Origin of the sequence: Acidovorax sp. JHL-9 (assembly GCF_000426205.1) — a bacterium.
Lineage (GTDB): Bacteria > Pseudomonadota > Gammaproteobacteria > Burkholderiales > Burkholderiaceae_C > Acidovorax > Acidovorax soli.
The window spans coordinates 123293-179402 of record NZ_KE384507.1 but is presented as its reverse complement, the minus strand read 5'-3'; the positions used below and the strand labels follow the sequence as shown (position 1 = coordinate 179402).

Genomic DNA, 56110 nt, shown 5'->3' with positions numbered 1-56110 from the left:
GGTGGGCCTTTGTTCGCGTCACATCTCTTCACTCCAGCAATACCCATCGCGCGCAATCATCGCGCTCGCGGCACGCGGGCCCCAGCTGCCGGCGGGGTAGGTGCGGGGGCCGGTGGGGTCGTTCTTCCAGTATTGCAGGATGGGCTCCACCCAGCGCCAGGCTTCCTCCTGCTCGTCGCTGCGCACGAACAGGTTCAGGCGGCCGGCAATCACGTCCAGCAGCAGGCGTTCGTAGGCGCCCACCCGTTCGGTGCCAAAGCGCTGGTCGAAGTCCAGGTTCAGGTGCACCTGCGACAGCGCAGGCTCGGCCTGGCGCTGGGCCGCGCCCTGGGCCATCAGGTGCAGCTCCAGCCCGTCCTTGGGCTGCAGGTTGATCACCAGGCGATTGGCCGCGCCCGCCGGCGTCTTGAAGATGGGGTGGGGCACGGGGCGGAAGTTGATGACGATGTGCGCGTCGCGCCCCGCCAGCCGCTTGCCGGTGCGGATGTAGAACGGCACGCCCGCCCAGCGCCAGTTGCTGATCTCGGTGCGCAGCGCCACAAAGGTCTCGGTGGTGCTGGCGGCGGCCACGCCCTGTTCTTGCGCGTAGCCAGGCACGGGCTGGCCCTGGAGGTTGCCCGCCGCGTATTGCCCCCGGATCACATGCTGGCCGATGGTCTCCAGCGTCCAGGGCTTGAGCGACTGCAGCACCTTGAGCTTTTCGTCGCGGATGGCGTTGGCGCTGGAGTTGATGGGCGGCTCCATGCCGATCGCGCACAGCAGCTGCAGCGCATGGTTCTGCACCATGTCGCGCAGCGCGCCGGTCTGGTCGTAGAACGCGCCACGCGACTCCACGCCCAGTTCTTCGGCCATCGTGATCTGGATGTTGGCAATGGTCTCGCGGCGCCACAGGGGCTCGAACAGCGCGTTGCCAAAGCGCAGCGCGAACAGGTTCTGCACCGAGGGCTTGCCCAGGTAGTGGTCGATGCGAAAGACCTGCTCTTCCTTGAGCACGCGGCGCAATGTGTCGTTGATGGCGCGGTTGGACTGCAGGTCGTGGCCCAGGGGCTTTTCCAGCACCACGCGGGTGGTGGGGCCGTTCAGGCCCACGGCGGCGATCTGTTCGCACACGTTGGTGAACAGGCTGGGCGCGGTGGCCACGTACATCACCACCGAATCCGCCCCGCGCGCCTTCAGGGTGTCGGCCAGGCGCTCGTAGTCCTGGGTGTTGGCCAGGTCCATGCGCAGGTAGTGCAGCAGCGCGGCAAAGCGTGCGAACTCGTCCGGGCTGGGGCGCTTGGCCAGCTCCACGCCGTCGAACCGCGACTGGATCAGGCTGCGGTATTGTTCGTCGTTCAGGTCGTCGCGCGCCACGGCGATGATGCGCCCCCCCTCGGGCAGCGTGCCATGCCGGAAGGCCTGAAACAATGCGGGCATCAGCTTGCGCCAGGCAAGGTCGCCGGTGCCGCCGAACAGGACGAGGTCAAAACTCATGGTGTCTCCGTGATGGGGTGGTTCGTTTTGTTGCCTGGGATTGTAATAACGTTACATGGTTTTCCAATGGAAGATGCCGTTTTTCTATTGCTTGTAACCCAAAAGAACCTGTTCATAAGTTATTTTTGTGTGTAATCAAGTTACTATTCTGCCGCTTTTCACCCTACCCGTTTGATGACCATGTTCCTTCGTTGCGACCAGTCTGCGCTGTGGCCCCAGTTGGCAGCCCACTATTCCTCCCACGGCCAGCACCTGGACATGCGCCAGGCGTTTGCGCAGGACGCCCAGCGGTTTGCCGCCTTCAGCCAGTCGGCCCCGCATGTGTTTGCCGACCTGTCCAAGAACCTGTGGGATCGCGACGCCGAAGCGCTGTTGCTGGGCCTGGCCCGCGATTGCGGCCTGGTGCAGCACCGCGATGCGATGTTTGCGGGCGAGGCCATCAACACCACCGAAAACCGCGCCGTGCTGCACACGCTGCTGCGCCGCCCTGCGGGCGTGGCCCTGCCCGGCGATGTGCCCGAAACCGCACAGCGCCTGGCCGACGTGCACCACACGCTCGATGCCATGCTGCACTACGCCGAGCAGGTGCGCAGCGATGTGGCCATCACCGACGTGGTGAACATCGGCATCGGCGGATCGGACCTGGGCCCGCACATGGCCGTGCGCGCGCTGGAAGAGTTCCGCATGCCGGGCAAGCGCTTTCACTTTGTCTCGAACGTGGACGGCCACGAGCTGCACCATGTGCTCCAAGGCCTGCGGCCCGAGAGCACGCTGTTCCTCGTGGCGTCCAAGACCTTCACCACGGCCGAGACCATGATGAATGCGCACTCGGCGCTCACTTGGTTTGCCGCCCAGGGCGGGCGCGACGTGGCGCGGCACTTTGCAGCGCTCACCACCAACATCGAGGCTGCGGGTGCGATGGGCATCACCACCACCTTCGGCTTCTGGGACTGGGTGGGCGGCCGCTACTCGCTGTGGTCGGCGATTGGCCTGCCCATTGCCATCGCGATTGGCGCGCAGGGTTTCCGTGACTTTCTTGCGGGCGCACATGCCATGGACGAGCATTTCCGCACCGCGCCGCTCGCGCAGAACCTGCCCGTGCGCCTGGGCCTGCTCGATGTCTGGTACCGCAACTTCCATGGCTTCACCAGCCGCTGCATCGCGCCCTACCATGCGGCGCTGGGGCGTTACTCGGCCTACCTGCAGCAGCTGGAGATGGAGAGCAACGGCAAGCGCGTGGCGCAGGACGGCAGCACGCTGGCCTGCATCACATCGCCCGTGCTGTGGGGCGAGCCCGGCACCAACGGCCAGCACGCGTTCTTCCAGATGCTGCACCAGGGCGCCGACGTGCTGCCGCTGGAGATCGTGGCCGTGCGCAAGGCCTCGCACCCGCTGCCGGGCCACCAGCAAAAGCTGCTGGCCAACGCGCTGGCGCAAACGCAGGCGCTGATGGTGGGCAAGGCCAGCGACGATGGTCACCGGCACTTTCCGGGAAACCGCCCCAGCACGCTCATGCTGCTTGAATCGCTCACCCCCACGTCGCTCGGCGCGCTGATTGCGCTGCAGGAGCACCGCGTGTTCGTGAGCGGCAGCCTGTGGGGCATCAACAGCTTTGACCAGTGGGGCGTGGAGCTGGGCAAGGTGCTGGCCAGGGACCTGGAAGCGCGCTGGGACAGCGGCGATGTTGCCGGGCTCGATGGATCGACGGCGGGCTTGCTGCAGAGGTTGTGCGCGGCCCCTGGGAGATCGTAAACAGGCTCTGAGGCTGGCGCGGGGATTCAGCGCTGGAAGAAGTTCACCGGCAGTCCCGCAACGCCCACCTCCACGCTGAACAGCGAGCCCGCAGGAGTCGCTGTCTTCTGCTCTTGAGCAGGCCTGCCTGCGCGCGCCGATGTGATGTACAGCGTGTGCAGGTCCTCCCCCCCAAAGCACACCATGGTCGGGCACTGCACCGGCACCGCGATGCGCTGCAAGACCGCGCCCGCTGGCGAGAGCTGCAGCACACAAGCCCCTTCATACATCGCTACCCAGTAATTCCCCTCCACATCCACCGCCGCGCCATCGGGCCGGCCGCCATAGGGCTGGCCTTCCACCTTGCGGTCAAACTGCACCCAGGGGCGACGGTGGGTGATTTCGCCTGTGACCACGTCAAAGTCGAACCGGTCAATGCGGTGCTCCGGCGTGTTGGACCAGTACAGCGTGCGGTTGTCGGGGCTGAAGGCCAGGCCGTTGGCGGTGAAGTTGTCGCCCGCCATGTGGCGCACGCTATAGCCCGTGGCGCTGGCCGGGTCGGCCTGCAGGCACCACAGCGCGGCATCGGGCGCGGTGCGGGGGGTGATGACCGAACCCGCCCAGAAGCGGCCTGCGGTGTCGCAGCGGCCGTCGTTCAGGCGCAGCACGGTGGTGTCGTGCTGCTCGGGTGGCAGCAGGGCCAGGCAGGTGAGGGCGGTGGGGTCTGCGCTGTCCTTCGCCGTATCCAGCAGATAGAAACCGTTTCGTAACCCGATTACCAGTCGGCCATCGGCCGCTGGCGCGCAGCAGCCGGGCTCGCTGGGCATGCGCCATTGCCGGTGGCGGCCGCTGGCAGGATGCCATGCGTGCACCGCTTGTCCCTGAATGTCACACCAGTAAAGGGATTTTTCCGTGGGGTGCCAGAAGGGGGATTCGCCCAGTTCGGAGGGCGGAAGGGGCAGGGTTTGCAGGGACATGGGTTGAAGTGGGGTGGTTATCGAGTTACATTGTAGGGCCTCATACAACGGGCCCTGGCGCAATGCACGGGGCCCAGCCCCCCACCGATGGAGACTGCCATGCATCCAGTTGTAGCGCGCGTGACCGAGCGCATTGTCCAGCGCAGCGCAGACACGCGCGGCGCCTACCTTGCCGGCGTTGACGCCATGATCGCCCGCAAGCCCGCACAAGACCGCATGGGCTGCGCCAACCTGGCCCACGCCTACGCGGCGCTGCCGGGCTCGGACAAGTTCAAGGTCACGGTCGAGAAAGCCCCCAACATCGGCATCGTCACGGCCTACAACGACATGCTCTCGGCCCACCAGCCCTACCAGGGCTACCCCGCCATCCTGCGCGACGAGGCCGCCCGGCTGGGGACCACGGTGCAAGTGGCGGGCGGCGTGCCCGCCATGTGCGACGGTGTGACGCAGGGCACGCCCGGCATGGAGCTGTCGCTGTTCTCCCGCGATGCCATTGCCATGGCCACTGCGGTAGCGCTGTCCCACGATGTGTTCGACGGCGCGCTGCTGCTGGGCGTGTGCGACAAGATCGTGCCGGGCCTGCTGATCGGTGCGCTGCACTACGGGCACCTGCCCTGCGTGTTCGTGCCCGCAGGCCCCATGGGCACGGGCCTGTCGAACAAGGACAAATCCAAGGTGCGCGAGCAGTACGCGCAAGGCCTGGTGGGGCGCGATGAGCTGCTCCAGGCCGAGTCGGCCGCCTACCACAGCCCCGGCACCTGCACTTTCTATGGCACGGCCAACAGCAACCAGATGCTGCTCGAAGCCATGGGCCTGCATGTGCCGGGCGCGGCGTTCGAGTCGCCCGGCACCGAGGCGCGCGAGGCCTTTACGCGCCAGGCGCTGCGCACGGTGCTCGACATCGGCAAGCGCGGCAAGCGCTTCACGCCCATCGGCAAGCTCGTGGACGAGCGCTGCATCGTCAACGCCATGGTGGCCTTGCTGGCCACGGGCGGCTCTACCAACCACCTGATCCACTGGGTGGCGATTGCGCGCAGCGCGGGCATCCTGATCGACTGGACGGACTTTGACGAGCTCTCGTCGGTGGTGCCGCTGCTGGCCCGCGTGTACCCCAATGGCGATGCCGATGTGAACCAGTTCCAGGCCGCGGGCGGCCCGCCCTGGATCCTGCGCGAGCTGCTGGCGGGCGGCCTGATGCACCCCGACGTGATGAGCGTGAACGCAGGCGGCATTGCCGATGGCGGCAAGAGCGCACCCGCCGTGTCGGGCGACACCTCGGTGTTGCGGCCCGTGAGCGAGCCCTTTTCGCCCACAGGTGGCCTGCGCCTGCTGCAAGGCCGCCTGGGCCGCGCGGTGATCAAGGTATCGGCCGTGCCCGAAGACCGCCATATCGTCCAAGCCCCAGCCCGCGTGTTCGATTCGCAGGAAGCGCTGCTCGCCGCCTTCAGCGCGGGCGAGGTGAACCAGGACATGGTGGCCGTGGTGCGCTTCCAGGGCCCGCAGGCCAATGGCATGCCCGAGCTGCACAAGCTCACGCCCCCGCTGGCCGTGCTGCAGAACCAGGGCTTCCAGGTGGCACTGGTGACTGACGGGCGCATGAGCGGCGCCTCCGGCAAGGTGCCCGCCGCCATCCACGTCACGCCCGAGGCGCTGGCCGGCGGCCCGCTGGCCAAGGTGCGCGACGGCGACATCGTGCGGGTGGATGCGGTGGCCGGCACGCTCGATGTGCTGGTGGACGACGCCGAGTGGGCCGCACGTGCCCCGGCGCCCTTCAACGCCCCATCACCCATCGGCTTTGGCCGCGAACTCTTCACCAACTTTCGCCGCCATGCTGGCGGTGCCGAACAAGGAGCCTGCACATGGCTGTAGTAGGCCGCTTGCGGCATCCGACACCGAAAACACCAAGGAGCACACACTCATGAATCCTCTTGACATCGCCAGCCACGGCCCCGTCATTCCCGTCATCGTGATCGACCGCGTGGAAGACGCGCTGCCCCTGGCCGAGGCCCTGCTGGCCGGTGGCGTGAAGGTGCTGGAGGTGACGCTGCGCACCGCTGCCGGCCTGCCCGCCATCGAAACCATCGCCCGCCATCTGCCCGAGGCCGTGGTGGGTGTGGGCACGGTACTCAACGCCGATGACGCCCGCCGCGCGAGCGAGGCCGGTGCCCGTTTTGCCGTGAGCCCTGGCTACACGTCGGAAGTGGGCAGCGCCTGCAAGGGCCTGAACCTGCCGCTGCTGCCCGGCGTGGCCACGGCCAGCGAAGTCATGGCCGCGCTGGCCGACGGGTTCTCCTTCCTCAAGCTGTTCCCGGCCGAGGCCGTGGGCGGTATCCCGCTGCTCAAGGCCTGGGCCAGCCCGTTTGGCCCGGTGGGCTTTTGCCCCACGGGCGGCATTACCTCCATCACCGCCCCCCGTTACCTGGCGCTGCCCAATGTGCGCTGCGTGGGCGGCTCGTGGCTCACGCCCGTCGACGCGGTGCGCGCGGGCGACTGGGCGCGCATCACGCAGCTGGCGCGTGATGCGCAGGGCCTGCGCGCGGTCTCCTGAGTTTCGATGCAGTGCAGACCTGCCCGTCGGGTGCGACGGCGGTTCTACCAGTGCACCGTGACGCGCAAGCCGCCCAGCGCCGGGCTGCGGTCGGTGCTTACCTGCAAATGGTGCAGGCGCGCGATGCGGCGGATGATGGACCAGCCCAGGCCGCTGCCGCTCTGGCCGGTGCCCAGCACCCGGAAAAACCGCTCGCCCAGGCGCGCCTGCTCTTCGGGCCTGAGGCCCGGGCCGCTGTCTTCCACGCTCAGCTGCGCCTGGCCATCGGCCTGGGTGGACACCTGCAATCGCACTTCGGCGCCCTGCGGGCTGTAGCGCAAGGCGTTGTCCAGCAGGTTGCGCAGCAGCACGCGGGCCAGGGGCTCGGGCAGCGGGATGCGCGTGGTGGGCGCCAGGGGGTCGGGCAGCACGATGCGCTGCTGCCGGCGCTCTGCCGTGGCCTGCAGGTCGGCGACCACCTGGTGCGCCACATCGGCCAGCGGTGTGCTGCTGCCGCTGGCGGGTGCGGGTTCGGCATCGAGCCGGGCCAGCTGCAGCAGTTGCTCCACCAGCCTTGTGGCCCGGTCGCAGCCCTGCACCGTGGCCTCCAGCGCCGTGGCGCGCTCCTGGGTGTCGGTGGCGCCTTGCGCCACCTGGGCCTGCATGCGGATGCCGGCAATGGGCGTGCGCAGTTCATGCGCCGCGTCGGCGGTGAATTGCTGCTCGGTGGCCAGCAGCCGGGCCATGCGCTCGAACAGGTCGTTGAGCGCCGTGACCAGGGGCAGCACCTCGGGCGGTACGCCTTCGGTGGACAGAGGGGCCAGCGACTGCGGCTGGCGCGCAGCGACGGCCTGCCCGAGCCGGCCCAGCGGCCGCACCGAGCCGCGTACTGCCCACCAGATGCCCAGCGCCAGCAGGGGCAGGGCCCAGGCCAGGGGCTTGAGGATGCTGGTCAGGCTGGCCAGCACGATCTCGCGGCGCACCGACTGCAGCTCGCCCACGAGGATCTGCACATCACTCTTGCGTCCCTGCGTGACGAACACGCGCCAGGCCTTGCCATCCACCTGGCTGTCGGCAAAGCCGCGCTTGCGCCGCCCGGTCAGCGGATCCTGTGGTGCATTGGCCGAGCGGGCCAGCAACTGGTCTTCGTGCCACAGCTGGAATACCACGCGCGGCTGGTATTTGTGCAGCTCGGGTGCTTCGTTCAGGCGGTCTTCGTCGAGTTCATCGAGCGGCTGCAGGCGCAGCAGGGCGGCGGTCTGGGCCAGATGGGCATCGAGCAGGTCGCTGACTTCCTCGTTGGTTTCGTGCCAGGCCAGCGTTGCGGCCACGCTCCAGGCCAGCAGCACGAGGGCCAGCACCGTGGCCAGCAGCCGGGTCTGCAGCGAGCGGGGTGTGCGCGGGGCGGCGGCGCTGCTCATGCGGTTTCGCGTGCAATGCGGTAGCCCACGCCGCGCACGGTCTCGATCAGGGCCGCGCCCAGCTTGCGCCGCAGGTGGTAAATGTGTACTTCCACTGCGTTGCTGTTGATCTCGCTGCCCCATTGGTACAGGCGCTGCTCCAGCTGCTCGCGGCTGAGCACGCGCCCGGCGTTCAGCAGCAGCGCGTGCAGCAGGTCGTATTCGCGGTTCGATAGCTCCACGGCTTGTCCATCCGCCATCACCTGGTGGGCGGCCGGGTCCAGCACCACGTTGCCAGCGGCCAGCCGGGTTTCGCTCTGGCCATGGGCGCGCCGCACCAGGGCGCGCAGGCGGGCGGCCAGCTCGTGCAGGTCGATGGGCTTGATGAGGTAGTCGTCAGCGCCCGCGTCCAGCCCGGCAATGCGCGCAGGCACGGCGTCGCGGGCGGTGAGCACCAGCACCGGCGTGGTGTTGTGGCGCGCGCGCACCTGGCGCAGCACGTCCATGCCGTCCTGGCGCGGCAGGCCCAGGTCGAGCACGGCAGCCTGGTAGGCGCCGGTGGCCAGCTCGCGCTCGGCCGCCACGCCATCGCGCACCCAGTCCACCTGGAAGCCGTTTTGCGCCAGGCCGGCGCGGATGCCCGAGCCCAGCAGTTCGTCGTCTTCGGCCAGCAGGATGCGCATGGAAGGGGCTTTCAGTCAGTCGTCGTCATGGTGCCGATTCTCGCTCCAGCGCGTGGCATCGGTGGCGGGCGGCTGGGGCGCCTGGTTCCACTGCCAGGCCCAGAAGGCCAGCACGCCGGCCAGGACGAGCGCGGCGATCCCGCCGTGGTTGCTTTTCGCCAGATCGGGCCCGGGGCCTGGCACACGGCCCGTCAGCATGGGCAGCGCCTGGTTCTTGCGGCGCAGCACGCTCAGGAGCGCGATCAGGCCGATATGCGCCAGCACCACGAACAGCAGGGTGTTGCCGAAGAACTCGTGCACTTCCTCCAGCCATTCGCCGCCCCATTCGTCCCACACGGCATAGCCGCTGAGGGTGAGCGGCACCACCAGCGCCAGGATCAGCGCCACGACCAGCGCCATCAGCAGGTTCTGCCCCGGGCGCCAGGTGGCCTGCAGCGCACCGGGCGAGCGCACGGCCGCCAGGGACTTCAACCATGCCGGCACGCCCTGCAGCTTGCGCCACAGCACCGACAGCCGGGCCTGGCGCGGCCCGAACAGGCCCCACAGCAGGCGTGCCACGACCAGCCCCGCCAGCGTGTAGCCCAGCGTGACATGCACCAGGCGCCAGCGCTCACCGTCGGCGGTGACATAGGCCGCCGTGAAGCTCAGCGCCATCAGCCAGTGCAGCATGCGCGTGGTGGCATCGACCACGCGGCGGGTGGAGGGCCGGGGCGTCTGCGCCGGGGCCGTGGATGGCGCCGACGCGGTGGAGGACGATGGGGTGGAAAGGGTTTCGGAAGTCATGGCGGTTCTCACTTCGGAATGCGGACGCGGTCGTCGTCAAAGTCGCCCTGGTCGGCGCGGGTGTGGCAGGCCATGCAGTTGGCGCGGCTGCCCACGGTGGCGCGCTTCCAGACGGCGGGTTCCACCTCCCGGTGCTTGCGCTCGAACCAGGCGGATTGGGTGATGCGGTCTTGCGGCGGGGCCTCGCGCACGCGCTTGGTGGTGCCGGCATGGGCCTGCAGCCAGGTGCTGATCTGGCCCACCATGGCAGGGTCGAGCGAAGCGTCGGTGCCGTAGTGCTGGTCCAGCCCCTTCATCATGCGGCTCCACGCGCTGGCCGGCAGCATGCCGGGCGGGTAGGCCATGTGGCAGGCGGCGCACTCCTGCCGGTAGGCCGGCAGCATGGCGCTGGCGGGCATCTCGCGGCTGTCGGCCCAGGCAGCGGGCAGGGCGCAGGCGAGGGCCAGCAGGGCGACCGATTGGCGAGCGGTGCGGTTCATGGCTTGTCCTTGGCGGCCTGGGGTGAGGTTTTGCCATCGAGCTGCAGCAGCCAGGCCAGCACATCGGCTTTCTCGACGGGCGTGCACTCGCGGCTCAGCACGTCCTTGCAGTTGCGGCGAAACCATTTGTCCACCTTGGCTGTGTCGGTGAAGCGTTCGGGGTTGAACGCGGGCGCCAGCGGGGCGATGGTCTTGCCGGTGCTGGCGTGGCGGGTGGGCGTGGTCGGCGGGTTGCCGTGGCACGAGGCGCACGACCACTCGCCGCCATGGCGGCTGTTGAAGAACACGCGGCCGCGCTCGGCACTGACGGGTTTGCCGGAGACATCGCTCCAGCGCTGCATCTGCGAGGCGGCGGTGGTGTCGGCGGCGTGGGCCGGCGCCAAGGCGAAGGCCAGCGCCAGCAGCGCGGCCATGCGCACGGGAGAGGTGGTGTGTGGGGTGTTCATGCCGCCATGGTGCAAGGCGGGCATGAAGAATGGCTTAAGACACCAGAACAGGGTGTACGCCAGTTCTTTAATTTTTATCAAAAGAGCCCATAGCGCTTTTTGGTCAAGCGCTGGCAGCTATTCAAAAAGTAGCGCCCTTGAACTGAGCGATGGATGCTGTCGCAGTGCCCCGGCCGCTGAGTTCCTTGCGCACACGCCTGTCGCACTGTCCTCCTATCATGTCCGGGGGCATTCGCCCGCATTGAATCAACATTCCAGCAGGAGAGAGGGCGTTCACCATGGATTTTGTTCAGGCAATCCAGTCGTGTCTGGGGCAGTACGCTACTTTTTCGGGTCGTGCTTCACGGTCCGAATACTGGTGGTTTTTTCTGTTCCAGGTGATCGTGATGATCGTTGCCAGCCTGCTGGGCGACATGGTTTACGCGCTGGCCTCGCTGGCGCTGCTGTTGCCGGCCTTGGCCGTGGGCACGCGCCGCCTGCACGACATTGGCCGCACGGGCTGGTGGCAGCTGCTGTTGCTGAGCGGCATCGGCTTTCTGGTGCTGCTGTACTGGTGGGTGCAGCCTGGTGAGGCATCGTCCAACACCTACGGCGAGCCCTTCTCCGCATGACATGAAAAAGCCCGCAGGCCGTAAGACCTGCGGGCTTTTGGATGGGGCTGCGCAGCCAGGGCGGCTGCGCAGGGGCCAGGCAATTACATGCCCATGCCGCCCATGCCACCCATGCCACCCATGTCGGGCATGCCGCCGCCGGCAGCGGCTTCTTCCTTCGGAGCCTCGGCCACCATGGCTTCGGTCGTCAGCAGCAGCGATGCCACGGAAGCGGCGTTCTGCAGGGCCGTGCGGGTGACCTTCGTGGGGTCCAGAATGCCCAGTTCGAGCATGTCGCCGTACGTGTCGTTCGAGGCGTTGAAGCCGTAGTTGCCCTTGCCGGCCAACACAGCGTTCACCACCACCGAGGCTTCGCCGCCGGCGTTGTTCACGATTTCGCGCAGGGGCGCTTCGATGGCCTTCAGCACCAGCTTGATACCGGCTTCCTGGTCGGCGTTGTCGCCCTTGACCGAGTCACCCACGGCTTGCTTGGCACGCAGCAGGGCCACGCCACCACCGGCCACAACGCCTTCTTCCACAGCCGCACGGGTCGCGTGCAGTGCGTCTTCCACGCGGGCCTTCTTTTCCTTCATTTCGACTTCGGTGGCAGCGCCCACCTTGATCACTGCCACACCGCCGGCCAGCTTGGCCACGCGCTCTTGCAGCTTTTCGCGGTCGTAGTCGGACGTGGCTTCTTCGATCTGCACGCGCACTTGCTTGACGCGGGCTTCGATGTCAGCGGCAGCGCCGGAGCCGTCGATGATGATGGTGTTTTCCTTGCCCACTTCGATGCGCTTGGCCTGGCCCAGATCGGCCAGGGTCACCTTTTCCAGGGTCAGGCCCACTTCTTCAGCGATGACCTTGCCGCCCGTCAGGATGGCGATGTCTTCCAGCATGGCCTTGCGGCGGTCGCCGAAGCCAGGTGCCTTCACAGCCACGACCTTCAGGATGCCGCGGATGGTGTTCACGACCAAGGTCGCCAGGGCTTCGCCTTCGACTTCTTCGGCAATGATCAGCAGCGGACGGCCGGCCTTGGCCACTTGCTCCAGCGTGGGCAGCAGGTCGCGGATGTTGCTGATCTTCTTGTCGAACAGCAGCACGAAGGGGTTGTCCAGAATCGCGGATTGCTTTTCGGGGTTGTTGATGAAGTAGGGCGACAGGTAGCCGCGGTCAAACTGCATGCCTTCCACGACGTCCAGTTCGGAGTCGAGCGACTTGCCGTCTTCCACGGTGATCACGCCTTCCTTGCCGACCTTGTCCATGGCGTCAGCGATCAGCTTGCCGATGGTTTCGTCGGAGTTGGCCGAGATCGAACCGACCTGGGCGATTTCCTTGGAAGTCGTGGTGGGCTTGGAAGCCTTCTTCAGTTCCACGACCAGGGCGGCGACAGCCTTGTCGATACCGCGCTTCAGATCCATGGGGTTGATGCCGGCGGCCACGTACTTGAAGCCTTCGCGCACGATGGCTTGCGCCAGCACGGTGGCGGTGGTGGTGCCGTCACCGGCGTTGTCGCTGGTCTTGGAAGCCACTTCCTTCACGAGCTGGGCGCCCATGTTCTGCAGCTTGTCCTTGAGTTCGATTTCCTTGGCCACGGACACACCGTCCTTGGTCACGGTGGGGGCGCCGAACGAGCGCTCCAGCACCACGTTGCGGCCCTTGGGGCCCAGGGTCACCTTGACCGCGTTGGCCAGGATGTTCACGCCTTCAACCATGCGTGCGCGGGCTTCGCCGCCGAAAACTACGTCTTTTGCTGCCATGTTTGGCTCCTAGAGAAATCTAAAAATTCGAGAAACAGATGACTGTGTCGAGAAAAGAATTGCGTAGCGAGCGGCTCACAGGCTAGGCGGACGGAGCGCAGGAACCGGAACGTACTGCCTGTACGTGAGGATTCCGGGCACCGCCCAACGACGCATGTGGGCCGCGCAGTAGCAATTACTTCTCGACAACGGCGAACAGGTCGTCTTCCTTCATGACCAGCAGCTCGTCGCCCTTGACCTTCACGGTCTGGCCCGAGTACTTGCCGAACAGGACGCGGTCACCGACCTTCACGTTCAGGGCGATCAGCTCGCCCTTGTCGTTCTTCTTGCCGGGGCCGACGGCCAGCACTTCACCTTGATCGGGCTTTTCAGCGGCGTTGTCGGGGATCACGATGCCGGAGGCGGTCGTGGTTTCGCTTTCGATACGCTTGACGATCACGCGATCGTGCAGGGGGCGAAGGTTCATTGCATTGCTCCTGTTGATTGACAATAAAAAGCCGGATGAGAAGGCGCCCGCACTGCGGACGCCGCCAAACTTCCTCGTGACAAGCACCTTGTTAGCACTCGTTTGAGGCGAGTGCTAATGATAGGGGCATTTGTGGCCGTTTCAAGACGCCCCCTGGCGGATGGGGGATTTTGGGGGAGGGAGGGTGCAGCGGCAGGCGGTCACTTTGCAGGGGTTGCGCCGACCCGATGGGGTCTCGTCGCCTGTTCACTGTCTCTGGTGGGAATGGACTGCTATTGAAAGAGTAGCTTTTGATGCAATACCAGAAAGCGCTGAACCCCATTAATCCAGTCAACTGTAACGCGGTCGTGGCGAGGGCGCCGTCTCCAGTGCCCAGCCTGTTCACCGCCGCTTCCAGGAGCTGGCCGGCGTCCAGCGTTGCGGCTTTCGGCTGCATCTGCAGCAGGTACTGCGTTTGCATCCGAGGCCGCACCGGGGGGGTGCGGGTTTCTCCGCGGGGCGCGGCGTGCGTGCCGCAGGCGCCGTCGCCTACAGTGCCGCATGGCCTTCCGCATGTTTTTGTGATCGAACGTACCCCATGAACCTTGCCCATTTGCTCCACCGCAGCGCCCAGCGCTACCCCGATCAACCTGCCGTGCTGCACGGCGACCAGGTGGTGCTGAGCTACGGCGCCCTGGGTGCCCGCGCGGCGGCCCTGGCGGCCTGGCTGCGTACGCAGTGCGGTGTGGAGCCGGGCGACCGCGTGGCCATCTACGCCGCCAACTGCCCGGAGTACCTGGAGGCGCTGCATGCCATTGTGTGGGCGGGCGCGGTGTCGGTGCCGGTCAACTACAAGCTGCATGCCAAAGAGCTGGCGCATGTGCTGGCCGATTCGGGTGCGCGCGTGGTGCTGGCATCGCAGGCGCTCGCTGCCGCCGTGCGCGAAGCTGGGGCATCGGATGCCGGCCTGCTGGTGCTGGGCTCGGATGCCTATGCCGCTGCCGTGCGGCATGCGCCCATGGAGGTTTGCGACCGCGCGCCGCACGATGTCGCCTCGCTGTTCTACACCTCGGGCACCACCGGCCGCCCCAAGGGCGTGATGCAGACGCATCGCAACCTGCTGGCCATGACGGCCTGCTATTTCACCGACGTGGACGACATCGCCCCGGGCGACGCCATGGTGTATGCCGCGCCCATGTCGCATGGCGCAGGGCTCTACAACTACGCCCAGGTGCTGCGCGGCGCACGCCATGTGGTGCCCGTGTCGGGCGGTTTCGAGCCCGCCGAGCTGGTGCAGCTGGCCGCCTCGGTGGGCCAGCTCACGCTGTTTGCCGCGCCCACCATGGTGCACCGGCTGGTCGAGCATGTGCGGGCCACGGGCGCGGAGGTGGCGGGCTTCAAGACCATCGTGTACGGCGGCGGCCCCATGTATGCCGACGACCTGCGCGCCGCGCTGGCCACCCTGGGCAACCGCTTCGTGCAGATCTACGGCCAAGGCGAAAGTCCCATGACCATCACCGCGCTCGCGCGCGCGCAGCTGGCCGACCGCCACCACCCGCGCTGGGCCGAGCGCATGGCCTCGGTCGGCGTGGCGCAGTCCCTGGTGGAGGTGCGCGTGGTCGATGCGGCCGGCCAGCCTGTGCCCGCAGGCGAGACCGGCGAGGTGGTGGTGCGCGGCGAAACCGTGATGCCCGGCTACTGGAACAACCCCCAGGCCACGGCCCAGACACTGCGCGATGGCTGGCTTTGCACCGGCGACATGGGGTGCCTGGACGGCGACGGTTTTCTCACCCTCAAGGACCGCTCCAAGGACGTGATCATCTCGGGCGGCTCCAACATCTACCCGCGCGAGGTCGAAGAAGTGCTGCTGCTGCACCCGCAGGTGCGCGAGGTGGCCGTGGTGGGGCAGCCGGATGCGGAGTGGGGCGAGGTGCCCGTGGCCTTTGTGGTGGGCAATGAGGGCGTGACCCCCGATGCGCTGGACGCGCTGTGCCTGGCGCACATCGCGCGCTTCAAGCGCCCTCGGCTCTACCGTTTCGTGTCCGCCTTGCCCAAGAACAGCTATGGCAAGGTGCCCAAGACGGCGCTGCGGGAGATGCTGGGTTAAAAGCCCGGCCTGCAAAGGCCAATGCGTGGGCCTACCATCGTGGCCTGCACTTTTCTGCGAGCCCGCCATGACCACCACCACCCTCAAGATCGATTTCGTCTCCGATGTCTCCTGCCCCTGGTGCATCATCGGCCTCAAGGCGCTGGAGCAGGCAGCGGATCGGCTCAAGGACGAAGTCGCGCTCGACCTGCATTTCCAGCCCTTCGAGCTGAACCCGCAGATGGTGCCCGGGGGCCAGGACATTGGCGAGCACCTGCAAGAGAAGTACGGCGCCACACCGGAACAGAGCCAGAAGAACCGCGAAGCCATTGCCGCCCGTGGGGCAGCGCTGGGCTTTACCTTCAGCATGGACAAGCGCAGCCGCATCTACAACACCTTCGATGCGCACCGCCTGCTGCACTGGGCCGAAGAAAAGGGCCTGCAAGCCCCGCTCAAGCACGCGTTGTTCGCGGCCTATTTCACCGATGGACAAGACCCGAGCAGCCATGAGGTGCTGGTGCGCGTGGCGGGCGAGGTGGGGCTGGATGGCGACGAGGCGCGGGCGCTGCTGGCGTCTGACCGCTATGCCGATGCGGTGCGCGAGCGTGAGCAGTTCTACCAGCAGCACGGCATCCACTCGGTGCCGGCGATCATCATCAACGAGCGCCACCTGATCTCGGGCGGGCAGCCGGTGGAGGTGTTCGAACAGGCGCTGCGGCAGATTGCGGCGCAGGGTTGATGGGAGGATTGGCTATTTAATCAATAGCTATTGGCGCTTGTTGATCAAGCGCTAGAGGCTTTCTCATGAGCGGTGGCGTGGGGCCGCCGATTCATTTGCGCAGCGGTATGGGCGTGGCGCGGTCCACCGGAACGGCGGTGACGCTGTTCTGCGGCGAACCGTCGATCAGCTTTTCCGAATAGGTCAGGTAGACCAGCGTGTTGCGCGCCGGGTCCACCATGCGCACGATGCGCAGGCGCTTGAACAGGATGGACATGCGCTCGCTGAACACCTCTTCCTGCTTCCTGAGCGGCTGGGGGATGCGGATGGCCCCCACCTGGCGGCAGGCGATCGAGGCTTCGGCGCGGTCTTCGGCCAGGCCCAGCGTGCCCTTGACGCCCCCGATGCGGGCGCGCGAAACATAGCAGGTCACGCCCTGCACGCCAGGGTCGTCGTAGGCTTCCACGATGATGTCGTGGTCGCGGCCAATCCATTGGAAGGCCGTGTCCACCGTGCCGATCCTTTCGCCCGATGCCGCCAACGCGGCGCAGGGCATAAGGGCACTGGCCAACAGCCCTGCCGCTGCCAAGGCCCGGCAGCGGATGTTCATCATGCTGCCACCCCGGCTTCGGCGCAGCGCCGGGCCAGGTGGGCGAGGGCTTCTTCCACCTGGTCCACCAGCACCAGGCACAGGTCGCCCGGTTGCAGGCGATCGAGGGCGGCGTCGATGGCGATGAACTCGCCGCGGATTTCCTCGACATGCTGGGTGCGCACGGCGCCGGCCAGGCCTTCGCGCAGCAGGGCCATCACTTCGCCGTCGCCGCGGCCCCGCTGGGCGGCGTCCTGGTAGAGGATCACGTCGTCAAAGGCGGCGCCCAGGATCACGGTCTGCTCGCGGATGTCCTCGTCGCGGCGGTCGCCGGCGCCGCTGATCACCACGCTGCGGCGCTTGGCGGGCAGGGCCTCGACGGCCTGCACCAGGGCGCGCATGGCGTCGGGGTTGTGGCCGTAGTCGGCGATCACCGTGGCACCCTTGAAATCCATGACGTTGAAGCGGCCCGGAGCGTTGTCGCTGTCGTTCACAAAGCCCGAGAGGCCGCGGCGGATGGTCTGCCAGGGCAGGCCGGCGCCCCAGGCGGCGGCCACCGAGGCCATGACGTTCTCGACCTGGAAGCCGATCTTGCCGTTGCGCGTGATGGGCACGTCGCGCAGGTGGATGGTTTCGCGCCACGAGCCTTCAGCGGCCACGATCGAATCGCCATCCACGTACACGGTGCGGTGGCCCTGGGCGCGGTGCGTGGCCATCACGGGGTGGTGGCGGTCTGCGGCGAAATAGATGATCTTGCCGGGGCAGGACGAGGCCATGGCGGCCACGATGGGGTCGGTGGCATTGAGCACGGCATAGCCGGTGGTGGCCACGTTCTGCACGATCACGCGCTTGAGCACTGCCAGGTCTTCCACCGTGGTGATGTAGTTCAGCCCCAGGTGGTCGCCCGCACCGATGTTGGTGACCACGGCCACCTGGCAGCGGTCGAAGCCCAGGCCTTCGCGCAGGATGCCGCCACGCGCGGTTTCGAACACGGCGGCGTCCACTTCGGGGTGCAGCAGCACGTTGCGGGCGCTCTTGGGGCCGCTGCAGTCGCCGCTGTCGATCTGGCGGCCGTTCACGTACACACCGTCGGTGTTGGTCATGCCCACGCGCAGGCCCTGGGCGGTGAACAGGTGGGCAATCAGGCGCGCCGTGGTGGTCTTGCCGTTGGTGCCGGTCACGGCCACGGTGGGAATGCGGCCGTCGTCGCCATGGGCGTAGAGGCGGTCCACCATGGCCTGGCCGACATTGCGCGGCTTGCCGTAGCTGGGCGCCAGGTGCATGCGCAGGCCGGGGGCGGCATTCACTTCGACGAAGCCGCCGCCCTGCTCTTCGAGGGGGCGCAGCACGGTCTCGGCGACCATGTCCACACCGCAGATGTGCAGGCCCACCATCTGGGCGGCGGCTACGGCGCGCGCGGCCACGGCAGGGTGCACGTCGTCGGTGACATCGGTGGCGGTGCCGCCGGTCGACAGGTTGGCGTTGTTGCGCAGGATGACGCGCTGGCCCTTGGGTGGAACGGAGTCGGGCGTCAGGTTCTGCATGGCCAGGCGGGCCACGGCGATGTCATCGAGACGGATCTTGGTGAGCGAGGTGGCGTGGCCTTCGCCACGGCGCGGATCCTGGTTCACGATGTGCACCAGCTCGCGCACGGTGCGTTCGCCATCGCCCAGCACCTGCGGGGGCTCGCGCCGGGCGGCGGCCACGAGCTGGTCGCCCACCACCAGCAGGCGGAAATCGTGGCCAGGCAAAAAGCGCTCGACCATCACGGTGCCGTAGTCGGCTGCGTTGCGGTAGGCCTCTTCGAGCTGGGCCCGATCGGTGATGTTGACCGTGACGCCCTTGCCCTGGTTGCCGTCCTGCGGCTTGACCACCACGGGCAGACCCACCTTGAGCGCGACTTCCCAGGCTTCCTCGACGGTGTCCACCGGCTGGCCCAGCGGCACCGGTACGCCGGCCGCGTGCAGCAGGCGTTTGGTGAGGTCCTTGTCCTGGCCGATGGATTCGGCCACGGCGCTGGTGGAGTCGATCTCGGCGGCCTGGATGCGGCGCTGCTTCGAACCCCAGCCAAACTGCACCAGGCTGCCGCGCGTGAGGCGCCGGTAGGGGATGCCGCGGGCCACGGCAGCATCGACGATGGCGCCGGTGCTGGGGCCCAGGCGTTCGTCTTCATCGAGCTCGCGCAGATTGGCAATAGTTGCTTCGGCATCGAATTCGCCCTGGCCCAGCGCGGCATTGATGAGGCGCTGGGCGTCCTCAAACGCCTGCCGGCCCACGGCTTCCTCGCTGTATTCGACAACCACCTGGTACACACCGGCATCGGTGGTGGCGGTGGTGCGGGCAAAGGTCACCGGGCAGCCGGCCTGGGCCTGCAGGGCCAGCGCCGCCGTCTGCAGCACATGGGCGAGCGAGACATCGCCGCTGCCGCCTTCGGGGTGCAGCATGCCGATGGCCGGAAACAGGGCCCGCAGCCGGGCTTCGAAACCGTCCATGCGGGCGATGGAGCGTTCGGATTCGGCGCAGGCCACCACGGCCTCGATGGCCATGTGGCGGCTCCAGAGGTTGGGGCCACGCAGGGCCCGGGTGCGGGATACATCCATGGAAGTGTCTTTCTGTGGTCCATCAGGGCTGGCTGGCCCCTGTCAGGTCGAGGGCGATGGAATCAACAACGGGTGGGCATCAGGTGGGCAGGGTGCTCACGGGCGGCAGCTCGGGCTCGAACGTCTTGATGCCGGCGCCGATGAGGTCGGGGGCAATGTCCAGCGCCCAGGCAGCGCCGATCGCGGCCAGCAGGGCATCGGTGTCGGGCACGATGGCGTTGCGCCCGAACGTGAGCTCGGACAGCGTGCCCAGCACATGTTCTGCGCTGCCGGTGGCCAGCACCACGTGCTGGTTGCGCAGCACGACGGCGCGCCCCTGGTTGCGGGCGCGGTGCTCCACGATGGCGGGCAGGCTGGCGTCCTGTGCATACAGCACCACATCGCCGTCGCACAGCGGGGCCAGGTCGGCCACCTGCGGATCGGCGGCGTTGAGCACGGCCGCGCCCCCCTCCAGCACCACGTCCACCTGCGTGCGCAGTACCTTGGTCATCTGCTCGCGGTTCTGGATGTCGAATTCGGCCAGCGTTTCCGCGCCCTCCATGTCGGTGACCACGCCCACCTGGCAGCGGTCGTAGGCCAGCCCGTCACGCAGGATGGTGCGGGCGTCGTTTTCGATCACGGCGGCCTGCACCATCTGGTTCATCAGCAGGCGGTGGGCCGCTTCCCAGTGGGCGCAGTCGGCCGCTTCCACGCAGCGGCGGTCCAGGAAGAGGCCGTCGCGGCAGGCCAGGCCGGTGTGCCGTCCGCTCAGGTGCAGCAGCCAGGCCACCAGGCGCGCGATGGTGGCGGTGCCCCGCGTGCCGGCCACACCCACCACCGGGATGCGTCCCACGGTGTCTTCGTCTTCGTGTTCTTCGGCGGGGAACAGATGCTCGACGATGGCCTGGCCCACAGGGCGGGGGGTGCCCACGGCGGGCTTGAGGTGCATGAGCAGGCCGGGGCCGGCGTTCACTTCCACAATGGCGCCGCCCTGTTCGTGCAGGGGGCGGGAGATGTCTTGCGCCACCATGTCGATGCCGGCGATGTCCAGGCCCACCACCTTGGCGGCCAACTGGGCGATGTAGGCCACTTCCGGGTGCACCTCGTCGGTGCAGTCCACGGCCACGTTGCCGTTGCGCTGGATCACCACCTGCCGTCCGGCGGCGGGCACCGCATCAGCGCTGAGGTCCTGGCGCTTGAGTTCCAGCTGCACCTTGGCGTCGGTCGCCACATCGATGATTTCGAGCGGGTACTCTTCTTCGTGGCCCCGGCGGGGGTCGGAATTGAGCTGGCTGTCGATCAGCTCGGTCACCGTGGACCGGCCATTGCCCGTGATGCTGACCACCTCGCCGCGCGCGGCGGCCACCAGCTTGCCACCCACCACCAGCAGGCGGTGTTCGTCGCCGGGAATGAAGCGCTCGACCATCACGTCGCTGCCCTCGGGGTAGGCCACATGGTAGGCCGCCGCGATGTCTTCCTGCTTGCGCAGGTCCAGCGTGACGCCGCGGCCATGGTTGCCGTCGGAGGGCTTGACGACCACGGGCAGGCCGATGTCCTCGGCGGCTTCCCAGGCCTCTGCGGGGCTGTTGACCACCTGGCCGTCCGGGATGGGTACGCCGCAGGCCTTGAGCAGGCTCTTGGTGAGATCCTTGTCGCTGGCGATGCCTTCGGCGATGGCGCTGGTGAATTCGCTCTCTGCCGTCCAGATGCGCCGCTGGCGGGCGCCGTAGCCCAGTTGCACCAGGTTGCCGTCGTTCAGGCGGATGTGGGGAATGCCGCGGTCCGTGCCTGCCGTCACGATGCAGGCCGTGCTGGGGCCCAGGTAGCGGTCATCGACCTCGGTGCGCAGCCGCGCCACGGCGGCCCGTACGTCAAAGGGTTCATCGTTGATGGCGGCCATCAGCAGGCGGTGCCCCTGGGCCAGCGCCACGCGGGCCACCTGTTCGTCGCGTGCCCGGAACACCATGCGGTAGACACCGCGCACCGACGTGCTGCGGGTCTGGCCGAAACCCGTGGGCATGCCCGACAGGTTGAGCAGCTCGATGACCACATGCTCCAGCACATGGCCGCACCAGGTGCCCTCCTGCAGGCGTTGCAGGAAACCGCCGCGCTCGCCCACGCCGCAGTGGTGTTCCTCCAGCGCGGGCAACCAGGCCGTGAGGCGGTCATTGAGCCCGGGGAGGGTGTTGGAGGGGTGGTCTTCCAGTACACCCAGGTCCAGCCAGACCTCCAGTGCCGGCCGGTAGGTCCAGATGTTGGGGCCGCGCAGGTAGTTGATGCGCAGGAGTTGGATATCGTCGATTTTTGCCATGTTTCGGAGCGGTTCAGGGGCACCGGGCGGGCCGGACAGGGAATGCAATTGTGCGCCCGGTTGGACGCCCGTTTTGCCGATCAAGGGGAGGAGGCGGTGCAGTTTGCGCTGGCACGCCGGGTTTCGGTCAAAATTCCAGCTCCTGCAACGCTTGTGGCTGTGTGTCGCCGACTGCAGAGAACCCAAACCTATGCAACATCACCATTCTGTGGACGCCTCCGGTGTCTTTTCTGGCCCCCAGGGGGCCGATTTGCGGGCCATGCTCGCTCCCCAAGAGAACGTGCTGGCCGCGTTACAGGTTGACCTGAGTGTCGAATTGCGCTTTGCCGCCGGCTGGGTGGTGGTGACTTCGGAGCGCATTCTGGCCTGCGACCCCGGCACTGCCGCCTGGCGTGCCTGGCCGCTGTCGAGCGGGTTGGCGCTGCGCATGCAGGACCACGGCGGGGTCGGCACACTGGAGCTGCAGGCCCCGGATGCGCGGCTGGCCCTCTGGCGCTTTACCCTGGCGCACCATCCCCAGGCCCTGCGCCTGGTGCAGCGCTTCGAGCAGGCGACGGCCCGCAGCCTGGCTTCGGGTGCGGCGCAGGACGAGGCCGATGAGCCCACCTGTCCGCAGTGCCACACCCCGCTGCCTCCCGACACCGAAGAATGCCCGGCCTGCGCGCGCGCCCAGCCCCCGCAGACTTCCACCTGGGTGCTGCTGCGGCTGTGGCGCTTCGCGCGGCCCTACCGCAAGCAGCTGGCGACGGGTTTTGCGCTCACGCTGGCTTCCACGGCGGCCACGCTGGTGCCGCCCTACCTCACCATCCCGCTGATGGACGACATCCTGATCCCGTTCCAGAACGGCCAGCAGATCGAGCCCGGCCTGGTGCTGCTCTACCTGGGCGGCCTGCTGCTGTCGGCCCTGGCCGCCTGGGGGCTGTCGTGGGCGCGCACCTACATCCTGGCGCTGGTGTCCGAGCGCATCGGCGCCGACCTGCGCACCACCACCTACGAGCACCTCTTGCGCCTGTCGCTCGACTACTTTGGCGGCAAGCGCACGGGCGACCTGATGGCGCGCATTGGCTCCGAAACCGACCGCATCAACGTCTTCCTGTCGCTGCACGCGCTCGATTTCATCACCGATGTGCTGATGATCTGCATGACGGCGGCCATCCTGTTTTCCATCAACCCCTGGCTGGCGCTGGTCACGCTGGTGCCGCTGCCCTTCATCGGCTGGATGATCCACACCGTGCGCGACCGCCTGCGCACGGGTTTCGAAAAAATCGACCGTGTGTGGAGCGAGGTGACCAACGTGCTGGCCGACACCATCCCCGGCATCCGCGTGGTGAAGGCCTTTGCCCAGGAAAAGCGCGAAGCCCAGCGGTTTCGCGACGCCAACCAGCACAACCTGGAAGTGAACGACAAGCTCAACAAGACCTGGAGCCTGTTCACGCCCACGGTGTCGCTGCTCACCGAAATCGGCCTGCTGGTGGTCTGGGCGTTCGGCATCTGGCTGGTGTCGCGCAACCAGATCACCGTGGGTGTGCTCACGGCCTTCATCGCCTACATCGGGCGCTTTTATGGGCGGCTCGATTCCATGAGCCGCATTGTCTCGGTCACACAGAAGGCCGCTGCGGGTGCCAAGCGCATCTTTGACATCCTGGACCATGTCAGCAATGTGCCCGACCCCGTCCAGCCGGTGAAACTGGCCCGCGTCGAAGGCGCCATCCAGATGCGCAACGTGGGCTTTCGCTACGGCAGCCGCGCCGTCATCAAGCACCTGGATCTGGACATCCGCCCCGGCGAGATGATCGGGCTGGTGGGGCACAGCGGCTCGGGCAAGAGCACGCTGGTGAACCTGATCAACCGCTTCTATGACGTGAGCGATGGCTCCATCCAGGTCGATGGGGTGGATATCCGCCGCTTCGCCGTGGCCGATTACCGCCGCCACATCGGCCTGGTGCTGCAGGAACCCTTCCTGTTTTTCGGCACGATTGCCGAGAACATTGCCTATGGCAAGCCCGATGCCTCGCGCGCGGAGATCGTGGCGGCCGCCCGCGCCGCCCATGCGCACGAGTTCATCCTGCGCCTGCCGCATGGCTACGACTCGCTGGTGGGCGAGCGCGGCCAGGGCCTGTCGGGCGGCGAGCGCCAGCGCATCAGCATTGCCCGCGCGTTGCTGATCGACCCGCGCATCCTGATCCTGGACGAAGCCACCTCGGCCGTCGATACTGAGACGGAAAAGGAAATCCAGAAGGCGCTCGACAACCTGGTGCAGGGCCGTACCACCATTGCCATTGCCCACCGCCTGTCCACCCTGCGCAAGGCCGACCGCCTGGTGGTCATGGACCGCGGCGAGGTGGTCGAGGTCGGGCCGCACGATGAACTCATGGAAAAGCAGGGCGCCTACTGGCGCCTGTACGAAGCCCAGGCCCGCCGCGCCGAAGAAGACGCCCAGGCCGCTGGCGTCATCATCGACAGCGGCCTGCTGCACCCGGCGCACCCCGCCGGCAATTCTTGAACCGGCCGGAAGCTGACCATGACGACATCCATTGTTCCGCTGCAACTGCACCGCAATTCCCATGGCCGCCTGGTTCTGACCCAGCCGGACGGCACCGTCCACGAGGGCGTGACGCCCGTGCGCGCGTTTCCGATCGCGGCGCCGTCCGAAGGCCTTTCGCTCGTTGGCCCGGATGGCCATGAACTGGTCTGGCTGGACCGGCTCGATCAGCTGCCCGAGGCGGCACGCCACCTGGTCGATGAAGAACTGGCCGTGCGCGAGTTTGTGCCCACTATCCACCAGATCGTTTCTGTTTCGAGTTTCTCCACGCCCAGCACCTGGACCGTCGAGACCGACAAGGGCCCGGCCCAGTTCGTGCTGAAGGCCGAAGAAGACATCCGCCGCCTGGGCGGACGCACGCGCCTGCTGATTGCCGCGGGCGATGGCATGCAGTTTCGGGTACCGGACACCACGGTGCTGGACCGGCCGTCCCGGCGTCTGCTGGAGCGCTTTCTGTAAAAGGCCGGCGCAAGCGGGCGGGGGCGGCAGCAAATGTGAGATGTATGGCCACCCCGTTCCCTCATGGTTTGGCGGGAGGGGTGCCCGATGCCACCTCTGCCTGTGCGGCCCGCTTGCGCTCGCGTTCGGCGCGGTGTTTGGCGGCAAAAACCTGCACTTCGGCGTACGAAACGAAGTTGTCGTGGTCGGTGTCGGCATCGTCAAAGGCGGCGGCCAGGCGGGGAAAAAGCACCACTTCGCTGCGGCTGAGCTTGCCGTCGCCGTTGAAGTCGAGCATCTTGAATTCCTGCATGGCCTTGATCTCGCCCTTGGACAGCGGGGCCTTGGCCGGGGCGCTGGCAGCCGCCTGCGCGGGCACGGCCGCCTCCGGCGGGTTGGCGAGTGCCAGGCTGCAGCCCAGGGCGGCCAGCAGGGCCAGTGGGATTTTCATGCGCAAAACTCCTCGGGTCGAACAGGGGTGATGTTGGCATATCTGCGGCCGCAAAGCCCATTTGCAACGCTGCGGGCGCAGGCTTTCACCGGGTGTTGCACTCTTTGGCAGGGCGTCCTGGTTGCATGCAGATGCCAGGCATGCCGGCATGCTCATCCGGCCGGCAGGGTGCCCTGGTTGGCGATGCCGCTGCTCACATGGCCTGCAGGCACATGGCGGGCCGCCGAGGTGACATGGCCGGTCTGGTCGTCAAAGAAAAAGTCGGGTTCGAACTCGCGCAGGAACTCGCCCTTGGGCATGCCACCCAGAAACATGGCTTCATCGACCGCGATCTGCCAGCTCATCAGCGTCTGGATGGCCCGTTCGTGCGCGGGCGCGCCGCGCGCCGTGACCAGGGCGGTGCGGATGCGCATGGACGGTGCGCCGCTTTGCTGCAGGCGGTGCAGGGCCGACAAAAAAGGTTTGAAGGGCCCGGGGGGCAGGGGCAGCAGGGCCTTTTCGACCTCGTGGGCCTGGAAGGCGTCGAGCCCGGAGGCCTGGAACACCCGCTCGGCCTCGTCCGAAAACAGCACGGCGTCGCCGTCAAAGGCGATGCGCACTTCGTGCGGGTGGGCCGCGCTGGCCTGGGCCGACTGCGTGGCCACCTGCGCCGCCGGGAAGCCCATGGCCAGGGCCTCGTTCACGTCGGCCGCGTTGGCCGAGAGAAACAGGTGCGCGCCCAGGGGCCGCAGGTAGCGAAACGGCGCCGCCCCCTGCGTGAAGACCCCGCGCTGCACCGACGCCAACCCGTGGGCCTTGGCCGAGCGGAACACGCGCATGCCACTGACCGGGTCGTTGCGCGACAGCACCACCACCTCCACCCGCTGCTGCGCGGGTTCGTTGAAGGCGAGCAGCTTCTTGACCAGCGAAAACGCCACGCCGGGCCGCGCCGGCTCATCCAGCCGGTCGAGCTGCAGCTGCATGTAGCCTTGGGGGTGCTCGGGGTCGAAGATGCGGTTTTCTTCTTCAAAATCGAACAGGGCGCGTGACGAGATCGCCACCACCAGCTTGTCGTCCAGGGTCACCGCCATGGATCCTCCTTGAAAGCCATCCATTCCACCACTCGCAGCCGTTGAAACAGGCGCGCCACAAGCCAGGGCCGCCGCGCAAGGGCCGCCCCGCCGCGCTGGCGGCGTCCCCCCTCCCGCATCGCGCAGCGAGGCGAGAGAGGGGGGGAAGGCGCGCAGCGCCTCAGGGGGGTGCACGTCATTTCACGAACTGGTTGAGCTGGATGATGGGCAGCAGCACTGCCAGCACGATCAGCATCACGATCAGGCCCATGGCCACGATGAGCAGCGGCTCCAGGATGGTGGCCAGCTGCATGGCGCGGCGCTGCACGTCGTTGGACAGCTGGGTGGCGGCGCGCTGCAGCATCACCGGCAGCTGGCCGGTCTGCTCGCCCAGGCGCGCAAACATGGCCAGCAGGCCGGGGAAGCGCTTTTTCTGCGCCAGTGCCGAGGCCAGCGGGGCGCCTTCGCGCACCAGCACCAGCGCATCGAGCGCGTCGGCGCGCAGGGCGCGGTTGTTCAGGGTTTCGGCGGCGGCCTGCAGGGCCTTGAGGATGGGCACTCCGGCGCTGGCCAGCATGGCCAGCGTGCTGGCAAAGCGCGCCGCGTTGTAGCCGCGCGCCAGCTTGCCCACCAGGGGCAGGTTCAGCCAGGCGGCGTCAAACTTCTGGCGCAAATGCTCGATTGCCAAGGCCCAGCGTGCGCCTATAGCTATCAAGACAACAGCAATCAGCATCAGCCAGCCATAGCTGCGCACCGCGGCGCTCACGGCCAACATGGCCACGGTCAGAAAAGGCAGGGCGCGCTTGGTGCCGGCGAACACGCTGGCCACCTGTGGCACCACGTAGCTCACCAGGAACAGCACGATCGCGATGGCGATCAGGGTGACGATGGCCGGGTACAGCGCCGCGCCCATCAGCTTGGCCTGCAGGGCCTGGCACTCTTCAAGGTCGTCGGCCAGGCGCTCCAGCACCAGGCCGAGGTTGCCGCTGTGCTCGCCCGCGCCGATCACGGCACAGTAGATGTCGGAAAACTCGCGCGGATGCTGGGCCAGCGCGCGGGCAAAGGTGGCGCCGGCGTTCACCTCGGCGCGCAAGGCCGCCACCAGATAGCGCTGGCGCTCGTCGTCGGCTTCCTCCGACAAGGCGGCAAGGGCGCGCTCCAGCGGCAGACCCGAGGCCACCAGCCCCGCCAGCTGGCGTGTCCAGATGGCCAGGGCCGAGGCGCCCAGCACCGGCCGCGTGAACAGGCGCTGCCCCAGGCCGGCGGGGGCACCATCGCGCGACTGGCCGGTCTGCACGGGCTCCACGCTCAGGGGCACCAGCGCCTGGGCTCGCAGCAGGCTGCGGGCCGACTTGGCCGTGTCGGCTTCCATCAGGCCCTTGCGGGTCTGGCCCTGGGCGTCCAGGGCTTCAAAAGAAAAAGCGGGCATGTGGGGGGTGAACCGGAGGGCTGTCAGGCGCCATAAGCCCGTGATGGTAGCCGCTGCCCGTGACGTGGCGCAGTCGGGGCGTCAGGCCATCGCGGCGACGGCCTGCGCCGCAATGTCCAGGGAGCGCAGGCGCAGCGCCGGGTCGAACACGTCGCTGACCAGCATGAATTCATCCGCACCCGTGGCCTGGTGCAGCTGGGCCAGGCCGGCGCGCACCGTGTCGGGCCCGCCAATCACGGCGGCGGCCAGAAAGTCGCCGATGGCGGCGCGCTCTTGTGGCTGCAGGCGCGCGGCAAAGTTCTCTATGGGTGGCAGCAGGCGGCGGCGGTCGCCCGTCAGGATGCCCAGCACGCGCTGGTAGGTGCTGCTGGCCAGGAACTCGGCCTCGGCATCGGTGGGCGCCGCGATCAGGGGCACGCCAATCACCACATAAGGCCGGGGCCACGCAGCGGACGGGCGGTACAGGTTGCGGTACAGATCGAGCGCCTGGTGCAGCAGGCGCGGCGCGAAATGCGAGGCAAAGGCATAGGGCAGGCCGCGTTCGGCCGCCAGCTGTGCCGAAAACAGGCTGGAGCCCAGCAGCCAGATGGGCACGTTGGTGCCTGCACCGGGCATGGCAATCAGGCGCTGGTCGGGTGTGGCCGGTGCCAGCAGGCGCTGCAGCTCGGCCACGTCCTGCGGAAAGTCGTCGGCGGTTTCCACGCGGCTGCGGCGCAGGGCGCGCATGGTGGCCGGGTCGGTGCCGGGCGCTCGGCCCAGGCCCAGGTCGATGCGGCCGGGGTACAGCTCGGCCAGCGTGCCAAAGGCCTCGGCCACCACCAGCGGCGCATGGTTGGGCAGCATCACGCCACCCGAGCCCACGCGGATGCGCTGCGTGCCGCCCGCAACATGCCCCACCAGCACGGCGGTGGCCGAGCTGGCAATGCCGGCCATGTTGTGGTGCTCGGCCAGCCAGTAGCGCGCAAAACCCAGTGCTTCGGCGTGTTGTGCGGTGCGCAGGGCGATCTGCAGTGCCTGGGCGACGGTGCCGCCTTCGCGCACGGCGACCAGGTCGAGCATGGAAAGGGCGGGGCGTTGGGCAGTAGTCATGGCCCGATTGTCGGCGCGCTGCGCCCTGGCTGCTGGCGGTGCTGCGGGATCCAGGTCTTGCGGCAAGGTCGTCGGCCGCCGATACGACGGAGCCGTCATTTTTTGGTAGCCAAAACATCGGGCGCATGCCGCCATGCATCCAACCAGGTGCTGTTGCTGCTCAAGGAACTGAAGCGTGGGCTCGAGCGCTGATTGGTGCGGATAATTGCTATTTTATTAATAGCTTTTGCGATTTTCTGCTAAGGCATACAGCCGATTTTTCCGTCGAAGATCAGACGACCTGCTCCAGCTGCCAGCCGGTTTCGCGGGCAATGTCCTGCAGGCGGTTCCCCGCCAGGGTGTAGTGGATTTCGGTGCCCGCAGGGGCACCCAGGGTGGGCAGCAAGGCGCGCAGGGCGTAGCGGGCGGCGTGCAGGTCGCAGGCGCTGATGTCGATGCGGATATGGGCCGGCGGCCGCAGTCCGTCGGGGCGCCGTTCACCCAGCGAATCACCCCAGCCCACCACCAGCCCCAGGTCCTGCGAGCGCAGCATCTGGTCGATGGCGTCCTCGCGGTGGTGCAAGGGGTCCGGGACATTGCGCCGGCCCACCGGAATTTTCACGAAGAGGAAGCCGGCGATCACCTCGGGCCGTGCGGGATGACAGGGTGAAGATGCGGGCGCCGAGGTGGGCACCGTGTGGGGCGCTGGGGCGGGTGGGTGGGCCATGGGGCTGATTTTAGGGACGCGCGGGCAGCAGGATGATTGCTCAAGGGATGACCTGCATAACTCCCTGCGGCCGATGATGGCGCGGCATCGGGCGCTCCACTGCGTTGCTTTTCTTGCCAATAGCCGAGCTGTTGGCGGCAATAAGACGCCTTGTGGCCCATCCCGATCCGCACGACCACCGACTCGCGAGGGTCATGCAGGTCATCCCAAGGTGCGCGGCACCGGGCCGCTTCAGTAGCTGCGCCCGCCCTTGTACATCGCGTGCTGGCGCCGCTGCAGCGTGGCCGCTTCGCCCTGCCGCGCCATGGCCGCGCCGGCGTGCGCGTGCGTGATGGCCATGCCGAGCGCATCGGCGGCGTCGGTGCCGGGCAGACCGGGCAGCTGCAGCAGGCGGCGCACCATTTCCTGCACCTGGGTCTTGGCGGCGCGGCCGTGGCCGACCACGGCCTTTTTCATCTGCAGCGCGGTGTACTCGGCCACGGGCAGGTTGCTGGCCACCAGGGCGGTAATGGCCGCGCCACGGGCCTGGCCCAGCAGCAGGGTGGACTGGGGGTTGACGTTGACGAAGACGATCTCGACGGTGGCCACGTCGGGCTGGTAGCGCGCCGCCACCTCGCTGATGCCGTCAAACAGCACCTTCAGCCGCCCGGGCAGGTCGCCCAGGGCCAGCGCGGTGGTGCGGATGGTGCCGCTGGCCACATAGCCCAGCCGGTGGCCGTCCACATCGATCAGGCCGAAGCCCGTGGTCTGCAGGCCGGGGTCAATTCCCAGAATTCTCATGTGTTGTTGAAGGAGTGGCTGCTACCGCTGGCCAGTCGCGTGGCGGGCATGGGGTGATGATACGGGCCGGGCGCAGTGCACCGAAACCAAATCCGGGACAATGCCCGCTTTTGTGCATACAGCCTTTGCAGGATTTTCATGACCGAAGCCACTTCCGCGCCCCCGCTGCCCGACCGCCTGTCCATCGACCCGCGCAGCCCGCACCATGTTGCCGCCGTGTTCGAGCACGACATCGGCATCCGCCTGAACGACAAGGACCGCTTCGATGTCGAGGAATACTGCATCAGCGAAGGCTGGGTCAAGGTGCCTGCGGGCAAGACGCTCGATCGCAAGGGCAAGCCGCTGCTGATCAAGCTCAAGGGCAAGGTGGAAGCGTTCTACCGTTGATGGCCATCCCGCCACGGCGGCCGGGCGCAACGCGGCCCGTGCAACCCGCGCCATGACTGCGGCGCTGGAGCCGGCATCGGTCCGTCCCTGGGTCGTCCACTGCGATGGCAGCGCCATGCCCAACCCTGGCCGCATGGGGCTGGGCGTGGTGCTCTGCGCGCCCGACGGCACCCGCCACACCTTTGCCCAGGCCACGCACACCACGGGCTGCAACAACGAGGCCGAGCTGCGGGCCCTGCTGCTGGCCTTGGCTGAGTTGCAGGCGCGTGGGGCCAGCGCACTGCAGGTGCACAGCGACAGCAGCATCCTGGTGGAGCAACTCGGCGGCACGCCCGTGGTGCCGATTGCGCGGCTGCAAGACCTTTTTGACCAGGCGCGCCGCCTGCTGCAGACCTTCGGGCCGGTGCAACTGCAGTGGGTTCCGCGCCACCGCAATGCCGAGGCCGACGCCCTGGCCCGCGCCGCGCTGGGGTTGGCTCCCAAGCTGCCCGCGCGGCCTATCGGCCAGCGGCGCAAAAAGTAGGCGTTCGCCGGGCCAAGGATCAAGGCAGCTCGGCACTGCCCATGCGCGCCAGGATGGTGCGCGTGCGCCCTGCCAGGTAGGCCGAGCCGGGGGTCTTCTCGAAGCGCTTGGGCGCGGGCAGCATGACGGCCAGGCGTGCGGCCTCCTGCGGCGACAGGCGCGCGGCCGGCTTGCGGAAGTAATGCTGGGCCGCGGCCTCGGCGCCAAACACGCCATCGCCCCATTCCACGCTGTTGAGGTAGATCTCCAGGATGCGCTGCTTCGGTAAAAGTTGCTCCAGCAGCACGGTCAGCACGAACTCCTGGCCCTTGCGCAGCAGCGTGCGCTCGCCCGAGAGCAGCAGGTTCTTGGCCAGCTGCTGGGTGATGGTGGAGCCGCCCCGTATCCTGGGCGTGCGCACGGGCTTGTCGGGCGCGCGGGCCTGGGCCCGGGCGATCTGCGCCTCGGCCTGGGCGTTGCGCTCCCAGGCTTTTTCGATGGCGTTCCAGTCCACGCCGTCGTGGGTGACGAAGCTGCCGTCTTCGGCCGCAATCACGGCGCGTTTGAGGTGGTCGGAAATCTGGGCGTAGGGCAGCCACTGCTGGCGCCAGCGCACATCGCCCTTGCTGGCTACCTGCGCCCAGATCTCGGAGCGCTGGAAGGTGGTGGATTCGGGGTCGACCCAGGCCATCAGCGCGATGCGCGCCACAAAAAACAGCTGCAGGGCCACCAGGGCCAACACCACCAGGCCCAGCCAGCGCAACAGGGCTTTCATGACCGTGGCCCGCTCACGCAGCGGCCTGCAGTTCGGCCAGCACCTGGGCCGATGGCGGGCGCACGCCACGCCACAGGGCAAAGGCCTCGGCGGCCTGTTCCACCAGCATGCCCAGGCCGTCGCGCGGCACGGCGCCATGCTGGCGGGCCCAGTCGAGAAAACCCTGCGCCGCCGGGCCGTACATCATGTCGTAGGCCAGGCTGCCGGGGCGCAGCACATGGGTGGGCACGGGAACGGAGTCACCGCTCAGGCTGCTGGCCGTGGCATTGATGATGAGGTCGAAATCGGCGTCCAGCGCCTGTGGAGTAAGCGCCAGAAGCTCTGCCTTTTGCAGCAGTGCCAGGTCGGCATGGGCCTGCACCAGGGCCTGCGCCCGGGCCAGCGTACGGTTGGCCACGGTGACATGGCGCACGCCCGCCTGCAGCAAGGGGCCCAGCACGCCGGCTGCGGCGCCACCGGCGCCCACCAGCAGCACGTCGCGCCCGGCCAGCGGCAGGCCCGCGTTGCGCGTGATGTCGGCCACCAGGCCCAGGCCGTCGGTGTTGTCGGCGTGGATGGCCTGTCCGTCAAAGACCAGGGTGTTGGCGGCGCCCGCCCGCTGCACGCGTTCGCTGCGCGTGGTGGACAGCGCGGCGGCTTCGAGCTTGAAAGGCACGGTGACATTGCAGCCGCGCCCGCCGCGGGCCATGAAGTCGCGCACGCCCTGGGCAAAGCCGCCGATGGGCAGCAGGCAGCGTTCGTACACCAGGTGCTCGCCGGTCAGTTCGGCAAAGCGGGCGTGGATGGCGGGCGAGCGGCTGTGCGCCACCGGGTTGCCCATCACGCAATACAGGTCATCGGAAGAACTCATGGAGCGCGGTGTGAAGGATGGAATGCGGGCGGGGCGCGATTGTCTCCCCGGTGCCGCAGGCCGGTGCTCAGGGGGTGCGGCCTTCGGGGTCGGTTTCGAAGTTGGTGGTCAGGGTCTGGTCGCGTGTGAACTTGAAGCGCGCCACCATGGCGATCTGGTCGGCCTGGCGGCGCATCTCGGCATTGAAATGGCCGAATGGGCCGGAGGCCCGCGCGATGGCCTCGGCCTGCCGGTCCAGCGTGCGATTGCCCGAACCCTGCACCACCTCGGTGGCCAGGACGCGGCCATCGTGGTTGACGGTGATGATCATTGTCAGCTCGCCATAGAGCTTCCTGCCGCCTTGCTCGGGGAAGTTTTCTGTGCCCTTGTCCTCGACCTTGCTGCGCAGGGCCGAGTAATACACCGCGTAGGCCTCTTCGCGCGTGGCGGGGCTGATGTAGCGCTTCTTGGGGCGTGCGTTTTCTTCGTTGATGCGCTTTTCGATCTCGGCCAGCAGCTTGACGAGCTGGCGGCGCTTTTCCTCTTCGGCGGCCTGGCTGCCACTTTGGCTGGGCTTGCGCGGATCGGGCAGGGGCAGCGCGGCGATCTGTTTGCGCAGCTGGGCCAGCAGCTGGTTTTGCTGCTCTTGCAGGGTGTCCAGCCGGCGCTGCGATTCCTCGAAATCGTCGCCTACGGCCGTGAGCGCCGAATACGGCAGGGGACTGGTGGCGCGGCCCTTGTTCGCCTCACCGCCCCCGGCCATGTTGGCCTGGGCGATGGCCTGCGCCTTGTCGGGCCGTTCGTTGGACTTGGCGTTGACCAGGATGACTTCGAGCGGCGTGTCCTGGAACACGCGATGGAAGCCCTCGGGGTCGATGAAACGCACCGACAGCAGTGCCGCATGCAGCGCCACCGACAGGCCCAGCGTGAGCTGCAGCGTGGTGAAGCGGGCGAGGAAGGAAGATGTTTTCATCGCCGGGCCGCCCCAAGATGAAAAGCGGCCCCCTCGGGGGGCAGCGACCACACGGAGTGGGGAGCGTGGGGGTTATTTTTCATCGCCGGGCCGCCCCAAGATGAAAAGCGGCCCCCTCGGGGCTGAGGGCTGCGGCTCCAGGCCTGCCGGCGCAGGACTGGACAGCACGAAGAGGTGACGCCTCTGGCGTCACCGCGGCCTGCAAGGCCAGCGACCACACGAAGCGAGGGAGCGTGGGGGCCATGTTCACGGAGCAGGATTATCGGTGCTGGCGGTGCCGTTGGTGTCGGCCTCGTTCACATCGACGGCAATGGCGATGGGGCCGGCCACGGCCGCGTCGTCATCGGTGTCGTCGGCATCTTCCACCGGGCCGTCGTCACTGGTGTCGTCGGGATCGTCCAGGCGCTCGATCACGGTGCCGTGCAGATCGAGCGTGATCTCGTCCACCTCGCCGAGCTTGACTCTGAGGCGTGCGCCGCGCGGCAGGTTCTGCGCGCCCAGCACGGGGAAAACCAGCGGCAGCGTGTCGGCGCGCACCAGAAAGCTGCCGCCCGGCCCTTCCTTGAAGACGGTGGCGTTGAGCTCGGTGATGCCGTTCTGCTCCAGGTATTGCAGCGTCCAGAAACGCTCCATGCCGGCCTGGTAGCCGTTGTAGGCGCTGTAGGCTGCGTCAAAGCTGCTGATGATGGAGAACAGCTCCGCGTCCTTGGGCTTGAAGGGGGCCGCCAGGGCCGCCGTCCTGCCGTTGCGCACGCAGGCAATGATCTGCCATTGGTTCACCAGGTCCACATAGCGGCGCAGCGGCGAGGTGGCCCACGAATACGCCTTGACGCCAATGCCAGCGTGCGGCAGCGCCTTGGTGCCCATGCGCACCTTCACGCCCGGCGCCATGCTGGCCTGGCTGCGGTAGATGCCGGGCACGCCGTGCTCGGCCAGCATCAGGCCCCAGGTGCTGTTGGCCACGATGGCGGCCTCGGCCACGATCAGGTCCAGCGGTGCGCCGCGCTGGCGCGTGGTGATCTGCACCTGTTCGCTGCCATCGGGCTCGGCCTTGTCGTTGCCGACCAGCTTGAAGTTGTAGTCGGGCCGGTTGAAGTTTTCGGGCTTGCCGCGCACCACTTCGCGCTGGGCCTTGAGGGTTTGGGCCAGTCGGTGCAAAAACGACAGCTGATCGCGCACATCCAGCAATCGCTGCGGGGTGTTTTCTATCTCAATGGCCGGGTCGGTCAGCCAGGCTTCTGTGACGATGTGGTCGAGCTGGTCGTGGCGCAGGTTGGCCACCACGGGCACGCGTTCGAGCTTGGTTTCGGTACCCGTGATCGCGAGCGTGGCTTCGTCCACCGTGACATACAGCGATACAGCCGGGTTGGCGCGGCCTTCGTCCAGCGTGTAGATCTGCACCACCTCGTCGGGCAGCATGGTGATCTTGTAGCCGGGCATGTAGACGGTGGACAGGCGGGTGCGGCCCAGCTGGTCGAGCGGCGTGCCCGGCACGATGGCCAGGCCCGGCGCGGCGATGTGGATGCCCACCACCACGCTGCCCGTGCCCAGGCCCTGCACCGACAGCGCATCGTCGATCTCGGTGGTCTGCGAGTCGTCGATGGAATAGGCCTGCACGGGCGCCAGAGGCAGGTCGGCCGGCGGCTGCGGCGCGGTGAGCTGCGGGAAACCCGTGCCCTTGGGGAAGTTGTCGAACAGGAAGCGCTTCCAGTGGAACTGGTAGGCCGAATCGATGGCGCCGGCCTTTTGCAGCAGGTCGAGCGGCGCCAGGTGCGTGGCGCGGCTGGCCTCGACCACGGCCTTGTATTCGGGCGCGTTCTTGTCGGGGCGGAACAGGATCTTGTAGAGCTGCTCGCGGACGGGCTGCGGGCATTCGCCGCGTCCCAGCGCCTCGGCCCAGTCGCTGATCTGCTGCACGATCAGCTTTTTCTTCTCGATGGCGGCCAGGGCCTGCTGCAGGATCTCGGCGGGCGCCTTCTTGAAGCGGCCCTTGCCGGCGCGGCGGAAGTAGTGCGGTGCCTCGTGCAGGGCAAACAGCGCGCCGGCCTGCTGGGCCAGCGTGGCGTTGTCCGAAAAATAGTCGCGCGCCAGGTCGGCAAAGCCGAAATCCTCCTCGGGTGCGAACTCCCAGGCCAGCGGCAGTTCGATGGTCTGGGCCACGGCCTGCGCCTGGGCCATCAGCTCGGACGGCGCGGGTTTTTCAAATTTCAACAGGAGGTTCGCGGCCTTGACCTTGACCCGCTTGCCCGAATCGAGCTCGACTTGGGCCGAGCTTTCGGCTTCGGACAGGATGCGACCGGCCATGAACTTGCCGGCTTCTTCAAACAATGCGTGCATGGGCGGCATTCTCCCATGGGCGCCGGGGGGTGTTTTTCAGATCCCCAGCACCCGCCCGGGCGCAAACGCCTTGTTCTCCACCACCCCCTGGGGGGCATAGCCGCGCGGGTTGGCCACGACACGCGTGGCGCCCACCGGGTAGTCGAAGCTGTCGTGCACATGGCCGTGCAGCCACAGCCGGGGCTGCCAGCGCAGGATGCGCGCCTCCAGGTCGGAGGCAAAACAGGCGTTGAAGGGCGAGCCGAAAAACCGCGAGAAGGGGCGTGGGGCGGCGCCCCTGCCGGCGACAGGTGCTTGTCACCTTTTGGGGCCAACGGGCGTCCAATGACCAGGAACGAGCAAAAACCGACAAACCCAAGAGGCATGCCATGCACCCACCCCCATCGGAGCCCGTAGCGCGGGCGACCTGCGATCCATGCTCTGACGATGAACTGATCGAAGGGGCCTTGCAGGGCGAGCAATCCGCCTTCGAGACCATCATGCGCCGGCACAACCGCCTGTTGTTCCGCGCCGCGCGCGGGGTGGTGTCCGACGATGCCGAGGCGCAGGACGTGGTGCAGGAGACCTACCTGCGCGCATTCACCCGGCTGCAGGATTTTCGGGGCGGCGCGGCGCTGGGCACCTGGCTGGCGCGCATCGCCATCCATATTGCGCTGGATGCACTGCGCAAGCGTGGTCGCTCGGTGCCGTCCGTGTCCATGGATGGCGTGCAGGACGAGGACCACGAAATTTCACCGGAGTACATGATGTCTTTGAGCGCCCCCCCGAGCCAATCGCCCGAGGCGGCCCTGGCACGCGGCGAGCTGCGCGGCTTGCTGCAGTCGGCCGTCGAAGGCCTGCCGCCGCTCTACCGCAGCGTCTTCATTCTGCGCGCGGTGCAGGAGATGAGCGTGGATGAGGCGGCGTTTTGCCTGCAGGTGAGCCGTGACGTGGTCAAGACCCGTTACCTGCGGGCCCGCTCGATGCTGCGCGACGCGCTGGGCGCGCAGATCGAGGCGCATGCCGAGAGTGCCTTTCCCTTTGCGGGCGCACGCTGCGACCAGGTGGTGCGCAACGTCGTTTCCGAGCTGCAGCAGCGCGGGTTGATTGCGCGGCGCTGACAGATCGTTCCTTGTTTTCACCACCCCAGGAGAACACCATGAAGAATATTTTTATGGACATGCCCTCGCAGGCCCTGTTCCTTGTGCGCCGCCGGGCCATGTTCCGGTCGGGCGCTGCGGTGCTGTCGGCCGGTGCCGTGGCCCTGCTGGGCGGGCGTGACGCGCTCGCGGCGGGCACCAAGATGGGCGCCAGGGACCTGGAGGCCGATGTGCGCATCCTCAACACCGCCCTGGGCGCCGAGCGGGAGGCCGTGGCGGCCTACCAGGTGGGCGCCGAAAGTGGCCTGCTGAGCAAGGCCGTGCTGCCGGTGGCTCTGCAGTTCCAGGGGCACCACAAGGAGCACGCGGCCGCCATCGAGGCCACGGTGCAAAAGCTCGGCGGCAAACCGGTGGCAGCCAAGGACAAGTACGCGTTCCCGGTGGAAAAACTCAAGGCCGAGGCCGATGTGCTGCGCTTTGCCGCGGGCCTGGAGCGGGGCGCCATCTCCGCCTACCTGGGCGCCGTGCCCCTGTTTGCCGACCGCGCGCTGGCGCAGGTGGCCGCCAGCATCCTGGGCGATGAGGCCATGCACTGGGCGGTGCTGCGCCAGGTGCTGGGCGACAACCCCGTGCCGTCGGCCTTCATGTCATGACACCGCGCCATGCTCCAGCCGCCCTGTGGCTGGCGGCCGGCCTGCTCGCGGTGGGCGCCAGCGCGGCACCCGACCCGGCCGCCCTGCAGCGCGGCGAGCAGGTCTACGCGCGCTGCGCCGCCTGCCACGCCATCGAGGGCCACCGCACGGGGCCGCAGCATTGTGGGCTGTGGGGGCGCCGCGCGGGCACCGCGCAGGGCTACAGCACCTATTCCAAGGCGCTGCGCGACAGCGCCATCGTCTGGGACGAACGCTCGCTCAATGTCTTTCTGAAAGACCCGATGAAGACCGTGCCCGGCACGGCCATGGGCTACGCCGGTGTGAAGGATGACGGCGAACGCGCTGATCTCATCGCCTGGCTCAAGGAGGCCACGCGCCCGGGCAAGGCGTGCCAGCTCTTGCCCTAGGCAGCTTTGCCACCACAAGCACACATTTGAAATGCGCAGCGCTGCCTGGCAGCGCCGCAGGGGCAGGGTTTGCCAAAACCTTGGTGGACAGGGGAAATGCACATGAAACCCGCACCCATTTCCTTGCGCACCGCCCGGGCGCTGCGTGCAGTGAACACCTTGCGCCTGCTGCGCCTGGCCGGCCCGCTGGGCCAGGTTGCGGCCGTGGCGGTCGCCTGCGGGGGCGGGTCTTCGGCGGACAGTGCCGACGCGACCCAGGCCGCGCTCAACAGCTGGGGCCGGGCAAGTTCGATCCGCGCCACAACGTGGACGGCCTGAGCAAGCCGATCGTCATTCCGCCGGCCTACGGTCTGGCGGGCATCCACCGCATCACCTTCAGCAGAGACGGCGATGGCATCGCCTACTGGAACCGCTAGGTGGCGGTGGCCGAGATGGGCGGGCAAGGGACGGAGACCGAGCCGCGCCTGAACCTCCGCACCACACATGGCACCGAGGATCTGGTCTCGGCCAAGCTGCCAGCCCTGCAGGCGGTACCAGCTGTCGCTGGGTGCGCCACGGGCCCCGGCGGGCAGCTTCGGCCCGGCGGCCGCCGAGCGCGGGCGCATCGTGTTTGAAGGTGGCGGCAAGTGTGTGGCCTGCCACAGCGGAAGCCGTTTCACCGATGCCAATACCCGCTTGCACCCACCAGGTGATTCCATGGCGGAGCCTGAAACCCCGAGCTATGCCTCCCGGTCGGCGACCAAGCTGTACCGTACGCCGCCCTTGAAAGGGGTCTGGCAGCACGCCCCTTGCTTCCACGACGGCTCGGCCGCCACCCTGGACGATGTGGCGCAGACCTACAACACCCGGCAGAGCCTGGGCCTCAGTGCCCAGGATGTGGCCGACCTGGCGCAGTACCTGAAATCGCTGTAGCCGCAGGAGGCGGCCCATGGCATGAATGCACCGGAAAGATCCGGCTAACCGATAACCAGGTCGGTGCAGGCCCGCGGGCCTGGACATCGATACGGTGGGCGGCTGTGGGCGCGATTGCACTGCGATCGCACGGGGCCGTGCAAGAGATTGCGCCCGTCCCGGGTGCGCGCAGCCATGCTCGACCATGGGGTTGGCGGGCGCCAGCCTGCCGACCCGCCCCTATGATCCATGGCTTTTGCATGAAGACTTGGGTTCATTGAAATGCGTCTGGATGCCGTTGCCGCACCGCTGGCCCTGCTGGCAGTGGCTGTGCCGTTTCTGTTCTCGTACCCGCAGCCCCCATCCTCCAATTTCTGGCCCCTGGCGGCGGCGGGGGGTTGCGCGGCCGTGCTGGCCCTGCTGGCGCTGCGCCGCACTGGGTGGCTGCGCCGCGTGCCGGACGCAGCCCTGGCGCCGGATGGCCGTGCTTTCCTGGCAGCGCAGCTGGCGGTGGGCCTGCTGCTGGCGGCCTTGCTGGCCAGTGTGGTCGGCTTGCTGCAGTACTTTCTGGGCGACCCCGGGCTGTCGCCGTGGGTGCAGCCCTCCACGCCCGGGCAGGCCATCGGCAACCTGCGCCAGCGCAACCAGCAGGCATCGCTGATGAGCCTGGGGGTGTGGGCGCTGCTGTGGGTGGTGGCGCAGGTGCAGGCGCGGCTGGAGTCTGGTCGCGCAGCGCCGGCCACGCCTGTGCAGCAAGCCTTGCTGGGCGGCGGGCGCATGTGGCCGTCGTGGCTGGTGGGCCTGCTGGTGGTTGCGGCGCTGGCGTTGCTGGCGGCGGGCAGCGCGGCTACGGCATCGCGCACCGGGGCGATGCAGTGGCTGCTGATGGTGGCGCTGCTGGTGCTGTGGCGCGGCACCGGCGGGCGCCTGGCGGTGGGCCTGGCCCTGGTCGGGATGCTGCTGTATGCCCTGGCCGGCTGGATACTGCCGGTCCTGTTGCTGGACTGGACGGGGTTTGCCACCGAGGGTGTCTTCACCCGCCTGGGGGGTGAAACGCAGACCTGTGGCAGCCGGCGGGCACTGTGGTCCAACGTGCTCTACCTGATTGCCCAGAAGCCCTGGACGGGCTGGGGCTGGGGCGAGCTGGACTATGCGCACTACATGACGCTGTTTCCGGGGGAGCGCTTTTGCGCGCTGCTCGACAATGCCCACAACCTGCCTTTGCATCTGGCGGTGGAGCTGGGCCTGCCGGTGGCGGCCATCGCATGCGGCGCCGTGCTGGCCGGGGTGGTGCGCGCGCGGCCTTGGGCGGAAACGGATGCGGTGCGCCAGCTTGCCTGGGGGGCGCTGGCCATCATTGGCTTGCACAGCATGGTGGAGTTTCCCCTGTGGTATGGGCCTTTTCAGCTGGTCACGGTGCTGGCGCTGGCGCTGCTGTGGTGGCGGGCGCTGCTGGGCTGGGTGCGTTCTCCGGTGCTGGTGGCCAGCGCTGCGGTGGCCCTGGTGGCCGTGTGCGGGGTGGGCGCGGCCGTGGCGTGGGATTACTACCGCGTCAGCCAGCTTTACCGCCCCATGGATTCCCGGCTGCCGGCCTACCAGGGCAACACCCTGGCCAAGGTGTCCAACACCGTGCTGTTCACCAACCAGGTGGATTTTGCGTTGCTGACCACCACTGCGCTGACCCATGAGAACGCCCAGCAAGTGCATGCGCTGGCCACGGAGCTGCTGCATTTTTCTCCCGAGCCCCGCGTGATCGAGAAGCTGATCGAAAGCGCGCTGCTGCTGGGGAGGGACGGCGAGGTGGCATTCCAGCTGCTGCGTTACCGCGCAGCCTACCCCGAGGACCATGCGCGCTGGGCGAGCGCCCAGCGACCCGTTCCGCCAGTTCAGCAGTGAGCCTTCGGCTTACGCCAGTTGCAGAAACTGCGCCACGGCCGGCAGATGGTCTTCGAAGTTGCTGAGCGCATGGTCGCCGCCTTCGAGCAGCGTCAACCGGGCGTCGGCGTAGCGTGCCACCATTTCCCTCCAGTCCAGCACCTCGTCGCCCTTGGCGATGATGGCCAGTTCGGGGCCCACGGGCAGGGGGCGATCAGCGGCCAGCGCCTGCAGCTCGGCAATGTATTCCGGCAGGAAGAAGAAGCGTTCTGCCGGGTCATGCCATGCCGTTTGCTCGCCGATATGGCGTGCCAGGTCCCGTGCCGGGTCTACGGCAGGGTTCAGCAGGACACTGGGGCAACCCGTGTGCCGCGCAACCCAGCTGGCATAGAAGCCTCCCAGCGAAGAGCCCACCACGGCCATCGAGGCGCGCGGCCAGGCAGCAATGCCTTGCGCCACCAGGGCCATGGCCGCGCGGGGCGAGGGCGGCAGCTGGGGGCACCACCAGTGCACCGCGGGATGGTGCTGGGCCACGTAGGCCTCCATCAGCCGGGCCTTGGCTGACTGGGGGGAGGAGCGAAAACCGTGCAGGTACAGCAGGTGCGTGGTGGTCATGGGGCTCTCGGTGCGGGGGGACTGGCGGGGCAATGACTGCCTTGGGCGGGTGCAGCGCCAGCCTGTGTCCCAGGGGGCACGCCGTGCGGCCCCCGGTTTTGCCAGCGCACACCACGTCCAATTTTGCCCCGCTTTCCACCACCCACCGCCGGGTCCCGGGGGCCGTGGAGCCGCTGTCCCCCGTGCTGGGGCGGGGTGCGCACACCACGGTGTGGCTGGCGCTCCATCCTCCGCCGGCAGCGCCAGGTGGCCATCTGACGCGGCCTGCGTTGACCGGGCAGCCCTGGCGGGGGCCGATAATTGCGCCATGGCCGCCGTTTTTGACAAACCCTCCCTCACCCAGCGTTTCGTACCCCTGTTTCAGGGGTTTGACTGGCCGCTCGTCCTGGTGGTGGCGGTGCTGGCCGGCGCCGGGCTGCTGGCCATGTATTCGTCGGGGTACGACCATGGTTCGCGCTTCATGGACCATGGGCGCAACATGTTGATTGCGGCCGCCATCTTGTTCATGGTGGCCCAGGTGCCACCACAAAAGCTCATGGCCTTGGCCGTGCCCCTCTACGTCGTGGGGGTGGCGCTGCTGGTGGCGGTGGCGCTGTTCGGCATCACCAAGAAAGGCGCCCAGCGCTGGATCAATCTGGGCATCGTCATCCAGCCCAGCGAAATCCTCAAGATCGCCATGCCGCTGATGCTAGCCTGGTGGTTCCAGAAGCGCGAGGGGCAGTTGCGGCCGCTCGACTTTGCCGCGGCCGGGCTGCTGCTGCTCATTCCCGTGGGCCTGATCATGAAGCAGCCCGACCTGGGCACCTCGCTGCTGGTGCTGGCGGCGGGGCTGTCGGTGATCTTTTTTGCCGGCCTGTCATGGAAGCTGGTGCTGCCCCCGGTGTTGCTGGGCGCCGTGGGCATCGTGCTGCTGGTCTCCCTGGAGCCCCAGTTGTGCGCTGAAGGCGTGCGCTGGTCGGTCCTGCACGACTACCAGCAGCAGCGCATCTGCACTTTGCTCGATCCCTCGCGGGATCCGCTGGGCAAGGGATTCCACATCATCCAGGGCATGATTGCGATTGGCTCGGGCGGCATCTTTGGCAAGGGCTTCATGGCGGGCACGCAGACCCACCTCGAGTTCATTCCCGAGCGCACCACCGACTTCATCTTCGCCGCCTTTTCCGAAGAGTTCGGCCTGGCCGGCAACCTGTTCCTGATCGGGTGCTTCTTGCTGCTGGTGTGGCGCGGGCTGGCCATCGCGGTGGGCGCAACGACCCTGTTCGGGCGGCTCATGGCAGGGGCAGTGTCGATGATCTTCTTCACCTATGCCTTTGTGAACATGGGCATGGTCAGTGGCATCCTGCCCGTGGTGGGCGTGCCGCTGCCGTTCATCAGCTACGGCGGAACGGCCATGGTCACGCTGGGGCTGGCGCTGGGCATCCTGATGTCGGTCGCCCGGGCCCCGCGCATCGATCCCAAGGATGCCCGGCCGGCGCTGTGAGGAGGCGTCCGGCTGCCCATTGCGCTGCGGGGGGCTTGCGGGTACAACCCGGTTGCCAACCGTGCTTTGGCATTAATCCGGAGGTGCTTCCCATGGCGTCAAGGTTTGAGCTGAAAAAATCCAAGAACGACAAGTTCGTCTTCAATCTGCTGGCGGATAACGGAAAGGTCATTTTGACCAGCGAACTCTACGACTCCAAGGCCAGTGCGCTCAACGGCATTGAATCCGTCAAGAAGAATGCTCCCGACGATGGACGCTTCGGGCGGCTGAGCGCCAAGGATGGATCACCCTATTTCACGCTCAAGGCGGGCAATGGCCAGGTCATCGGCCAGAGCCAGATGTTTTCCGGCGAAAAGGCCCGCGATGACGGCATCGAATCGGTCAAGAGCAACGCCCCCGGGGCGGTGACAGACGACCAGACGGTGTGATTGCCAGGCAGCGGTGGGGCGCGTACCGCGTGGGTTGCGCCCCTGCCCCGTGAAGGGCATGGCGGCGCGCCTAAAATGCCCGCATGTCCTCACGCTCCCCCTCTGCCGCGCCACAGCGCGCGTCCACCCAGCAGCGCATTGATGTTGCCCGCCAGTTGCTCCTGACGCCTTTTGGCCTCGATGAAAGTCATCTGGCGCGTGCACTGGCGGAAATTCGCACCCACCAGGTGGACGATGCCGACCTGTATTTTCAGTACACCCGCAGTGAAGGCTGGAGCCTGGAAGAGGGCATTGTCAAGACGGGTTCGTTTTCCATCGACCAGGGCGTGGGGGTGCGCGCCGTCAGCGGCGAGAAGACGGCGTTTGCCTATTCCGACGACATCTCCGAGGCCTCGCTGCTCGATGCAGCCCGCACTGTGCGGTCTATTTCGGCGGCAGCACAGAAAGGGCGTGTACGAGTAGCTTCCAAAAAGATAGCGACTGGGCGCAGCCTGTATCCCGGCGTGGATCCCATCTCGACACTGGACAGCACGGCCAAGGTGGCCCTGCTCGGGCAGGTGGAGCAGCGCGCCCGCGCCAAGGACCCGCGCGTGGCCCAGGTCATGGCCGGCCTGGCCAGCGAATACGACGTGGTGCTGGTGGCCCGCGCGGACGGCACGCTGGCCGCCGATGTGCGGCCGCTGGTGCGGCTGTCGGTCACCGTGATCGCCGAGCAGAACGGTCGCCGCGAAATGGGTTCGGCCGGTGGCGGCGGACGCTTCGGCCTGGCTTACTTCGACGATGCGCAGATCGCCAGATATGTGGACGAGGCGGTGAACGCCGCCCTGGTCAATCTGGAATCGCGCCCCGCGCCTGCGGGCGAGATGACGGTGGTCCTGGGCCCCGGCTGGCCTGGCATCCTGCTGCATGAGGCCATCGGCCATGGTCTGGAGGGCGACTTCAACCGCAAGGGATCCAGCGCCTTCAGTGGCCGCATCGGCCAGCGCGTGGCGGCCAAGGGGGTCACGGTGCTCGATGACGGCACCATCGCCGACCGGCGCGGTTCGCTCAATGTGGACGACGAGGGCAACACCAGCCAGCGCAATGTGCTGATCGAGGATGGCATCCTCAAAGGCTACATCCAGGACTCGCTCAACGCCCGCCTCATGGGCGTGGCGCCCACGGGCAATGGCCGGCGCGAGAGCTATGCGCACATCCCCATGCCGCGCATGACCAACACCTACATGCTGGGTGGCGACAAGGATCCGCAGGAGATCGTTGCCAGCATCCAGAAGGGCCTGTACGCCACCAACTTCGGCGGCGGACAGGTGGACATCACCTCGGGCAAGTTCGTGTTCAGCGCCAGCGAGGCCTACTGGGTGGAAAACGGCAAGATCCTCTACCCGGTCAAGGGCGCGACCATCGTGGGCAGCGGCCCCGAATGCCTCAAGCATGTCAGCATGGTCGGCAACGACATGGCGCTCGACAGCGGCGTGGGCACCTGTGGCAAGGAAGGCCAGAGCGTGCCGGTGGGCGTGGGTCAGCCCACCCTGCGCATCGACGGGCTGACGGTGGGTGGCACGGCCTGACGCCAGACGGATCGCGCATCGCGGCGTTGCCTGGGCACATCCGGCGCACAATGGCGCGCATGCCTGCGCCACTTTCCAGTTTGCAGCACACACTCCAGTCGTTCGGCGGCATCAGCCGTTTCCTGCGCGAAGGCGGGGCAGACGAGGATTCCCTCTTGCTGCGGGACAAGCTGGGGGCGCTGTCGATGCAGATCGATGAGGCCACCCGCCTGCGCCGCACCGGAGCCGACGCCATGGCCATCACCCGCTGCGTGGAGGACCTGGCCCGGTGCGCCCGGGAGCACCAGCTTTTTCTCACAGGGCTGGGTTCCGCCTGGCACGCGTTGTACGAGTTCGGCGCCTACCAGCGGGCGCTGCGGGAGCTGCGTGACGCCATCGCCGCATGGCAGCAGGCGCTGGAGCGCCACAGCACACAGGAAGGTGCCAGCTTTCGGCAATTTGAACTGCTGGCCTGGCGTACGCTGGGCGAGGCATTGCTGCTCATCGACATGTACGAGCACGGCAGTGGTCCGCAAAGCGATTTGCCCGGCGTGTTGCCACCGCGTCCGTCGCGCTGGCAGCGCCTGCGGGCGTGGCTGCGGCGCCTGCGGCCATAGGGCTTCTGCCGCCACCCGATGGGTCGCGCGATAGTTGCCGCCACGCCACAATGCACCGAGCATGCTGCGGTGCGACAAACACTGTGCTACATTGATCTCCATGCAAGTCCGCAGCGCTTTTTATTTTTGGTTTTGGATCTCAGTCCCCGGCGGATGAGAGGACAGCGCGCAAGCCCACACAACCTCCCGATACCAACCGCCGACGCTGAAGAGCCCGGCGGTTTTTGTTTTTCTGACCTTCTGACATTTCACTCCACGAGGAAGCAACCATGACGGCCCACACCACCCCCGCCAGCGATGCCTGGTACCGCAGCGTCGAGAAAACCAGCCAGACCGACGACGAACGTATCAAGGACATCACCGTGTTGCCACCTCCCGAACACCTGATCCGCTTTTTCCCCATCAGCGGAACGCCGGTGGAAACGCTGATCACCCAGACCCGCAAGAACATCCACCGCATCATGGCCGGCAAGGACGACCGCCTGCTGGTGGTGATCGGCCCCTGCTCCATCCATGACCCGGCTGCAGCGTTGGAATACGCCCGCCGCCTTGCCGCGGTACGGGCCCAGTACGCCGACACGCTGGAGATCGTGATGCGTGTGTATTTCGAGAAACCCCGCACCACGGTGGGCTGGAAGGGTCTGATCAACGATCCCTACCTCGATGAAAGCTACCGCATCGACGAAGGGCTGCGCATCGCGCGCCAGCTGCTGATCGAGATCAATCGCCTGGGCATCCCGGCGGGCAGCGAATTCCTGGACGTGATCTCGCCCCAGTACATCGGCGACCTCATCAGCTGGGGCGCCATCGGGGCCCGCACCACCGAGAGCCAGGTGCACCGAGAACTGGCCTCGGGGCTGTCGGCGCCCATCGGGTTCAAGAACGGCACGGACGGCAATATCCGCATCGCCACCGATGCCATCCAGTCCGCCAGCCGCGGCCACCACTTCCTGTCGGTGCACAAGAACGGCCAGGTCGCCATCGTGAACACCAAGGGCAACAAGGACTGCCACGTCATCCTGCGCGGCGGCAAGGCGCCCAACTATGATGCCGCCAGCGTGGCCGCTGCCTGCAAGGACCTGGAAGCCGCCCACTTGCCGGCCACCCTGATGGTCGATTGCAGCCACGCCAACAGCAGCAAACAGCATGAAAAGCAGCTGGATGTGGCGCGAAACATCGCTGCCCAGATCGCGGGCGGCTCGCGCAGCGTGTTCGGCCTGATGATCGAGAGCCACCTGCACGCCGGCGCCCAGAAGTTCTCGCCCGGCAAGGACCAGCCCAGCGCGCTGGAGTACGGCAAGAGCATCACCGATGCCTGCCTGGGCTGGGACGATTCGCTGCAGTCGCTGGCGGAGCTCTCGGCTGCCGTGGTGGCCCGCCGCGCCCGTTGATCCCGCAGCGGCGGTGTAAGCTCAAACCTCCGGGGTGCGCGCCAGGCGCGCGGCCCCGGCCCTTGCATCCACATTGCGTCAGAAAGGCAACCCATCATGCACAGCGAAGTGTCGGTCCGGCTGGCTGGAAACCAGGAATTCCGTTTTGATCTGCAGGGCCAGGAGCCGCTGGCGAACGAAGCCGCGCGCCGCTGGCTCGACGATCAGTTCACAGCCCTTGATTGCGAACCCCTGCGCGCCAGCGGCAAGGTATTGCTGGCCGACAAGGTGCTGACCGTGGCGCAGGCTGCGGGCGCCTCGCTGTTCAACGATCCCGTCTGGTCGCGCGACTTCGCCCGTGCCGCCAGTGCTGCGCTGGCCAAACCCGTGGTGCGGGTGGACGTGCCGGGCATGGCGGTGTCTTACTGAGTATCCGCTAGAAATACTTGCTGGCGCTTGTTTTTAAAGCACCAGATGCTATTGTTTTGGTAGTGAGTGCAGCAACCGTTCGTGCACCCCGCCAAAGCCGCCGTTGCTCATGCAGACGATGTGATCCCCCGGCTGCGCTGCCTGCAGGACCTGATTGACCAGGGTGCCGATGTCTGCCGCGGTTTGCGCGCGCTGGCCGGGGCCCACACCCAGTGGCGCCAGGGCCTGCGCCGCATCCCAGTCCAGCCCGGCCGTGTGGCAAAAGACCAGGTTGGCCGGCTCCAGCGCCCAGGGCAGCTGGCTTTTCATGGCGCCCAGTTTCATGGTGTTGCTGCGCGGCTCGAACACGGCCAGGATGCGGGCATCAGGGCCCAGGCTGCGGCGCAGGCCATCGAGCGTCGTGCGCAGTGCCGTGGGGTGGTGCGCAAAATCGTCGTACACGGCGATGTTGCCCACGGTGCCGCGCAGTTCCATGCGGCGTTTGACATTCTGGAAATCGGCCAACGCCTGTGCGGCCTGCTGCACTGGCACGCCCACATGGTGGGCCGCTGCGATGGATGCCAGCGCATTGAGCTGGTTGTGCACGCCCGTCAGGCCCCATTGCACCCGCGCCACGGCCTCGCCCTGGTGCAGCACATCAAAGGCTTGCGGATCACCCTGTGCAGAAAAATCGCTCACGGCGGCGCCGAAGCTGCTCACTTGGCTCCAGCAGCCGGCGTGCAGCACGCGGGTCAGGCTTTCTTCTAGCCCGTTGATGACCACGCGGCCCGATGGCGGCACAGTGCGCACCAGGTGATGGAACTGGCGCTCGATGGCGGCCAGGTCGTCAAAAATGTCGGCGTGGTCGAACTCCAGGTTGTTCAGCACCGCCGTACGGGGGCGGTAGTGCACGAACTTGCTGCGCTTGTCGAAAAAGGCGGTGTCGTATTCGTCGGCCTCGATGACGAACAGCGGACTGTGGCCCAGCGGCCCCTCGCCTGCGCGGGGGCGCTGCGTGGCGCCCAATCGGGCGGACACCCCGAAATTGAGGGGCACGCCACCAATCAGAAATCCCGGCTGTTGCCCGGCACTCTCCAGGATCCAGGCCAGCATCGACGTGGTGGTGGTCTTGCCGTGGGTCCCGGCCACCGCCAGCACATGCCGGCCCTGCAGGACTTGCTCGGCCAGCCACTGCGGGCCGCTGGTGTAGGGCAGGCCGGCGTCCAGGATGGCTTCCATGAGGGGGAATTTCGGGCTGCCGTCGGCCAGCCGGGCGCGGCTGACCACATTGCCCACCACGAACACATCGGGTTGCAGCGCCAGCTGGTCCGCACCAAATCCTTCGATCAGCTCGATACCCAGGGCCCGCAACTGGTCGCTCATGGGCGGGTAAACGCCGGCATCGCATCCGGTGACCTTGTGGCCGGCTTCGCGCGCCAGTGCCGCCAGGCCGCCCATGAATGTTCCGCAGATTCCCAGTATGTGTATGTGCATGGGCGCAGATTCTAAGGTTCAACCAAATAATGGCTGGCAGCGCTTGAATGGTATGTGCGAGAAGCTATGAAAAACATAGTGTCTTCCGGGGTGTCCGGGGGCAATGACCGTCACTGCGGCGGGCCATGGTGCGCGCAGTGGCGGTCCGCCATGGGTTGGCGCCACAATAGCGCTTCCAACGCCATCCAACGCCGCCATGCCTACACCTTTGAGCGCCGAAATCGCCAGCACCACTGCCCGGCTGGTCGTGGAAGAAGGGCTGGAATGGGGGCCTGCCAAGCGCCGCGCCGTGCGCGAACTCGGCCTGCCGGCGCGTACCCCCCTGCCCGACAATGACCAGGTGGAAGATGCCGTGCGCGAGTACATCGCCCTGTTCTGCGCCGATACCCAGCCCCATGAATTGCACGCCCTGCGCCAGTTGGCCCTGGTCTGGATGGAGCGCATGGCCGCCTTCCGGCCCCACCTGGGCGGGGCGGTATGGCATGGTACGGCCACCCGGCTGTCGGATATTTATTTGCAGTTGTTCTGTGATGACTCCAAATCCGCCGAGATCGCGTTGATAGATCACCAGGTGGACTATGAGCCACGCACCGTCACAGGCTTCCATGGCGAATCTGTCGAGGCCCTGAGCGTGGGCAGCATGTGCCCCGAATTGGGTGAAATGATCGGCGTGCATCTGTTGATCTACGATCTCGACGATTTGCGCGGGGCTTTGCGCCCTGATGCCAAGGGGCGATCGCCGCGGGGCGACATCACTGCCTTGCGGCGTCTTCTCCAAGAAAATGCTCCATGACTGCACCCATTACCGAGTTTTCTCCTGCTGTTGCGCCAGCCCATGGCACCGTGCCCATGAGCCGGCGCCGAGCGCTGTATGCCGGCGTGGCTGCAGCCGCTGCCGCTGGTGGTGCGGGCCTGGCATGGTGGCGCCTGCAGCCCCACGCCATGCAGGCGGGCGCCGAACAGGCGCTGTGGACACAGGCATTCGATACGCCCGAGGGCACGCGCCTGGCCATGCAAGCGTTTGCTGGCAAGCCCCTGCTGCTCAACTTCTGGGCAACCTGGTGTCCTCCTTGTGTGGACGAATTGCCCATGCTCAACACCTTTCACCGCAACAACAAGGAAAAAGGCTGGCAAGTGGTGGGATTGGCGATTGATCAGCCGTCTTCGGTGCGGAAATTCCTGACCCGTCTGCCGCTTGACTTTCCGGTGGGGTTGGCGGGGCTGGGGGGCTCGGAGCTTGGGCGCTCCCTGGGCAACCTGACCGGTGGGCTGCCTTTTACGGTGGTTTTCAGCGCGGAAGGGAGGGTGTTGCATCGTAAAATGGGGCAAGTCACCGCGCAGGATCTGCAAGCCTGGGTGGCCATGCGCTGAACATGGGCAGCGCAGGAGCGTGGTCGGATTGACGGTGGCCCAGAGGCAATACCCTGCTGTCAGCGATGAAAAATGTGCTCTGAAGACCGAAATAGGCTGAAATTGGAGTAAATTCGCGCCTCATTCAGTTTTATGGCCGTTGGAGCTCCCATGGATTTGCGAAAACTCAAAACCCTGATCGACCTGGTATCCGAGTCGAATGTGTCCGAACTCGAGATCACCGAAGCCGAGGGCAAGGTCCGCATCGTCAAGAGTGGCGGTGCCGTGGTGCAGCAATATGTTCCAGCCCCCATGCCCGCTCCTGCTGCTGCAGCCGCCGCTCCGGTGGCGGTGGCGGAGTTGCCTGCCCCGGTGGCTGCAGCGCCCGCTGGCCATGTGGTGAAGTCTCCCATGGTAGGCACGTTCTACCGTTCGTCGAGCCCGGGCGCCAAGGCCTTCGTCGAGGTGGGCAGCCAGGTCAAGGAAGGCGAGACGGTCTGCATCATCGAGGCGATGAAGATCCTCAATGAGATCGAGGCCGACAAGTCCGGCACCGTGACCAAGATACTGGGCGAGAACGGCCAGGCCGTCGAATACGGGCAGCCCCTGTTCGTGATCGAGTAAGGCGCGCATGTTCAAGAAGATCCTTGTTGCGAATCGCGGCGTTCTTGCCGCAGGCAAGGCGAAGCAAATTGCACTGGCACGCGCCAGCGTGCAGGCGATGAGCCGCGAGACAACCCATGTTTAAAAAAATTCTGGTCGCCAATCGCGGCGTTCTTGCCACAGGCAAGGCGAAGCAAATTGCACTGGCACGCGCCAGCGTGCAGGTGATGAGCCGCGAGACAACCCATGTTTAAAAAAATTCTGGTCGCCAATCGCGGCGAAATCGCCCTTCGGATCCAGCGCGCCTGCCAGGAGCTGGGCGTGAAGGCCGTGATGGTCTATTCCGAGGCCGATCGTGATGCCAAGTATGTGAAACTGGCCGAAGAGGCCGTGTGCATTGGCCCGGCGCCTTCGCCGCTGTCCTACCTCAACATGCCTGCCATCATCTCGGCCGCCGAGGTGACGGATGCCGAAGCCATCCACCCCGGCTATGGTTTCCTGTCCGAGAACGCCGACTTTGCCGAGCGCGTGGAAAAGAGCGGTTTCCAGTTCATCGGCCCCACCCCTGAAAACATCCGCATGATGGGCGACAAGGTGTCGGCCAAGCAGGCGATGATTCGCGCGGGTGTGCCGTGTGTGCCGGGGTCGGACGGCGAATTGCCGGACGATCCGGTGCAGATCCGCCGCGTTGCCAAGGCAGTGGGTTATCCGGTGATCATCAAGGCTGCTGGCGGTGGCGGCGGCCGCGGCATGCGCGTGGTGCACACCGAGGCGGCGCTGGTCAATGCCGTGCAGATGACCAAGGCCGAGGCGGGTGCGGCGTTTGGCAACCCGGCGGTGTACATGGAGAAGTTCCTGCAGAACCCCCGCCATATCGAGATCCAGGTCCTGGCCGACAAGCACCGCAACGCGGTGTACCTGGGCGAGCGTGACTGTTCGATGCAGCGCCGCCACCAGAAGGTGATCGAAGAGGCGCCGGCGCCCGGCATTCCCCGCAAGCTGATCGAGCGGATCGGGGAGCGTTGCGTGGCCGCCTGCAAGAAAATCGGTTACCGCGGTGCGGGTACTTTCGAGTTCCTGTACGAAAACGGCGAGTTCTATTTCATCGAGATGAACACGCGCGTTCAGGTGGAGCATCCGGTGACCGAATGGATCACGGGTGTGGACATCGTGCGCACGCAGATCATGGTGGCAGCCGGTGAAAAGCTTCCCTTCACGCAGCGACAAATTGAAATCCGTGGCCATGCCATCGAATGCCGTGTGAATGCCGAAGATCCCTACAAGTTCATCCCGTCACCGGGGCGCATCACCATGTGGCATGCGCCGGGTGGTCCGGGGGTGCGCGTGGACTCGCACGCATATACCAATTATTTTGTGCCCCCGAACTACGACTCGATGATCGGCAAGATCATCGTGCACGGCGATACGCGTGAGCAGGCCCTGGCCCGCATGCGCACGGCGCTGTCGGAAACGGTGATCGAGGGGATCAACACCAATGTGCCGCTGCACCGCGAACTGATGGTGGATGCCAAGTTTGTGGCGGGTGGTACCAACATCCACTACCTGGAAGAGTGGCTGTCCCAGCACAAGCGGTGAAGCCACCTTGTGCATCGTTTCATGCTGGCTCCTGGCAACGGGTGCCAGCATTTCATTTTTTCTGAGAGGCATGTCCCATGTTTGAGCTGAGCCTGATGTGTCCCGAAGACCGCATTGAGGCGGTGAGCGATGCCCTGGACGCGCTGGACGCGCTGAGCGTTTCGGTCGAGGACGCGGATGCGCAGACCGATGCCGAGCAGGCCTTGTTCGGCGAGCCGGGCATGCCGCCGCCCAAGGACGGCTGGCAACGCAGCCGGGTGGTGTCATTGTTCGCAACCGAAGCGGCTGCCCGCGAGGCGCAGCAGTTGCTGGCGGTACAGGATTTCTTCACGGGGTGCCTGGTGCTGGGGTTGGCGCGCGTGCCGGATCAGGACTGGGTGCGGCTCACCCAGTCGCAGTTTGCACCGGTGGATATCACGGCGGATTTCTGGATTGTTCCGACCTGGCACGAGCTGCCTGCGCAGGCGCTGCGCAGCATCCGGCTGGATCCGGGGCTGGCTTTTGGCACGGGCACCCATCCCACCACGCGCATGTGTCTGCGGTGGATTGCGCGCCACGGTATCACCAGCGCCGGGGCGGGCAATCCCCTCGGGCGTGTGCTGGACTATGGCTGCGGTTCGGGCATCCTGGCCATCGGTGCGGCGAAGTTCGGTGCAACCGACATCGATGCGGTGGACATTGATCCGGCTGCCGTCGAGTCCACGGTGCAGAATGCCCAGGCCAATGGTGTGCGGGTGCATGCCGGCCTGCCGGACCAGGCCCACGGGCTTTATCAGACCGTGCTGGCCAACATTCTGGCCACTCCGTTGAAGGTGCTGGCACCCTTGCTGTGCGCGCATGTGGCTCCGGGTGGACACCTCGTGCTGGCAGGTATCCTGGAGCGCCAGGCGCAGGAACTGCAGGAGGCTTACGCTCCCTGGATTCGCCTGGAGGTTGCCGACACAGAGGATGGCTGGATTCTCATGACGGCGTCTCGCTGAAGTTGCAACCCCGCCGCAGTTTGTTGAGAAGGGCGCCGACCACCATGGATCGCAGATGAGTCAGATCACACGCTGCCCGTCCTGCGCGACGATGTTCAAGGTGGTTGCCGACCAGTTGCGCATTTCCGATGGCTGGGTGCGATGCGGCCAATGCAAGGAGGTATTTGACGCATCCGCCCATTTGCTCCCTTCCGAGCCGCAGGCCTTGTTGCCGGATGTTTGCATGGCCGCTGCGCCACCACCACCGGCACCTGCCAGGCGTGCGATCGATGAAGTGCAGGTCTGGGGAGCGCATGCTGACTGGGGGGAAACTGCGGCGATGGCGCCCGGCGTTCCGCCCGTCAGTGCACAAGATTTGCCCGCGGGTCCCGTGGCATCGGATGCCATGCCGGATCTGCCCGTGCCTGCGGTTTCTGCATTGCTTGTCGCCGATGCAGAGACGGTCTTCTCCCCTGGGATGCACCCGGCCCTGCAGCCAGGTGGCACATTGGCGTGGCGGTCGGTTGGATCGACAGGCGATACTTTCAGGGAGCCGGCGGTCGATGTCCGGGCCCCGGCCATTCCGGCGGGGGCAGGGGAGTCTCGGAAAGAAGAGCCTCCTGCGATTCGGATCAATGAATGCCCGGCCGGCTACGAGCTGCCAAGCGCCGAGCTGGGTGACCCGGATGTGGCCGATGGGTTGCTGGGCGGCATCCCGGCGGCAGATGCGCTGTATGCACCTTTGGAATTGCTGCGCAAGCCGTCTGACGAGGCGTCGTCACCGACCGGCTTTGGCGGCGAGGGGGAGAGCGAGCCGGCGCAGGAGGACGGACCAGAGCGGGCGTCCAGTACGCCATTGGAAACGCCCCTTCCACCGGAGGTTTGGCTCAGGTCCGACAGGGGGCAAAGCGAGGCGTTGGAAGCGGCTGCTACCGATGGCATACCGCCCGCGCAGCAAGAGTACGACCCACCCGAGGAGCGTGTGGGCGCGGAGGATGTGAGTTTTGTGCGCGCGGCCAAGCGCAAGGCCTTCTGGCGGCGCCCGTTGGTGCGGGTGGTGCTGGGGACGATCGGGGGCGTTCTGTTGTGCACCCTGGCATTGCAGGTTGTGTTGCACGAGCGGGACCGCATCGCGGCCATGGATCCCCGTGTTCGCCCCTGGCTTCAGGCACTGTGCGAGCCATTTCAATGCACGTTGGCTCCGCTGAAACAGATGTCGGATGTCGTGATTGACAGCTCTTCCTTCAACAAGGGGCGCGGAGACAGCTACCAGCTGACCTTTGCCATCAAAAATCATGCAAACCTACCCGTGGCCATGCCCGCCATGGAGTTGACATTGACCGATGTACAGGACCAGCCCGTGCTGCGGCGTGTGTTTTTACCGCCGGAGATGGCGGCCCCTGCGGAACTTCCTGCCCTGGGTGCTTGGAGCTCTTCGGTGGCGGTCATTGTGACCACTGGCGGAGCGCGCGTGGCGGGCTACCGGTTGCTGGCGTTTTATCCTTAATCTATTGATCTACCCTCCTGCCATGGCTGTACTGATTTGCGGTTCTCTTGCGTTTGACACCATCATGACTTTCGAAGGGCGGTTCGCCGAGCAGATACTGCCCGATCAACTCCATATTCTCAATGTCTCGTTCCTGGTGCCCTCCTTGCGGCGGGATTTCGGTGGATGCGCCGGCAACATTGCTTACAGTCTGCGGCTGCTGGGGGGGGTGCCGCTGCCCATGGCCATGCTGGGCAGTGATGGAGCCGACTACCTGGTGCGATTGAAGGAGTTGGGCATTAGCACGGCGCATGTGGGTCAAGCCCATGACACCTACACGGCGCAGGCCATGATCATGACGGACCGTGACAATAACCAGATCACTGCCTTTCATCCCGGGGCGATGATGCAGGCCCATGCGAATCGCATTGAACCTCGGGCCGATGTGCGCCTGGGCATTGTTGCACCCGATGGACGGGATGCCATGCTGGAACATGCGGCCCAGTTTGTGGCGGCAGATATTCCGTTTGTCTTCGATCCAGGCCAGGGCCTGCCCATGTTCAGCGGCACTGAACTTTCCCGGTTCGTCGAGCAGGCCACCTGGGTTACCGTGAACGACTACGAAGGCAAGATGCTGTGTGATCGTACCGGCTGGTCTTGCGCTGACATATCACGCAAGGTGGCGGGATTGGTCGTTACGTTGGGAGCGCAGGGTTGCGAGGTGTGGATTGACGGCGAAAAGACGGTGGTCCCTGCGGTGCAGCCTGCCCAGGTGGTGGATCCGACCGGGTGTGGCGACGCATGGCGAGGGGCGCTGCTTTTCGGATTGGAGCGTGGCTGGCCGCTGGTGCGTTGTGCGGAGCTGGGCAACCGGGTGGGGGCGCTCAAGATCGCACAACGTGGCCCGCAAAATTACCGGCTGGACTTTACGCCCGCCTGATGCCCCTTCGCCATTCGGCGGAGACGGTCACTTTGCTGGTTGCGTTGGGCGCCATCTGCACTGCCAGCGCTGCGCTTTCGCGTTGGAGCCGGGTAGAGAGGCGGGCTGACCGGGCTGGCTGCCGAGAGGGGTCTCCGCTCTATCGATGGCGGGGCACTATGGTTTTGGCATAAAAAAACCCGGTGCACAGGCACCGGGCTGGGCACGGAGTGTGCCGGACTTACGGCTTCGTGCCGGTAGGGAAAGGCCAGGCTGCCTGGGGGTTCAGGGTGGTTTGCGCAGCCGGCGCGGCAGCGGCGGTCTTGACGGCCTTCTTGGCTGGGGCTGCTTTCTTTGCAGGGGCTGCTGCCTTTGGGGCAGATGCCGCAGCTTTCTTGGCGGGAGCGGCTTTCTTCGCAGGCGCAGCCTTCTTGGCGGCCACTACCTTCTTGGCGGGAGCGGCTTTCTTCGC

At 66.8% G+C, this 56110-nt stretch carries 54 protein-coding genes and 1 pseudogene; 29 read left to right on the top strand and 26 right to left on the bottom strand.

Features of this window, described 5'->3' with window-relative positions:
* Positions 1–18 precede the first annotated feature (18 nt).
* Entirely contained in the window at positions 19–1473 is a 1455-nt protein-coding gene (zwf, locus tag K225_RS0119960; RefSeq protein WP_026437960.1) for a glucose-6-phosphate dehydrogenase, read from the bottom strand.
* Between the two features lie 174 nt (positions 1474–1647).
* Between zwf and pgi the strand changes: the two genes are divergently transcribed.
* Positions 1648–3225, top strand: coding sequence for a glucose-6-phosphate isomerase (gene pgi / locus K225_RS0119955; protein ID WP_026437959.1), 1578 nt, complete (start codon positions 1648–1650; stop codon positions 3223–3225).
* A 26-nt stretch (positions 3226–3251) separates the two neighbouring features.
* Here the strand turns inward: pgi and K225_RS0119950 are convergent, their stop codons facing one another.
* Positions 3252–4181, bottom strand: a complete 930-nt coding sequence (locus tag K225_RS0119950; RefSeq protein WP_026437958.1) for an SMP-30/gluconolactonase/LRE family protein — start codon at positions 4179–4181, stop codon at positions 3252–3254.
* A 99-nt stretch (positions 4182–4280) separates the two neighbouring features.
* Here K225_RS0119950 and edd point away from each other — a divergent pair, with 99 nt between their 5' ends.
* Both edd and eda read left to right on the top strand, forming a co-directional pair.
* Positions 4281–6050 (top strand): phosphogluconate dehydratase, encoded by a 1770-nt coding sequence (gene edd / locus K225_RS0119945; RefSeq protein WP_026437957.1) that lies wholly within the window; start codon positions 4281–4283, stop codon positions 6048–6050.
* Between the two features lie 49 nt (positions 6051–6099).
* Entirely contained in the window at positions 6100–6729 is a 630-nt protein-coding gene (gene eda / locus K225_RS0119940) for a bifunctional 4-hydroxy-2-oxoglutarate aldolase/2-dehydro-3-deoxy-phosphogluconate aldolase (RefSeq protein WP_026437956.1), read from the top strand.
* 44 nt (positions 6730–6773) lie between these two features.
* Here the strand turns inward: eda and K225_RS0119935 are convergent, their stop codons facing one another.
* The 5 genes from K225_RS0119935 to K225_RS0119915 are packed head-to-tail and all read right to left on the bottom strand — an operon-like array spanning position 6774 to position 10499.
* Positions 6774–8129 (bottom strand): ATP-binding protein, encoded by a 1356-nt coding sequence (locus K225_RS0119935; RefSeq protein ID WP_034713557.1) that lies wholly within the window; start codon positions 8127–8129, stop codon positions 6774–6776.
* The gene (locus tag K225_RS0119930; RefSeq protein ID WP_026437954.1) at positions 8126–8791 is read right to left on the bottom strand and encodes a response regulator; all 666 of its coding nucleotides are present in this window, start codon (positions 8789–8791) and stop codon (positions 8126–8128) included. The genes K225_RS0119935 and K225_RS0119930 overlap by 4 nt, the downstream gene beginning before the upstream one ends.
* Positions 8792–8806: 15 nt before the next feature.
* Entirely contained in the window at positions 8807–9574 is a 768-nt protein-coding gene (locus K225_RS0119925; protein WP_026437953.1) for a cytochrome b/b6 domain-containing protein, read from the bottom strand.
* An 8-nt stretch (positions 9575–9582) separates the two neighbouring features.
* Positions 9583–10053, bottom strand: a complete 471-nt coding sequence (locus K225_RS0119920) for a diheme cytochrome c (protein WP_026437952.1) — start codon at positions 10051–10053, stop codon at positions 9583–9585.
* A complete protein-coding gene (locus tag K225_RS0119915; RefSeq protein ID WP_026437951.1) occupies positions 10050–10499 on the bottom strand; it encodes a DUF1924 domain-containing protein in 450 nt (149 codons plus the stop codon). Before K225_RS0119915 ends, K225_RS0119920 begins: the two co-directional genes overlap by 4 nt.
* A 278-nt stretch (positions 10500–10777) precedes the next feature.
* Between K225_RS0119915 and K225_RS0119910 the strand changes: the two genes are divergently transcribed.
* Positions 10778–11110, top strand: coding sequence for a DUF805 domain-containing protein (locus K225_RS0119910; protein WP_026437950.1), 333 nt, complete (start codon positions 10778–10780; stop codon positions 11108–11110).
* 83 nt (positions 11111–11193) lie between these two features.
* Here the strand turns inward: K225_RS0119910 and groL are convergent, their stop codons facing one another.
* Both groL and K225_RS0119900 read right to left on the bottom strand, forming a co-directional pair.
* A complete protein-coding gene (groL, locus tag K225_RS0119905; protein WP_026437949.1) occupies positions 11194–12846 on the bottom strand; it encodes a chaperonin GroEL in 1653 nt (550 codons plus the stop codon).
* A gap of 175 nt (positions 12847–13021) precedes the next feature.
* Positions 13022–13312 (bottom strand): co-chaperone GroES, encoded by a 291-nt coding sequence (locus K225_RS0119900; protein WP_005799501.1) that lies wholly within the window; start codon positions 13310–13312, stop codon positions 13022–13024.
* Positions 13313–13889: 577 nt separating this feature from the next.
* Between K225_RS0119900 and K225_RS0119895 the strand changes: the two genes are divergently transcribed.
* Complete coding sequence (locus tag K225_RS0119895; protein ID WP_026437948.1) at positions 13890–15398, top strand: AMP-binding protein; 1509 nt, start codon at positions 13890–13892, stop codon at positions 15396–15398.
* A gap of 67 nt (positions 15399–15465) precedes the next feature.
* Complete coding sequence (locus K225_RS0119890) at positions 15466–16116, top strand: DsbA family oxidoreductase (protein WP_026437947.1); 651 nt, start codon at positions 15466–15468, stop codon at positions 16114–16116.
* A 91-nt stretch (positions 16117–16207) separates the two neighbouring features.
* Here K225_RS0119890 and K225_RS0119885 read toward each other — a convergent pair whose 3' ends face one another.
* The 3 genes from K225_RS0119885 to cphA (K225_RS0119875) form a co-directional block, all read right to left on the bottom strand.
* The gene (locus tag K225_RS0119885; protein ID WP_238323296.1) at positions 16208–16651 is read right to left on the bottom strand and encodes a CreA family protein; all 444 of its coding nucleotides are present in this window, start codon (positions 16649–16651) and stop codon (positions 16208–16210) included.
* Between the two features lie 53 nt (positions 16652–16704).
* Positions 16705–19284 carry a cyanophycin synthetase gene (gene cphA, locus K225_RS0119880; RefSeq protein WP_026437945.1) on the bottom strand — a complete coding sequence of 860 codons (2580 nt, stop codon included), beginning with the start codon at positions 19282–19284 and terminating at the stop codon, positions 16705–16707.
* A 79-nt stretch (positions 19285–19363) separates the two neighbouring features.
* Entirely contained in the window at positions 19364–21574 is a 2211-nt protein-coding gene (gene cphA, locus K225_RS0119875; RefSeq protein WP_026437944.1) for a cyanophycin synthetase, read from the bottom strand.
* Positions 21575–21764: 190 nt separating this feature from the next.
* On the opposite strand from cphA (K225_RS0119875), the gene K225_RS0119870 reads away from it, so the two are divergent.
* Positions 21765–24077, top strand: a complete 2313-nt coding sequence (locus K225_RS0119870) for an ABC transporter ATP-binding protein (RefSeq protein WP_026437943.1) — start codon at positions 21765–21767, stop codon at positions 24075–24077.
* A gap of 18 nt (positions 24078–24095) precedes the next feature.
* Positions 24096–24575, top strand: a complete 480-nt coding sequence (locus tag K225_RS0119865; protein WP_026437942.1) for a DUF1854 domain-containing protein — start codon at positions 24096–24098, stop codon at positions 24573–24575.
* Positions 24576–24636: 61 nt separating this feature from the next.
* Here the strand turns inward: K225_RS0119865 and K225_RS0119860 are convergent, their stop codons facing one another.
* The 6 genes from K225_RS0119860 to ruvC all read right to left on the bottom strand — a co-directional run bounded on the left by K225_RS0119860 (position 24637) and on the right by ruvC (position 30058).
* Positions 24637–25005, bottom strand: a complete 369-nt coding sequence (locus K225_RS0119860; protein ID WP_081679753.1) for an EF-hand domain-containing protein — start codon at positions 25003–25005, stop codon at positions 24637–24639.
* A gap of 152 nt (positions 25006–25157) precedes the next feature.
* The gene (locus K225_RS0119855; RefSeq protein ID WP_026437940.1) at positions 25158–26075 is read right to left on the bottom strand and encodes a 5'-nucleotidase; all 918 of its coding nucleotides are present in this window, start codon (positions 26073–26075) and stop codon (positions 25158–25160) included.
* Positions 26076–26250: 175 nt separating this feature from the next.
* Positions 26251–27483, bottom strand: coding sequence for a type II secretion system inner membrane protein GspF (gspF, locus tag K225_RS0119850; RefSeq protein ID WP_026437939.1), 1233 nt, complete (start codon positions 27481–27483; stop codon positions 26251–26253).
* Between the two features lie 81 nt (positions 27484–27564).
* Positions 27565–28572 carry an LLM class flavin-dependent oxidoreductase gene (locus K225_RS0119845; protein WP_026437938.1) on the bottom strand — a complete coding sequence of 336 codons (1008 nt, stop codon included), beginning with the start codon at positions 28570–28572 and terminating at the stop codon, positions 27565–27567.
* Between the two features lie 271 nt (positions 28573–28843).
* A complete protein-coding gene (locus K225_RS21400; RefSeq protein WP_155885319.1) occupies positions 28844–29278 on the bottom strand; it encodes a hypothetical protein in 435 nt (144 codons plus the stop codon).
* 231 nt (positions 29279–29509) lie between these two features.
* Positions 29510–30058 (bottom strand): crossover junction endodeoxyribonuclease RuvC, encoded by a 549-nt coding sequence (ruvC, locus tag K225_RS0119830; protein WP_026437937.1) that lies wholly within the window; start codon positions 30056–30058, stop codon positions 29510–29512.
* A gap of 138 nt (positions 30059–30196) precedes the next feature.
* Between ruvC and K225_RS0119825 the strand changes: the two genes are divergently transcribed.
* Together K225_RS0119825 and K225_RS0119820 are read left to right on the top strand one after the other, a co-directional pair.
* Positions 30197–30445: a DUF3297 family protein gene (locus K225_RS0119825; protein WP_026437936.1), complete on the top strand. Its 249-nt coding sequence runs from the start codon at positions 30197–30199 to the stop codon at positions 30443–30445.
* Between the two features lie 52 nt (positions 30446–30497).
* Positions 30498–30968, top strand: coding sequence for a reverse transcriptase-like protein (locus K225_RS0119820; protein WP_026437935.1), 471 nt, complete (start codon positions 30498–30500; stop codon positions 30966–30968).
* A gap of 19 nt (positions 30969–30987) precedes the next feature.
* Here K225_RS0119820 and mtgA read toward each other — a convergent pair whose 3' ends face one another.
* The 5 genes from mtgA to K225_RS22740 form a co-directional block, all read right to left on the bottom strand.
* Complete coding sequence (gene mtgA, locus K225_RS0119815; protein ID WP_026437934.1) at positions 30988–31722, bottom strand: monofunctional biosynthetic peptidoglycan transglycosylase; 735 nt, start codon at positions 31720–31722, stop codon at positions 30988–30990.
* Between the two features lie 13 nt (positions 31723–31735).
* Positions 31736–32572, bottom strand: coding sequence for a shikimate dehydrogenase (gene aroE / locus K225_RS0119810; protein WP_026437933.1), 837 nt, complete (start codon positions 32570–32572; stop codon positions 31736–31738).
* 67 nt (positions 32573–32639) lie between these two features.
* Complete coding sequence (locus K225_RS0119805) at positions 32640–33524, bottom strand: energy transducer TonB (RefSeq protein WP_026437932.1); 885 nt, start codon at positions 33522–33524, stop codon at positions 32640–32642.
* A 246-nt stretch (positions 33525–33770) separates the two neighbouring features.
* Entirely contained in the window at positions 33771–35861 is a 2091-nt protein-coding gene (locus tag K225_RS0119800) for a ribonuclease catalytic domain-containing protein (RefSeq protein WP_026437931.1), read from the bottom strand.
* A 36-nt stretch (positions 35862–35897) separates the two neighbouring features.
* A complete protein-coding gene (locus K225_RS22740; RefSeq protein WP_255346491.1) occupies positions 35898–36020 on the bottom strand; it encodes a hypothetical protein in 123 nt (40 codons plus the stop codon).
* A gap of 209 nt (positions 36021–36229) precedes the next feature.
* On the opposite strand from K225_RS22740, the gene K225_RS21395 reads away from it, so the two are divergent.
* From K225_RS21395 to K225_RS0119760, 6 genes are all read left to right on the top strand, one after another.
* Positions 36230–36961, top strand: coding sequence for an RNA polymerase sigma factor (locus K225_RS21395; protein ID WP_051249108.1), 732 nt, complete (start codon positions 36230–36232; stop codon positions 36959–36961).
* A gap of 38 nt (positions 36962–36999) precedes the next feature.
* Positions 37000–37593, top strand: a complete 594-nt coding sequence (locus tag K225_RS0119785; RefSeq protein WP_026437930.1) for a ferritin-like domain-containing protein — start codon at positions 37000–37002, stop codon at positions 37591–37593.
* On the top strand, positions 37590–38000 hold the full coding sequence (locus K225_RS0119780) for a cytochrome c family protein (RefSeq protein ID WP_026437929.1): 411 nt from the start codon (positions 37590–37592) through the stop codon (positions 37998–38000). Before K225_RS0119785 ends, K225_RS0119780 begins: the two co-directional genes overlap by 4 nt.
* A 102-nt stretch (positions 38001–38102) precedes the next feature.
* A complete protein-coding gene (locus K225_RS22690) occupies positions 38103–38318 on the top strand; it encodes a hypothetical protein (RefSeq protein ID WP_238323295.1) in 216 nt (71 codons plus the stop codon).
* A gap of 378 nt (positions 38319–38696) precedes the next feature.
* On the top strand, positions 38697–38912 hold the full coding sequence (locus tag K225_RS22845; RefSeq protein WP_026437927.1) for a hypothetical protein: 216 nt from the start codon (positions 38697–38699) through the stop codon (positions 38910–38912).
* A 261-nt stretch (positions 38913–39173) separates the two neighbouring features.
* Positions 39174–40787: a Wzy polymerase domain-containing protein gene (locus tag K225_RS0119760; RefSeq protein WP_026437926.1), complete on the top strand. Its 1614-nt coding sequence runs from the start codon at positions 39174–39176 to the stop codon at positions 40785–40787.
* A 9-nt stretch (positions 40788–40796) separates the two neighbouring features.
* Here the strand turns inward: K225_RS0119760 and K225_RS0119755 are convergent, their stop codons facing one another.
* Positions 40797–41381, bottom strand: coding sequence for a YqiA/YcfP family alpha/beta fold hydrolase (locus K225_RS0119755; RefSeq protein ID WP_026437925.1), 585 nt, complete (start codon positions 41379–41381; stop codon positions 40797–40799).
* A 307-nt stretch (positions 41382–41688) separates the two neighbouring features.
* Here K225_RS0119755 and rodA point away from each other — a divergent pair, with 307 nt between their 5' ends.
* The 6 genes from rodA to K225_RS0119725 all read left to right on the top strand — a co-directional run bounded on the left by rodA (position 41689) and on the right by K225_RS0119725 (position 47252).
* A complete protein-coding gene (rodA, locus tag K225_RS0119750; RefSeq protein ID WP_026437924.1) occupies positions 41689–42861 on the top strand; it encodes a rod shape-determining protein RodA in 1173 nt (390 codons plus the stop codon).
* 92 nt (positions 42862–42953) lie between these two features.
* Positions 42954–43289 (top strand): YegP family protein, encoded by a 336-nt coding sequence (locus K225_RS0119745; protein ID WP_026437923.1) that lies wholly within the window; start codon positions 42954–42956, stop codon positions 43287–43289.
* Between the two features lie 83 nt (positions 43290–43372).
* Entirely contained in the window at positions 43373–44857 is a 1485-nt protein-coding gene (tldD, locus tag K225_RS0119740; RefSeq protein ID WP_026437922.1) for a metalloprotease TldD, read from the top strand.
* A gap of 59 nt (positions 44858–44916) precedes the next feature.
* The gene (locus K225_RS0119735; protein ID WP_155885318.1) at positions 44917–45453 is read left to right on the top strand and encodes a hypothetical protein; all 537 of its coding nucleotides are present in this window, start codon (positions 44917–44919) and stop codon (positions 45451–45453) included.
* Positions 45454–45722: 269 nt separating this feature from the next.
* Positions 45723–46844, top strand: coding sequence for a 3-deoxy-7-phosphoheptulonate synthase (locus tag K225_RS0119730; RefSeq protein ID WP_026437920.1), 1122 nt, complete (start codon positions 45723–45725; stop codon positions 46842–46844).
* A 96-nt stretch (positions 46845–46940) separates the two neighbouring features.
* Positions 46941–47252, top strand: a complete 312-nt coding sequence (locus K225_RS0119725) for a hypothetical protein (protein ID WP_026437919.1) — start codon at positions 46941–46943, stop codon at positions 47250–47252.
* Positions 47253–47300: 48 nt separating this feature from the next.
* On the opposite strand, the gene mpl is transcribed toward K225_RS0119725, so the two are convergent.
* Complete coding sequence (gene mpl / locus K225_RS0119720; protein WP_026437918.1) at positions 47301–48725, bottom strand: UDP-N-acetylmuramate:L-alanyl-gamma-D-glutamyl-meso-diaminopimelate ligase; 1425 nt, start codon at positions 48723–48725, stop codon at positions 47301–47303.
* A gap of 196 nt (positions 48726–48921) precedes the next feature.
* On the opposite strand from mpl, the gene K225_RS0119715 reads away from it, so the two are divergent.
* The 7 genes from K225_RS0119715 (at position 48922) to K225_RS0119680 (ending at position 55659) form a co-directional block, all read left to right on the top strand.
* Complete coding sequence (locus K225_RS0119715) at positions 48922–49518, top strand: hypothetical protein (RefSeq protein ID WP_026437917.1); 597 nt, start codon at positions 48922–48924, stop codon at positions 49516–49518.
* Positions 49515–50096 carry a TlpA disulfide reductase family protein gene (locus tag K225_RS0119710; RefSeq protein WP_026437916.1) on the top strand — a complete coding sequence of 194 codons (582 nt, stop codon included), beginning with the start codon at positions 49515–49517 and terminating at the stop codon, positions 50094–50096. The genes K225_RS0119715 and K225_RS0119710 overlap by 4 nt, the downstream gene beginning before the upstream one ends.
* Before the next feature lie 150 nt (positions 50097–50246).
* Positions 50247–50699, top strand: coding sequence for an acetyl-CoA carboxylase biotin carboxyl carrier protein (accB, locus tag K225_RS0119705; RefSeq protein ID WP_026437915.1), 453 nt, complete (start codon positions 50247–50249; stop codon positions 50697–50699).
* A 225-nt stretch (positions 50700–50924) separates the two neighbouring features.
* Complete coding sequence (accC, locus tag K225_RS0119695) at positions 50925–52274, top strand: acetyl-CoA carboxylase biotin carboxylase subunit (protein WP_026437914.1); 1350 nt, start codon at positions 50925–50927, stop codon at positions 52272–52274.
* A 77-nt stretch (positions 52275–52351) separates the two neighbouring features.
* Positions 52352–53254, top strand: coding sequence for a 50S ribosomal protein L11 methyltransferase (gene prmA / locus K225_RS0119690; protein ID WP_026437913.1), 903 nt, complete (start codon positions 52352–52354; stop codon positions 53252–53254).
* A 55-nt stretch (positions 53255–53309) separates the two neighbouring features.
* Positions 53310–54740, top strand: coding sequence for a zinc-ribbon and DUF3426 domain-containing protein (locus K225_RS0119685; protein WP_026437912.1), 1431 nt, complete (start codon positions 53310–53312; stop codon positions 54738–54740).
* A 22-nt stretch (positions 54741–54762) separates the two neighbouring features.
* Positions 54763–55659 (top strand): carbohydrate kinase family protein, encoded by an 897-nt coding sequence (locus tag K225_RS0119680; RefSeq protein ID WP_026437911.1) that lies wholly within the window; start codon positions 54763–54765, stop codon positions 55657–55659.
* Positions 55660–55879: 220 nt separating this feature from the next.
* Here K225_RS0119680 and K225_RS22680 read toward each other — a convergent pair.
* Positions 55880–56110: pseudogene (locus K225_RS22680) on the bottom strand (histone); the annotation flags it as partial.

Coding starts and splice junctions, on each gene's coding strand:
- zwf (WP_026437960.1), bottom strand. CDS start 1,473: ATGAGTTTTGACCTCGTCCTGTTCGGCGGCACCGGCGACCTTGCCTGG.
- pgi (WP_026437959.1), top strand. CDS start 1,648: ATGACCATGTTCCTTCGTTGCGACCAGTCTGCGCTGTGGCCCCAGTTG.
- K225_RS0119950 (WP_026437958.1), bottom strand. CDS start 4,181: ATGTCCCTGCAAACCCTGCCCCTTCCGCCCTCCGAACTGGGCGAATCC.
- edd (WP_026437957.1), top strand. CDS start 4,281: ATGCATCCAGTTGTAGCGCGCGTGACCGAGCGCATTGTCCAGCGCAGC.
- eda (WP_026437956.1), top strand. CDS start 6,100: ATGAATCCTCTTGACATCGCCAGCCACGGCCCCGTCATTCCCGTCATC.
- K225_RS0119935 (WP_034713557.1), bottom strand. CDS start 8,129: ATGAGCAGCGCCGCCGCCCCGCGCACACCCCGCTCGCTGCAGACCCGG.
- K225_RS0119930 (WP_026437954.1), bottom strand. CDS start 8,791: ATGCGCATCCTGCTGGCCGAAGACGACGAACTGCTGGGCTCGGGCATC.
- K225_RS0119925 (WP_026437953.1), bottom strand. CDS start 9,574: ATGACTTCCGAAACCCTTTCCACCCCATCGTCCTCCACCGCGTCGGCG.
- K225_RS0119920 (WP_026437952.1), bottom strand. CDS start 10,053: ATGAACCGCACCGCTCGCCAATCGGTCGCCCTGCTGGCCCTCGCCTGC.
- K225_RS0119915 (WP_026437951.1), bottom strand. CDS start 10,499: ATGAACACCCCACACACCACCTCTCCCGTGCGCATGGCCGCGCTGCTG.
- K225_RS0119910 (WP_026437950.1), top strand. CDS start 10,778: ATGGATTTTGTTCAGGCAATCCAGTCGTGTCTGGGGCAGTACGCTACT.
- groL (WP_026437949.1), bottom strand. CDS start 12,846: ATGGCAGCAAAAGACGTAGTTTTCGGCGGCGAAGCCCGCGCACGCATG.
- K225_RS0119900 (WP_005799501.1), bottom strand. CDS start 13,312: ATGAACCTTCGCCCCCTGCACGATCGCGTGATCGTCAAGCGTATCGAA.
- K225_RS0119895 (WP_026437948.1), top strand. CDS start 13,890: ATGAACCTTGCCCATTTGCTCCACCGCAGCGCCCAGCGCTACCCCGAT.
- K225_RS0119890 (WP_026437947.1), top strand. CDS start 15,466: ATGACCACCACCACCCTCAAGATCGATTTCGTCTCCGATGTCTCCTGC.
- K225_RS0119885 (WP_238323296.1), bottom strand. CDS start 16,651: ATGCCCTGCGCCGCGTTGGCGGCATCGGGCGAAAGGATCGGCACGGTG.
- cphA (WP_026437945.1), bottom strand. CDS start 19,284: ATGGATGTATCCCGCACCCGGGCCCTGCGTGGCCCCAACCTCTGGAGC.
- cphA (WP_026437944.1), bottom strand. CDS start 21,574: ATGGCAAAAATCGACGATATCCAACTCCTGCGCATCAACTACCTGCGC.
- K225_RS0119870 (WP_026437943.1), top strand. CDS start 21,765: ATGCAACATCACCATTCTGTGGACGCCTCCGGTGTCTTTTCTGGCCCC.
- K225_RS0119865 (WP_026437942.1), top strand. CDS start 24,096: ATGACGACATCCATTGTTCCGCTGCAACTGCACCGCAATTCCCATGGC.
- K225_RS0119860 (WP_081679753.1), bottom strand. CDS start 25,005: ATGAAAATCCCACTGGCCCTGCTGGCCGCCCTGGGCTGCAGCCTGGCA.
- K225_RS0119855 (WP_026437940.1), bottom strand. CDS start 26,075: ATGGCGGTGACCCTGGACGACAAGCTGGTGGTGGCGATCTCGTCACGC.
- gspF (WP_026437939.1), bottom strand. CDS start 27,483: ATGCCCGCTTTTTCTTTTGAAGCCCTGGACGCCCAGGGCCAGACCCGC.
- K225_RS0119845 (WP_026437938.1), bottom strand. CDS start 28,572: ATGACTACTGCCCAACGCCCCGCCCTTTCCATGCTCGACCTGGTCGCC.
- K225_RS21400 (WP_155885319.1), bottom strand. CDS start 29,278: ATGGCCCACCCACCCGCCCCAGCGCCCCACACGGTGCCCACCTCGGCG.
- ruvC (WP_026437937.1), bottom strand. CDS start 30,058: ATGAGAATTCTGGGAATTGACCCCGGCCTGCAGACCACGGGCTTCGGC.
- K225_RS0119825 (WP_026437936.1), top strand. CDS start 30,197: ATGACCGAAGCCACTTCCGCGCCCCCGCTGCCCGACCGCCTGTCCATC.
- K225_RS0119820 (WP_026437935.1), top strand. CDS start 30,498: ATGACTGCGGCGCTGGAGCCGGCATCGGTCCGTCCCTGGGTCGTCCAC.
- mtgA (WP_026437934.1), bottom strand. CDS start 31,722: ATGAAAGCCCTGTTGCGCTGGCTGGGCCTGGTGGTGTTGGCCCTGGTG.
- aroE (WP_026437933.1), bottom strand. CDS start 32,572: ATGAGTTCTTCCGATGACCTGTATTGCGTGATGGGCAACCCGGTGGCG.
- K225_RS0119805 (WP_026437932.1), bottom strand. CDS start 33,524: ATGAAAACATCTTCCTTCCTCGCCCGCTTCACCACGCTGCAGCTCACG.
- K225_RS0119800 (WP_026437931.1), bottom strand. CDS start 35,861: ATGCACGCATTGTTTGAAGAAGCCGGCAAGTTCATGGCCGGTCGCATC.
- K225_RS21395 (WP_051249108.1), top strand. CDS start 36,230: ATGCACCCACCCCCATCGGAGCCCGTAGCGCGGGCGACCTGCGATCCA.
- K225_RS0119785 (WP_026437930.1), top strand. CDS start 37,000: ATGAAGAATATTTTTATGGACATGCCCTCGCAGGCCCTGTTCCTTGTG.
- K225_RS0119780 (WP_026437929.1), top strand. CDS start 37,590: ATGACACCGCGCCATGCTCCAGCCGCCCTGTGGCTGGCGGCCGGCCTG.
- K225_RS22690 (WP_238323295.1), top strand. CDS start 38,103: ATGAAACCCGCACCCATTTCCTTGCGCACCGCCCGGGCGCTGCGTGCA.
- K225_RS22845 (WP_026437927.1), top strand. CDS start 38,697: ATGGCGGAGCCTGAAACCCCGAGCTATGCCTCCCGGTCGGCGACCAAG.
- K225_RS0119760 (WP_026437926.1), top strand. CDS start 39,174: ATGCGTCTGGATGCCGTTGCCGCACCGCTGGCCCTGCTGGCAGTGGCT.
- K225_RS0119755 (WP_026437925.1), bottom strand. CDS start 41,381: ATGACCACCACGCACCTGCTGTACCTGCACGGTTTTCGCTCCTCCCCC.
- rodA (WP_026437924.1), top strand. CDS start 41,689: ATGGCCGCCGTTTTTGACAAACCCTCCCTCACCCAGCGTTTCGTACCC.
- K225_RS0119745 (WP_026437923.1), top strand. CDS start 42,954: ATGGCGTCAAGGTTTGAGCTGAAAAAATCCAAGAACGACAAGTTCGTC.
- tldD (WP_026437922.1), top strand. CDS start 43,373: ATGTCCTCACGCTCCCCCTCTGCCGCGCCACAGCGCGCGTCCACCCAG.
- K225_RS0119735 (WP_155885318.1), top strand. CDS start 44,917: ATGCCTGCGCCACTTTCCAGTTTGCAGCACACACTCCAGTCGTTCGGC.
- K225_RS0119730 (WP_026437920.1), top strand. CDS start 45,723: ATGACGGCCCACACCACCCCCGCCAGCGATGCCTGGTACCGCAGCGTC.
- K225_RS0119725 (WP_026437919.1), top strand. CDS start 46,941: ATGCACAGCGAAGTGTCGGTCCGGCTGGCTGGAAACCAGGAATTCCGT.
- mpl (WP_026437918.1), bottom strand. CDS start 48,725: ATGCACATACACATACTGGGAATCTGCGGAACATTCATGGGCGGCCTG.
- K225_RS0119715 (WP_026437917.1), top strand. CDS start 48,922: ATGCCTACACCTTTGAGCGCCGAAATCGCCAGCACCACTGCCCGGCTG.
- K225_RS0119710 (WP_026437916.1), top strand. CDS start 49,515: ATGACTGCACCCATTACCGAGTTTTCTCCTGCTGTTGCGCCAGCCCAT.
- accB (WP_026437915.1), top strand. CDS start 50,247: ATGGATTTGCGAAAACTCAAAACCCTGATCGACCTGGTATCCGAGTCG.
- accC (WP_026437914.1), top strand. CDS start 50,925: ATGTTTAAAAAAATTCTGGTCGCCAATCGCGGCGAAATCGCCCTTCGG.
- prmA (WP_026437913.1), top strand. CDS start 52,352: ATGTTTGAGCTGAGCCTGATGTGTCCCGAAGACCGCATTGAGGCGGTG.
- K225_RS0119685 (WP_026437912.1), top strand. CDS start 53,310: ATGAGTCAGATCACACGCTGCCCGTCCTGCGCGACGATGTTCAAGGTG.
- K225_RS0119680 (WP_026437911.1), top strand. CDS start 54,763: ATGGCTGTACTGATTTGCGGTTCTCTTGCGTTTGACACCATCATGACT.